This window comes from Pseudomonas sp. FSL R10-0056 (assembly GCF_009600105.1).
GTDB classification, from domain to species: domain Bacteria; phylum Pseudomonadota; class Gammaproteobacteria; order Pseudomonadales; family Pseudomonadaceae; genus Aquipseudomonas; species Aquipseudomonas bubulae.
In genome coordinates this window covers 1-55,728 of sequence record NZ_WIWL01000204.1, presented here as the reverse complement: position 1 = coordinate 55,728, position 55,728 = coordinate 1, and the positions used below count along the sequence as shown (strand labels likewise).

Sequence of the window (55,728 nt, the reverse complement as noted above, 5' to 3'; positions counted from 1 at the left end):
GATGAACCAGGCCATGTGGCGCGACCCGGCCACCCAGGCCAATACCCGGTTGCTCGAAAGCCGCGGCCTGCGCGTGTTTGGCCCGGCCTCCGGAAGCCAGGCCTGTGGCGACGTGGGCTTTGGCCGCATGCTCGAGGCGGATGATCTGGTGAGCTGCGCCGCCGAGTGTTTTCAGCGTCAGGTGCTAACCGGCAAGCACGTGCTGATCACCGCAGGCCCTACCCAGGAAAACATCGACCCGGTGCGCTATATCACCAACCACAGCTCCGGAAAAATGGGCTTCGCCCTGGCTGAAGCAGCAGTGGAAGCCGGCGCCCGTGTGACCCTGATTACCGGCCCGGTACACCTGCCGACCCCGGATCGCGTGACCCGTATCGACGTGGTCAGTGCCCGTGACATGCTCGCAGCCTGTGAGGCGGCGATCCCCTGTGACGTGTTTATAGCGTCTGCTGCTGTTGCAGACTACCGCCCGGAAGTCATTGCCCCGCAAAAACTAAAGAAAGACCCTACCAAAGGTGACGGCCTGTTGCTGCAAATGGTGCGCAATCCAGACATTCTGGCCACTATCGCTTCACGCCCTGATCGCCCTTTCAGTGTCGGCTTTGCCGCAGAAACCGAGAACTTGCTCGATTACGCTGCGCGCAAGCTCAAAGACAAAAACCTCGACCTGATTGTCGCCAATGATGTGGCCAACCCCAGCATCGGCTTCAACAGCGAAGAGAACGCCTGCAGCGTGATTGATCGCGAACTGCACGCCACCGTATTTGCCCAGACCAGCAAGGGCAAGATTGCCCGCCAGCTGGTCACTTTTATCGCCGAACGTCTGAACCAGGTTTAACTCGTATGCACGCTTTGCAAGCCAAAATCCTCGACCCTCGCATTGGTAACGAATTCCCGCTGCCGCAGTACGCCACTCCTGGCTCTGCCGGCCTGGACCTGCGCGCCATGCTTAAAGAAGACACCGTTCTGGAGCCGGGCCAGACCCTGCTGATCCCCACCGGCCTGTCGGTGTACATCGGCGACCCGGGCCTTGCCGCCCTGATCCTGCCGCGCTCGGGCCTGGGCCATAAGCACGGTATCGTACTGGGGAACCTGGTCGGCCTTATCGACTCTGACTATCAAGGCGAACTGATGGTGTCGTGCTGGAACCGTGGCCAGACCGCCTTCAACATCACCATCGGCGAGCGTATCGCTCAACTGGTGCTGGTGCCGGTAGTGCAGGCGCACTTTGAGCTGGTCGAAGAGTTCGACGAAAGCCAGCGTGGCGCTGGCGGTTTTGGCCACTCCGGCAAGCTCTGATTTGTATTTCAAGGCCAGGCGTCCTGCCTGGCCTTTCACGCATCCCCGAACCCCTCTGAACATGGAGTCTCCCCCTACAATGAGTAGCTCAGCTTCGGTCGCACCGAAATTCCCTGACAGCATTTTTCGCGCCTACGATATTCGTGGCGTGGTGCCGGAAACCTTGACGGCTGAAACCGCGTACTGGATAGGCCGCGCCATTGGCGCCGAGAGCCTGGCCAAGGGTGAGCCCCATGTGTCGGTAGGTCGGGATGGGCGCTTGTCGGGCCCTGAGCTGGTCGAACGCCTGATCCAGGGTGTGGCGGACAGTGGCTGCCAGGTCAGTGATGTGGGGCTGGTGCCGACACCCGCCCTGTATTACGCGGCTAACGTATTGGCAGGCAAGTCGGGGGTCATGCTCACAGGCAGCCACAACCCGTCGAACTACAACGGTTTTAAAATCGTGATCGCGGGCGATACGCTGGCCAACGAACAAATTCAGGCATTGCATACACGCCTGAAAACCAACGATTTGACCTGGGGCGAAGGCAGCATTGAACGCGTTGACATCTTGTCGCGCTACGCCGAAGTGATTACCCGTGACATCAAGTTGGCCAAGCCCTTGAAGGTAGTGGTCGATTGCGGCAACGGCGCTGCTGGCGTGATTGCACCGCAACTGATTGAAGCGTTGGGTTGTGAAGTGATCCCGTTGTTCTGTGAGGTGGATGGCAACTTCCCCAACCATCACCCTGACCCGGGCAAGCCGGAAAACCTCGTGGACCTGATTGCCAAGGTCAAGGAAAGCAATGCCGATGTAGGCCTGGCCTTCGATGGTGATGGCGATCGCGTGGGCGTGGTGACCAACACCGGCACCATGGTGTTCCCGGACCGTTTGCTGATGTTGTTTGCCCAGGATGTCCTGGAGCGTAACCCGGCAGCCGAGGTCATTTTCGACGTGAAGTGCACACGTCGACTGGCACCTTGGATTGAAGCCTGTGGCGGCCGCCCGCTGATGTGGAAAACCGGTCACTCCCTGATCAAAAAGAAAATGAAAGAAACCGGCGCCCTGCTGGCTGGCGAAATGAGCGGGCATATCTTTTTCAAAGAGCGCTGGTTCGGTTTTGACGACGGTATCTACAGCGCTGCGCGCCTGCTGGAGATCCTCAGCAAGCGTCAGGCAACCGCTGAAGAGCTGTTTGAGACCTTCCCGAACGATATTTCTACGCCTGAAATCAATATCGATGTGACGGACGAGAGCAAATTCAGCATCATTGAGGCTCTGCACGATGCTCAATGGGGCGAGGCCGCCGAGTTGACGTCCATTGATGGTGTGCGGGTTGACTACCCTCATGGCTGGGGCCTGGTTCGCGCCTCCAACACCACGCCGGTGCTGGTGCTGCGATTCGAGGCCGAAACAGAGGCCGAACTGCAACGCATCAAGGATGTCTTTCACGCTCAATTGAAGCGTGTGGCACCTGATCTCCAACTACCGTTTTGATCGACTTGTTCTACCGGAGCCCTGAATGACCCTCGAACGTGATGCCGCCTCCAACGTCGCCAAGGTTTTGTCCGAAGCGCTGCCCTACATTCGCCGTTACGTCGGCAAGACGCTGGTGATCAAGTACGGCGGCAACGCTATGGAGAACGATGACCTGAAAACCGGCTTTGCCCGTGACATCGTGCTGATGAAGGCCGTGGGTATCAACCCGGTCGTGGTCCACGGTGGCGGCCCGCAAATCGGCGATCTGCTCAAGCGTTTATCCATCGAGAGCCATTTTATCGACGGCATGCGCGTGACCGACTCGCAAACCATGGATGTGGTGGAAATGGTGCTGGGCGGCCATGTGAACAAGGAAATCGTCAACCTGATCAACCGCCACGGCGGCAGTGCCATCGGCCTGACCGGTAAGGACGCGACGCTGATTCGCGCCAAAAAGATGGTCGTGACCCGTCAGACGCCGGAAATGACCAAGCCGGAAATCATCGACTTCGGTCATGTGGGCGAGGTCATCGACATCAATACCGACCTGCTGCACATGTTGACCAAGGGTGATTTCATCCCGGTTATCGCGCCAATCGGTGTGGGCGCCAATGGCGAGTCCTACAACATCAACGCCGACCTGGTGGCGGGCAAGGTTGCCGAAGCCCTCAAGGCCGAGAAACTGATGCTGCTGACCAACATCGCCGGCTTGATGGACAAGGAAGGCAAGGTGCTGACCGGCCTGACTACCGCTCAGGTGGATGACCTGATCGCCGACGGCACCATTTATGGTGGCATGCTGCCAAAAATCCGCTGCGCGCTGGAAGCCGTGCAAGGTGGCGTGACCACGGCGCATATCGTCGACGGTCGCGTGCCGAATGCCGTACTGCTGGAAATCTTCACCGATACCGGTGTGGGTACGCTGATTACCAACAGCAAACCGGCTTAAGCAGAACCAAAAAAAGCCCCGCCCGGAGTGATCCGGGCGGGGCTTTTTGATGGGCGAGGGGATTAAATCCCGTACTGCGCCCGGTACGCTTCAACGGCTGGCAGGTATTGCTTGAGGGTTTCGTCTTCGGCCAGGAACTGCAAAACCTGGTTCAACGAAACGATGCTGATCACCGGAATACCGAAGTCGCGCTCGACTTCCTGGATCGCCGACAGCTCGCCATTGCCGCGCTCCTGACGGTTGAGGGCAATCATCACGCCGGCCGCCTTGGCGCCCTGGGCCTGGATGATTTGCATCACTTCACGGATAGCGGTACCGGCCGTGATCACGTCGTCGATGATCAGGATATCGCCTTCAAGCGGCGAGCCAACCAGGCTACCGCCTTCGCCATGAGCCTTGGCTTCCTTGCGGTTGAAGCACCACGGCAGATCACGGTCGTGGTGCTCGGCAAGCGCTACGGCAGTGGTCGCCGCCAGGGGGATGCCCTTATAGGCCGGACCAAACAGCACGTCGAAGGAAATACCGCTGTCAACGATGGCGGCAGCATAGAAGCGCCCCAGCTGGGCCAGTGCAGAGCCGGTGTTGAACAGCCCGGCATTGAAGAAGTAAGGGCTGGTACGGCCCGACTTCAGGGTGAACTCACCGAAGCGCAAAACGCCACGATCGATGGCAAAGCGGATGAAATCGCGCTGATACGCTTGCATGAAAAAAGTCCCCAGATACCACGGATTTAGCTAATTAGTAAGACGGCGTGTATCATACACGCACGTGATTTTTGGGGCCATTTATGCGGATCATCAGTGTGAACGTCAATGGTATTCAGACGGCAGTCGAGCGCGGTTTGCTCAGTTGGCTGCAAGCTCAGAATGCCGACGTTATCTGCCTGCAGGACACCCGTGCCTCCGCCTTTGAACTGGACGATCCAGCCTACCAGCTCGATGGCTACTTTCTTTATGCCTGTGACGCCGAAGTCCCCGCCCAAGGTGGCGTGGCTTTGTACTCGCGGTTACAGCCGAAAGCAGTCATCACCGGGCTTGGCTTCGAGACGGCCGATCGCTACGGGCGCTACCTGCAAGCCGATTTCGATAAGGTCAGCATCGCGACCTTGCTGCTCCCTTCGGGGCAGAACGGCGATGAAGACTTGAATCAAAAATTCAAGTTAATGGACGACTTTGCCCGCTACCTGGATAAGCAGCGTCGCAAGCGTCGTGAGTACATCTACTGCGGCTCGCTGTATGTGGCGCAGCAGAAACTCGACATTAAAAACTGGCGCGACAGCCAGCAATCGCCCGGCTTCCTGGCGCCTGAACGGGCCTGGATGGATGAGATTGTCGGCAACATGGGATATGTCGATGCCCTGCGTGAAGTCAGTCGGGAAGGTGACCAGTACAGCTGGTGGCCGGATAACGAACAGGCCGAGATGCTGAATCTGGGCTGGCGTTTTGACTACCAGCTGCTGACACCGGGCTTGCGCCGCTTTGTACGAAGCGCTCGCATGCCGCGTCAGCCACGCTTCTCGCAGCACGCGCCATTGATCGTGGACTACGACTGGACACTGACTATCTAAGTGTTGATCGCAGATCCAGAAAAAGGCTCCCGCTCTGTTATCAAGGGCGGGGGCCTTTTTTGTATCCGAGGCACTTTCAGGCGAAACTGGGCGTTCGTTTATGCAAGGTGCGTATCCGGTACTGCAAAAGCACAGCGGCAATAAAAGTGACAACAGCCTGCAGTACGATGAATAGATAGATTGAAGGGCTATTAAAGTCATACAGGTAAATGACCGGGATAAACCCTGCAAGCATAAAGGTATTGATCAGTACTTGAGGGATCAGGGTGTCTCGCATTGCCCGCAAGTGGCTTGCCGTGAGCGAGAAGTAAAGCGAGCTCAATACCGACATGCATATCGCCACAAATCCTTCACTGGTAAACGTCAGCGAGCGGTCGCCAAAGATAAAAAACAAACCGCTTCCCAGCGCATAAAAACCCCCTGCAATCACGGCCATGAGCACGGCGGCGGCTAGTTGTCCGCGCGGGTAGATCTTGTCCGCATCCACGATATGCTGGCTGGTATAGACGCTATGAAGCTGAGCGAACGCTATGACCGGAATGCTGAGAAATCCGATAATAGACATACAGATCGAAAGATCGGCAACCAGGCTTTCATTCAGCGACAGCAGTTTTCCGTTAAGCAGGTAAAAGTACAATTTTTGCCCCGCTACCCCGGCGGCAATAGGAAAGCCCATTGAAACGACGTCTGCCAGTATTTTTGGCTTGACGAGGATGTGCCGGTATCCGAGCCGCATAGAGAGGCAGGCCAGGGAGATGAAGAGGGCTGTTTCGACAATCAAGAAGTAGCCAACAGCCAAGAAAACAAAGTCGTGCTTGCTGCAAAAAACAAAACAAAACATCAGGAATGCGCAGCCTGCACACGTGCACCACTTCTTTACGGTTGCACACGGCAAGGAGTGTCCAGAGGCTTCGTGGAAAAGATGGGTGAAGGTATTGATTACCAGCAAAGGGATGGCCGGAATATAAATAAGAGACAGGTAAAAAAGTTTATCCCTGTCAAGGCTGTCCAGAAAACGGATGGAGGGGAGGTAAGCGAATACGGCAAGGGCTGCGGCAAACGCAATGGCAGCGAATAAAACCGCTATCGACAGTCCGCTCTCAAAGATTGCCTGGGGAGTGAGCGCATTTTTTTGATGATGAACGATATTGCCAATGGCCGCCAGCGGCATGTAGAAAAGGGTAGATATAACTGAAAAGATCGCCAGGACATAGGCGAACACAGGAAGATCGGCAATATTCTTGTGCGCGAGCAGCGCCGCAGCGATGGAAATGCCAAAAAATGGAAAGAGTCGACTGACAATAAAATTCCATAAGTTTTCCTTTAGATTTTGCTCATAGGTCAACTTCACGTTCGACGTTCCCATAGGGTTATCATGTAATGCCCAAATATAGGCTAACAGGCATCCCTATAAGTTCGCATATCCAAGATAAGATGATGCCAGATTTCATCCACTTCCAGCGCGGGTGGCAGGACGGGATACATTGTTTGGTATTTTTATTGAGAAACAAAAGTTTTTATAATACTGGATCGCTATCTCTGCTTCTATCGGTGTCCACTGCCGCCAGAGCAATGGGGTGCAGCACCTTTTTGAGAGTTCATCACGGCAGTTTTCATAATATCTTTATCCTTAAAGATAGTGGCGAAGACTGATCAAGCAGTCGACATAAAAACTAGACGAGCAAAAACAAATAGTCAATAGAATATTTTCAAGTGCCACTTGGTCTTTTTTTAAATTCGGTATTCACAGATGGCCATTGCACTAACATGGCGCGATAAATAACGGTGCGCTTTAAAATGAGGCTCTCTTAAAGGCATGGTTTATTTAGCGCGCATAAGTAAGTAGTTGTCGTTAAACGAATGCCTGGATAAACAAAGCATCGTACTGACGTCCACTCACCTGTTGTTTTGGCTCCCGCAATCAGCAAGCGTAGAAAAGCCCACCGAGGTGGGCTTTTCTACAAGGTGCCTGAGTTGCTGACTGAAACCTTACTTGATCGGCCGCCAGGTGAAGGGATAACGGTACACCACCCCGTCATTGGCCTTGACCCCTGCAATCACCACCAGCACTACCGCGCCAATCAGTACCAGGCCCAGCAGCGCAAAGCCGATCAGCACGAACATCAGCACATAGCAAATGGCCGAAGCAATCGCCACGGTGATCTGGAAGTTCAGTGCTTCCTTGCCCTGGTCGTCAATAAACGGGTCGCTCTCGCGCTTTACCTGCCACAGGATCAGCGGGCCGATCAGGCTGCCAAACGGAAACCACATCCCGAGGAACGCCGAAAAATGACAGAACATCGCCCATTTCCGGGCGTCGCGGCCCGGTTTGGGTGTTGAAAGATCCAGCTCACTCATCACGTTCTCCGGTTGGTCGTTTGAAGGCTTTGACAGTCAATCCGGCAATTTAGTCGGCCAATGCCGCTTGTTGCAGGGCAAAAATTTCGTTCATGCCTTTTTGTGCCAGTGCCAGCATGGCGTTCAGCTCTTCAGGCTGGAACGGTGCGCCTTCGGCGGTGCCCTGAACTTCGATGAAACCGCCGCTGCTGGTCATCACCACGTTGAGGTCGGTTTCGGCTGCCGAATCTTCAGGATAGTCCAGGTCAAGTACCGGTACGCCCTGGTACATGCCCACCGATACCGCCGCGATCATCTGCTTGATCGGGTCGCCGCCTTTGAGGCCGCCACGCTTCTTGATGATCTTCAGGGCGTCGACCAGAGCAACCATGGCGCCGGTGATCGAGGCAGTGCGGGTGCCGCCGTCAGCCTGGATTACGTCGCAGTCGACGTACAAAGTGATATCGCCCAGTTTGGACATATCCAGTGCAGCACGCAGGGAGCGGCCGATCAGGCGCTGGATTTCCAGGGTGCGCCCGCCTTGCTTGCCGCGGCTGGCTTCGCGCTGGTTACGGTCGCCGGTGGCGCGTGGCAGCATGCCGTATTCGGCAGTCAGCCAGCCCTGGCCCTGGCCTTTGAGGAACCGCGGTACGCCATTCTCGACGCTGACGGTGCAGATGACTTTGGTGTCACCGAACTCGACCAGTACAGAACCCTCTGCGTGTTTGGTGTAGTTGCGGGTGATGCGGATCGGGCGGAGCTGATCGGCAACGCGACCACTTGGACGTTTCATGTGGGATACCTGTACGGGACGGAAAACTGCCGAGCATTATAAAGGAAAGGCCATGGCTGCGCAGGGCGCGTCTGTGAACCCTGGCGGGGAACGAAGATTGGATGTATTTACGACCGACGCCATTTGGGGCAGTTGCCCGCACTGCGTTACAATCTGTCGTCTAACCTGCCGCCAGGCTTAACTCATCCAATCGCGAGGTACCGTCCATGGTGCACAGCATGACCGCCTTTGCCCGCGTCGAAAGCGCCGGCACTCAGGGCACCCTGAGTTGGGAGCTGCGTTCGGTCAACAGCCGCTACCTGGAGCCGCACCTGCGTCTGCCTGAATCTTTCCGTGACCTCGAGGGCGCGGTGCGTGAAGCGCTGCGCCAGGGCATCTCCCGGGGCAAGCTGGAATGCACTTTGCGTTTCACTGAAGAAACCACCGGCAAGCCGCTGCAGGTTGACCGCGAGCGTGCCGCCCAGCTGGTGGCCGCCGCCGAGACCATCGCCAGCCTGATCAAGCAGCCTGCCGCGCTCAACCCGCTGGAAGTCCTGGCCTGGCCCGGTGTTCTGGTAGCCGATGCCAGCGACCCGCAAGCCTTGAACACCCAGGCCCTGGCGCTGTTCAAGCAAGGCCTGCAAGAACTGAAAAACGGCCGTGAGCGCGAAGGCGCGGAACTGGCCCGCCTGATCAGCGATCGCTTGACCGCCATCGAAAGCGATGTCGAAACCCTGCGCGAGCTGGTACCGCAAATGCTCGCCACCCAGCGTCAAAAGGTCCTCGATCGCTTTGCCGACATGAAGGCCGAGCTTGACCCCCAGCGCCTTGAACAGGAAATGGTTCTGCTCGCGCAAAAAAGCGACGTGGCCGAAGAGCTGGACCGCCTGAGCACCCATATTCTTGAAGTACGCCGCGTACTCAAGTCGGGGGGTGCTGCCGGGCGACGCCTGGACTTCCTGATGCAAGAACTGAATCGCGAGGCCAATACCCTGGGCTCCAAGGCATTCGATCCACGCAGTACCCAAGCGGCGGTCAACCTCAAGGTGTTGATCGAGCAGATGCGTGAACAAGTACAGAATATTGAGTAAGGCACACCCTGACATGACCCACAGCACTGGCACCCTTTATATCGTTTCTGCTCCTTCGGGCGCAGGCAAGACCAGCCTGGTCAAGGCATTGATCGACGTTGAGCCGCAGATCCGGGTATCGGTCTCGCACACCACCCGTGCCATGCGCCCAGGTGAAGTGAATGGCGTGAACTATCATTTTGTCGAGCGCGAAGAGTTCGTGAAAATGATTGAGCACGGTGACTTCCTGGAACGTGCCGAAGTGTTCGGCAACCTTTACGGCACTTCGCAAAGCCACCTGCAGCAGACCCTGGATGAAGGCCACGACCTGATTCTGGAAATCGACTGGCAAGGTGCAGAGCAGGTGCGCAAGCTGATGCCGCAGGCGCGCTCGATCTTTATCCTGCCGCCAAGCCAGGAAGCCTTGCGTCAGCGTCTGGACAACCGCGGCCAGGACAGCGACGAAATCATTGACGCACGCATGCGCGAAGCCGTGAGTGAAATGAGCCACTATGTGGACTATGACTACCTGATCATCAACGACGATTTTGCCCTGGCACTTGAAGACTTGAAGGCCATTTTCCGTGCCAATCGCCTTCAGCAAAAACGCCAGCAACAGCGTTTTGGCAAATTACTGGCCGAACTGCTCGGTTAATGAACACTTCCCAAAACCCCTGTAAGGGCTTTACATTGGCGCTTACAGAGGTTTTAGGAGCAGTGACGGAAAAATCAGCGCTTCCCTAATGGCTGGTGATTTTTTAAACTGTTCAGTCCGCTCGCCCATCCGGGCAGCGCGCATATTGCATTTGCTACGAGGAAGACCATGGCCCGCGTAACCGTTGAAGACTGTCTAGAACACGTGGATAACCGCTTTGAGCTGGTCATGCTCTCTACCAAGCGTGCCCGTCAACTGGCCACCGGCGGTAAAGAGCCTCTGGTGCAGTGGGAAAACGACAAGCCTACCGTTGTTGCCCTGCGCGAAATCGCAGAAGGCCTGATGAGCTACGAGTTTATCGCCAACGCTGAAATCGTCGAAGACGAACCGCTGTTCGCAGCGTTCGAGGACGAGTCCAACGAGGCGAACTAAGCCTATGCCCGGTCGACGTAGCACGGCGAAGGGTAAAAAGTTTTGGCAGGAGGTTTCCTCATGCCGAGCATAGACGCCCTCGCCGATCGCTTGTCGGCGTACCTCGGCCCGGACCAGGTCAATCTGGTCCGCCGGGCGTACTTCTACGCAGAACAAGCCCACGACGGCCAACGCCGACGCAGCGGCGAGCCTTATGTCACGCACCCGCTGGCAGTGGCAAATATCCTTGCCGACATGCATATGGACCATCAGAGCCTGATGGCGGCCATGCTGCATGACGTGATTGAAGACACCGGTATTGCCAAGGAAGCGCTGGTAGCGCAGTTCGGCGAAACCGTGGCCGACCTGGTCGATGGAGTCAGCAAGCTGACTCAGATGAACTTCGAAACCAAGGCCGAAGCCCAGGCTGAAAACTTCCAGAAGATGGCCATGGCCATGGCACGCGATATCCGCGTGATCCTGGTGAAGCTGGCTGACCGTCTGCACAACATGCGCACCCTCGAAGTGCTGTCCGGCGAAAAACGCCGACGGATTGCCAAGGAAACCCTGGAAATCTACGCACCCATCGCCAATCGGCTGGGCATGCACAGCATTCGTATCGAATTCGAAGACCTCGGTTTCAAGGCGATGTACCCGATGCGCTCCGCGCGCATTTATCAGGCGGTCAAACGCGCCCGGGGCAATCGCAAGGAAATCGTCAACAAAATTGAAGAATCGCTCAGCCACTGCCTGGCCATCGATGGCATTCAGGGCGAAGTCAGCGGTCGTCAAAAGCATATCTACGGCATCTACAAGAAGATGCGCGGCAAACGCCGGGCTTTTAACGAGATCATGGATGTTTACGCATTCCGGATCATCGTCGACAAGGTCGACACCTGCTACCGCGTGCTGGGCGCTGTACATAATTTGTACAAGCCCCTGCCGGGCCGGTTCAAGGACTACATCGCCATTCCCAAGGCCAACGGCTACCAGTCGTTGCATACCACGCTGTTTGGCATGCATGGCGTACCGATCGAGATCCAGATCCGTACCCGTGAAATGGAAGAAATGGCCAACAACGGCATCGCCGCCCACTGGCTTTACAAGTCCAGTGGCGACGAGCAGCACACGGGCACCCACGCCCGGGCGCGGCAATGGGTCAAGGGCGTGCTGGAAATGCAGCAACGCGCCGGCAACTCCCTCGAATTCATCGAAAGCGTGAAGATCGACCTGTTCCCGGACGAGGTCTACGTGTTTACGCCCAAAGGACGGATCATGGAGCTGCCCAAAGGCTCCACGGCCGTCGACTTTGCCTACGCGGTGCACACCGATGTGGGCAACAGCTGCATCGCCTGTCGCATCAACCGGCGTCTCGCACCGCTGTCCGAGCCGCTGCAAAGCGGCTCCACGGTCGAGATCGTCAGCGCTCCCGGCGCCCGACCCAACCCGGCCTGGCTTAACTTTGTGGTCACCGGCAAGGCGCGTACCCATATTCGCCATGCGCTCAAGCTGCAACGTCGTTCCGAGTCGGTCAACCTGGGCGAACGCCTGCTCAACAAGGTGCTTAACGGCTTCAACAGCGCGCTGGACAAGATCCCGGCCGAGCGCGTTCAGGCCATGCTCCAGGAATACCGCCTGGAGCATATCGAAGACCTGCTCGAAGATATCGGCCTCGGCAATCGCATGGCCTATGTAGTGGCCCGACGCCTGCTGGGCGAAGGCGAAGCATTGCCGAGCCCGGAAGGCCCGCTGGCGATTCGCGGCACCGAAGGCTTGGTGCTCAGCTACGCCAAATGCTGTACGCCGATCCCGGGGGATCCGATCGTTGGCCATTTGTCCGCAGGCAAAGGCATGGTCGTGCACCTGGACAACTGCCGCAATATCAGTGAAATCCGCCACAACCCCGAAAAGTGCATTCAGCTGTCGTGGGCCAAGGACGTTACCGGCGAGTTCAACGTTGAATTGCGCGTCGAACTGGAACACCAGCGCGGCCTGATTGCGCTGCTGGCCAGCAGCGTCAACGCTGCCGACGGCAATATCGAAAAGATCAGCATGGACGAACGCGATGGTCGCATCAGCGTGGTCCAACTGGTGGTCAGCGTACACGACCGTGTACACCTGGCCCGCGTGATCAAAAAACTGCGCGCCCTTACCGGGGTTATCCGCATCACTCGCATGCGTGCGTAGCCATCTAATTACAAGGAGTCACCCATGTCCAAGACTGTTATCACCAGCGACAAGGCACCTGCTGCAATCGGTACTTATTCTCAGGCGATCAAAGCTGGCAATACTGTCTACATGTCCGGTCAAATCCCGCTGGACCCAAAAACCATGGAACTGGTTGAAGGCTTTGAAGCCCAGACCATCCAGGTTTTCGAAAACCTGAAGTCGGTCGCTGAAGCCGCAGGCGGTTCGTTCAAGGACATCGTCAAGCTGAACATCTTCCTGACTGACCTGAGCCACTTCGCCAAGGTCAACGAGATCATGGGCACCTACTTCGAACAACCCTATCCGGCCCGCGCCGCCATTGGCGTTGCTGCACTGCCAAAGGGCTCGCAGGTAGAAATGGACGCTATTCTGGTTATTGAGTAACGCCCTCGGCGCAGCGTCTTCATGCTGCGCCACCCCCCCCGCTCTTCCCGGCTTCAAAAGGATTCCACCATGCGCAAAGCGCTAGTGTTGTCACTGCTCTCCATTGTTTTGGGTGGTTGTGCCAGCGAACCCGCCCCCCGTGATATCAGTGGCATCTGGATCAATCAGGCAGCAATAGATGAAGCGGCCAAGGGTGGCGGCCTGCTTGACGCCTTGTCGTCGTCAGGGCCAACCCTGGAATGGAGCATCGACGCCAAAAACGCCAAGGCCACCTGGCGAAGCAGCTTTGAGCGGGACGAGGGTACGCTGGTGCCTGATGGCAGCGCGTCGTGGAAGGTCAATTTCTATGGCGGTGAGAATACTGACCTGAAGCTCGAAGGCTCTGAATTAATACAGTCAGCGACTGAATTCTTTCCGCGGCAGGCGTTCGTACGTCCAGCTCAAAGTGATGTCGGTGAAGTTTCCCGGGGCACAAATGCAGATTTGTTCAAATCGGTGCATTTTGAGCAGGCACTCAAGTCAGCCTATCTTGGGGGCGAATGGCGCGTACTGAGTGGTGCAGGTCAGGGTGCCAAGGTGACATTCTCGCCCAAGGGGCAAGTCAGTGGATTGCCTGGCATCAATGGCTATGAGCTGTGCCTGGGAGGTGACTGCGCCACTATGAGCGGCGGTTTGGACAGCCTCTGGCTTCAGCAGGGGGAAATGGGCGCAGCGCATATTTTTGTGCGCAAAGGCCGCACACTTGAAATCTTCGAGGCGGTGGACGTCTCAGCGCCCGACGAAATGCCCCAGTTCTACCCGGGCAAGCGTGAGTGGGCGCTGGAGAAGCTGTAAGCCAACCAAACGCCCGCTCCCACAAGACAACTCTCAGGCCTGCTCCCCCAAAATCGCAGCATAGCCCTCGCGATAATTCGAATAGCGCGGCTCCCAGCCCAGCGCCTTGGCGCGGGCATTGCTGCAGCGCTTGCTGCCTGCGCGGCGCACGCTCGCTTCGGCGGCCCATTCGGTAATGCCCAACCGCTCGCGCAACCAGTCCACCACTTCTGCCAGTGGCGCCGGTGCGTTATCCACACCTATATAGCAGTCATCCAGCGCCTTGCCCTGACGATCAGCCTCCAGCAGAAAGGCCAGCAGCCCCGCAGCATCATCGGCATGGATACGGTTGCCATACAGCGGTGGCTCAACCGCCACGCGATAGCCTTTGCGCACTTGCCCCAGCAGCCATTCACGACCCGGCCCGTAGATCCCGGTCAGGCGTACCGCGCTGGCAGCGATGCCACTCTCCAGCGCCACCCGCTCGGCATCCAGGATGATCCGGCCAGAGTAGTTGGTGCTCAGGGCGGGCGATGTTTCGTCGATCCATTCCCCGTCTTTCTGGGCGTAAACGCCACTGCTGGATACAAACAGCAGACGCTTGGGTCGCTGACCATGCTGCTCCAGCCAACTCAGGGTGTTTTTCAGGCCGTCTACATATGCCGCCTGATAGCCCGCTTCGTCATGCTCGGTCGCCGCCGCGCTGTACACCACGTAGTCAATTTGCCCGGTTGGCCATTGCGTCGGGCATTGCTCGCTGAACAAATCGCCCTCCACACCGATAACGCCCGTGGGTAAACGGTCAATGGAGCGGCGCAGGCCGTAGACCTGCCAATCCTGGTCGAGCAGTTGAGTCGCCAGACGGCTGCCGACATCACCGCATCCGACGATCAATACAGAGGCTTTGGGCATCGCAAAAATCCTAATGAAAAGTTACAAAAAGACGTAATTTGGCACGACCAAAGTCGTGACTTCCGAAAAAAACAGATGCTATTGCTTTTGTTAACAAGAATTACTTGCAATAATAACCCATCATTTTGCCCTTGGTCTTACAACGCGTTGTAGGGCATTACCTCATTACTTTTCTCAGGTCCGGCTAGCATGACACGCAATCATCCCACCGCTTCGCCAACCCAGCCTTCGAGCCCTGCACGCGTCTGGCGTGGGGTTGCGGCGCTGATGTTCAGCTTGATGTTGGCACCTGTTGCGGCATTTGCCGACGAGCCTGCTGCCCCGGCCGTGCACGCGGCCACTGAAGCAGCTGCCCCGGCACCTGTTGCTGCACCGGGTACGACTGATCCTACACTGGTTGAAGGCGCTGCTGCGCCAGCCGATAACGCGCCGCAAATAGTCGCAGAAGAAGACAACAGCCTGGGCATGGCCCATGACCTGTCGCCTTGGGGCATGTACAAAAACGCAGACATCATCGTCAAAATCGTAATGATCGGCCTGGCTATTGCTTCGATCATCACCTGGACGATCTGGATTGCCAAAGGCTTTGAAGTCCTGGGTGCCAAGCGTCGTCTGCGCAGTGAAATTGCCCAACTGAAAAAAGCTCGCACCTTGAAAGAAGCCAGCGAGACGGCTGGCAAAGAAGGCACCCTGGCCCACTTGCTGGTGCAGGACGCCCTTGAAGAAATGCGCCTGTCGGCCAACAGCCGTGAAAAAGAAGGCATCAAGGAGCGTGTAAGCTTCCGTCTTGAGCGTCTGGTTGCAGCGTGCGGTCGCAACATGAGCAGCGGCACTGGCGTACTCGCCACCATCGGTTCCACAGCACCGTTCGTCGGTCTGTTCGGTACCGTATGGGGCATCATGAACAGCTTTATCGGCATCGCCAAAACCCAGACCACCAACCTGGCAGTTGTTGCGCCGGGCATTGCCGAAGCCCTGCTGGCCACGGCACTGGGTCTGGTCGCAGCGATCCCTGCGGTAGTGATTTACAACGTCTTCGCCCGCTCCATCACCGGCTACAAGGCCCAGGTGGCGGATGCGTCTGCTGAAGTGTTGCTGTTGGTTAGCCGTGACCTCGATCACCTGCCGCCCGAGCGCAGCTCGCAACCGCACATGGTGAAAGTGGGGTAATCGGCCATGGGCCTGCATTTAAAAGAAGGCGATGACGATCTCGCCGAAAACCATGAAATCAACGTCACCCCCTTTATTGACGTGATGCTGGTACTGCTGATCATCTTTATGGTGGCAGCACCGCTGGCCACTGTGGATATCAAGGTTGACTTGCCTGCTTCCAGCGCCAAACCGGCGCCTCGCCCTGAGAAACCGGTGTTCCTCAGCGTCAAGGCTGATCAGCGCCTGTACCTGGGCGAAGAGCCGGTCACGGTTGAAGCCCTGGGCCCGACCCTGGATGCCAGGACCCACAACAACAAAGACACGACGATCTTCTTCCAGGCCGACAAGGGCGTGGACTACGGTGACCTGATGAGCGTGATGGATGCTTTGCGCGCAGCGGGTTATTTGAAGGTGGGTCTGGTCGGACTTGAGACGGCAGCCAAGAAATGACCATAGCGCGCCAAAAGATGACGCGTTACGCAATCAGCCTGGCCGCGGTGTTGGCCATCCATGCAGTGGCCGTGATTCTGGCCCTGCAATGGTCCAACCCGCGCGCTATCGAACTTCCGCCGCAAGCGATGATGGTTGACCTGGCGCCGTTGCCAGCACCACCGCCGCCTGCGCCGCCCAAAGTGGTGACACCGCCACAACCCCCGGCGCCAGTGGAAGAGTTGCCGATACCCAAGCTGGCCGAAGCGCCCAAGCCGAAGATTTCTGTACCCAAACCGGTCAAGCCCAAGCAAAAGCCTCAACCGCCCAAGCCTGTGGAAAAACCGGACCCGGTCAAAGAGAAACCTTCAGAAGAGAAACCGAGCGACGCAACGCCGACCAAAAATACCAGCGAGAAATCCGCTGCACCGGCACCGGGGCCGTCGGCGCAACAACTGGCGGCCAAGGCCAGTTGGGAAGGCACTTTGCTCAGTCACCTGGGCAAGTACAAAAAGTACCCGCCTGCTGCGCAATCCCGTGGCAAGGAAGGCTTGAACCGTCTGCGCTTCGTGGTAGACGCCGAAGGCAAGGTACTGTCCTACGAACTGGTAGGGCGCTCTGGCAACGCCGATCTGGACCGGGCCACCCTGGAAATGATTCGCCGGGCACAACCCTTGCCCAAGCCGCCGCCTGAAATGCTGACCAATGGCAGCATCGAGATCGTGGCACCCTTCGTTTATTCCATCGATAAACGTCGGCGCTAACACCACAAAGGGCACCTCAGGGTGCCCTTTGTGCATCTGCGGTCTGGATAAAAAACCAGTCATACCTTGATTGGCTACTGTAGCTCTGAGGGTAATGTCTGATAACGTGCGTCTATCGATTGCAGCCGCTATGCTTGGCCCGCAACCACAGGGACGCACGCTATGACGCTTACAGAATTACGCTACATCGTTACCCTCGCCCAAGAGCAGCACTTCGGCCACGCCGCCGAGCGCTGCCATGTCAGCCAGCCGACCCTGTCGGTGGGTGTGAAAAAACTGGAAGACGAACTCGGTGTGCTGATTTTCGAGCGCAGCAAAAGTGCCGTGCGTGTAACCCCCGTGGGCGAAGCCATCGTGGCCCAGGCGCAAAAGGTGCTGGAGCAGGCCCAGGGCATTCGCGAACTGGCTCAGGCCGGCAAGAACCAGCTGACCGCTCCGCTTAAAGTAGGCGCGATCTATACCGTGGGTCCGTATCTGTTCCCGCATCTGATCCCGCAACTGCACCGGGTTGCCCCGCAGATGCCGTTGTATATCGAAGAAAACTTCACCCATGTGCTGCGCGACAAACTGCGCAACGGCGAGCTGGATGCAATCATCATCGCCCTGCCGTTCCAGGAAGCCGACGTGCTGACCATGCCGCTGTATGACGAGCCGTTTTACGTGCTCATGCCCAGCGAGCACCCGTGGACCAAAAAAGACACCATCGACGCCAGCCTGCTCAACGACAAGAGCCTGCTGTTGCTGGGCGAAGGTCACTGCTTCCGCGATCAGGTGCTGGAAGCCTGCCCGACCGTGGCCAAAGGCAATGATGGCGCCATGCACACCACGGTCGAATCCAGCTCGCTGGAAACCATCCGCCACATGGTCGCTTCCGGCCTGGGTATCTCGATCCTGCCGTTGTCGGCTGTCGACAGTCATCACTATGCCCCGGGCATCCTGGCCGTGCGTCCGCTGACCCCGCCGGTACCGTTCCGTACCGTTGCCATCGCCTGGCGCGCCAGCTTCCCGCGGCCAAAGGCGATTGAAATCCTCGCCGACTCGATCCGCCTGTGCTCGGTGGCCAAGCCGCCTGCCGCGACCTAAGTGCCACTGCAATGACCGAGTTGTCGAAAGTGTCGGTCACCGCGCTCAAGGGCGTCGGTGAGGCCATGGCCGAAAAATTGGCCAAGGTCGGACTGGAAAACGTCCAGGACGTGCTGTTCCATTTGCCGTTGCGCTATCAGGACCGCACCCGCGTTGTCCCGATTGGCGCTTTGCGCCCCGGTCAGGATGCCGTTGTCGAGGGCCGGGTCATTGGCGCCGACGTGGTCATGGGCAAGCGCCGCAGCTTGCTGGTGCGCATCAACGATGGCACCGGCGGCCTGAGTCTGCGCTTCTACCACTTCAGCAATGCGCAGAAGGAAAGCCTCAAACGTGGCACCGAAGTGCGCTGCTATGGCGAAGCCCGCCCCGGCGCTTCGGGGCTGGAGATCTACCATCCCGAATACCGCGCCATTACCGGCGACGAACCGCCACCTGTCGACACCACGCTGACGCCCATCTACCCCACCACCGAAGGCCTGACCCAACAGCGCTTGCGTCAGCTCAGCCAGCAAAGCCTGGCCATGCTCGGCCCGCGCAGCCTGCCCGACTGGTTGCCGCCGGAGCTGGCCAAGGACTATCAACTGGCCCCGCTGGATGAAGCCATTCGCTATCTGCATCAGCCGCCTGCCAATGCTGATGTTGAAGAACTCGCCCTGGGCCATCACTGGGCCCAGCACCGCCTGGCCTTTGAGGAGCTGCTGACTCACCAGCTGTCGCAACAGCGACTGCGCGAGAGCCTGCGTTCACAACAAGCCCCGGCGTTGCCCAAGGCGAAAAAACTGCCAGTGCAGTTCCTCGCCAATCTGGGTTTCCCGCCGACGGGCGCGCAGACCCGGGTTGGCAACGAGATTGCCTACGACCTCAGTCAGCCCGAACCCATGTTGCGCCTGATTCAGGGCGACGTGGGCTCCGGCAAGACCGTGGTTGCGGCGATGGCAGCGTTACAAGCACTTGAGGCGGGTTATCAGGTTGCCCTGATGGCCCCCACGGAAATCCTCGCCGAGCAGCACTTCATCAACTTCAAGCGCTGGCTCGAGCCTTTGGGCCTTGAAGTGGCGTGGCTGGCCGGCAAGCTCAAGGGCAAGGCCCGGGTCAGTGCGCTGGAGCAAATCGCCAGCGGCGTACCGATGGTGGTCGGTACCCATGCTCTGTTCCAGGACAACGTGCAGTTCAAAAACCTGGCGCTGGTGATCATCGACGAACAGCACCGCTTTGGCGTGCAGCAACGTCTGGCCCTGCGCAACAAGGGCGTGGGCGGGGTGATGTGCCCGCACCAGCTGATCATGACTGCCACGCCGATCCCGCGCACCCTGGCCATGAGCGCCTATGCCGACCTCGACACCTCGATCCTCGACGAGCTGCCGCCGGGCCGTACTCCGGTTAATACGGTACTGGTGGTCGATACGCGGCGTCTCGAAGTGATCGAGCGGGTGCGCGCCGCCTGCGCTGAAGGGCGCCAGGCGTATTGGGTGTGCACCCTGATCGAAGAGTCTGAAGAAATGACCTGCCAGGCTGCCGAAACCACCTTTGAAGACCTCTCCAGCGCCTTGGGTGAGCTGCGCGTCGGGTTGATTCACGGGCGAATGAAGCCCGCTGAAAAAGCTGAAGTCATGGCGCGCTTCAAGGCTGGCGAGCTGCAATTGCTCGTGGCCACCACGGTGATTGAGGTGGGCGTCGACGTGCCCAACTCAAGCTTGATGATCATCGAAAACCCCGAGCGCCTCGGCCTGTCCCAGCTGCACCAGTTGCGCGGTCGCGTGGGCCGGGGCAGCGCCGTCAGCCATTGCGTGCTGCTGTATCACCCGCCGCTGTCACAAATCGGCCGTCAGCGCCTGGGCATCATGCGCGAGACCAACGATGGCTTTGTGATCGCCGAAAAAGACCTCGAACTGCGCGGCCCCGGCGAAATGCTCGGCACCCGCCAGACCGGTCTTCTGCAATTCAAGGTCGCCGACCTGATGCGCGATGCCGACCTGCTGCCCGCCGTGCGCGAGGCCGCCCAGGCGTTGATCGAACGCTGGCCGAGCCATGTCAGCCCCCTGCTTGATCGCTGGCTGCGCCACGGTCAGCAATATGGTCAGGTGTAAAAGACCATTCAGTAAATGGCCCGGCGGCCGATCAAGAGCTAATCAAAATCAAGTTGTACAGAACGGATGCAGACCATGACTGAAGTTGCCAGTGCCCTTGTTGCTGCGAGCACGCCGTCCGTTATCGGGCGCTTGCTCGGTGACCTGGCTGTTGCCTATCGCAAAGTCCCGGATCACCCGGGGCTCGACCCTGCGCGCAAGGTGCACGCCGTACTGCTCGACGATTCGATCGGTCCCCTGCTGGTGCTGTTCACCCAGAATCATTTACTTGATCTGAACCGTCTGGCCGACTTGACCGGGCGGCGCATGACCGCCGTTGCGCCGGAGCGCCTGCAGGTCTTGCTGGACAAGCATGGCCTGAGCCAGCTGCCGGGCTTGCCGGCGCTGGTCAACTCGCCCTGCCTGTACGAAGAACACTTGCTGCAACAACCCTCGCTGCTAATCAGCACGGGTGAACCGGGCCTGTGGCTGGAGATTGCCCAGCAAGACTTCAAGCCCCTGCTCAAAAACGCCAGCGCCGGCCGTTTTGGCGAGCCCTTGGGCGCCATCACACCTGATCTCGGCGGGGACGATGGCGAGGCCATCACCCGGGCAGTGCAGGCCTTCACGGCGCGGCGCATCCAGCAGCGGCTGGAGGCCACCATCGAACTGCCACCGCTGTCCGAGAGCGTGCGCAGAATCATGCGGCTGCGCTCCGACCCTGACGTAACCATCGATGAAATCACCAGCGTGGTGGAAACTGACCCGGCGCTGGCGGCGCAGGTCATGAGCTGGGCCTCGTCATCGTTTTACGCCTCGCAGAGCAAGATTCGCTCGGTCGAAGACGCCATTGTGCGCGTGCTGGGGGTTGATCTGGTGATCAACCTGGCACTCAGCCTGTCGCTGGGCAAAACCCTGAGCCTGCCCAAGGACCATCCGCAATCGAGCACTCCTTACTGGCAGCAGTCGATCTACACCGCGGCGGTGATTGAAGGGCTGACCCGGGCTATGCCCCGGGAGCAGCGCCCCGAAGTCGGCATGACTTATCTGGGCGGGTTGCTGCACAATTTTGGTTACCTGCTGCTGGCCCATGTGTTTCCGCCGCATTTTTCGCTGATCTGCCGGCATCTTGAGGTAAACCCCCATGTCAGCCACAGCCTGATCGAGCAGCACCTGTTGGGTATCAGCCGTGAACAGATGGGCGCCTGGCTGATGCGTTTTTGGGGGATGCCGGATGAGTTGGCGATTGCCGTACGCTATCAACACGACCCGGCTTATGTGGGGGTGGATGCGCAGTATCCGAACCTGGTGTGTGTGGCGCTGGGCTTGCTGCGCAGCCGTGGAGTCGGTCACGGTGCGTGTGCGCCGTTGCCGGATGCGTTGTTCGAGCGTCTTGGCGTGCCACGAGAAAAGGCTGAGGCGGTGGTGGGCAAAGTATTGGAGGCTGAAGTGTTGCTGCGCGAGATGGCAGCGCAGTTCGGTCAGGCTTGAATAGCTAAAAGCACAAGCCCCTCACCCCAACCCTCTCCCGGAGGGAAAGGCGCTGATTGTCGGTGCTCTTGAAATCGCGCGCGGTCAGTTCCCTCTCCCTCTGGGAGAGGGCTAGGGTGAGGGGCTTTTGATCTTAAGCCTTGGCCTTTTTACGCGGCTTGAGGTACTTGGTCAGGCCCTGGAACCAGATCACCAGCGCCGGGTTGCCCTTGATCTGAATCGACTTGTCCTGAATCCCTGTCATGAACGCCAGTTGCTTGTTCTTCGCCTGCAGCGTAGCGAAGCCGTAGGCGGCATCTTTAAAGGCGATGGCAAACGCCGGCTCGGGGTACAGGCCGCCGTGGCTGGTGATGCGCTGGTCTTTGACCTTGAAATGACGGGCCACTTTGCCGTCGAGGGTTTGCAGCTGGAACACCAGATCCTTGTCCACCAATTGTTGCTGGAAAGCAGGATTGTTGCGGCTGGCTTTGCCCATCAAAAAGCCCAGCATCCAGAGCAGAAAACGAAATTTCATGTACGCGGCCTCGGGGAAATAAAAAATGGCCGGCGCAGTGTAACGATTTGAGCGAAGAACGCCATATTTCTGCAGAGTTAGGCGTAGATGGGCTAGGTTTTGCCACTTATGGCCGCACAATCGGCCCGTGTTTTCTCAAGAACGGGCCGCTGGCAAGGCCAGCTTGCCCATTCTTCATGTAGCCCGCGCCTTAAGGATTCACGCTGTCCTTGAGGAATTTGCCCGGTTTGAACGCCACCGTGTTGCTGGCCTTGATGGTGACCGGCTGGCCGGTTTGCGGGTTTTGCCCCGTACGGGCACCGCGGTGGCGCTGGATAAAGGTGCCAAAGCCGACCAGCGTAACGCTGTCCTTGCGATGCAGGGCCTGGGTGATTTCTTCCAGCACCGCATTGAGAACGCGGTTGGCTTGTTCTTTGGTTAGGTCAGCCTTTTCAGCGATAGCTGCGGCGAGATCGGGTTTACGCATGATGAAGCCTCATTGACGGTTTTTTGTTGTTATGTCCGTGCTGCTCTCTACGGAGCAGCGCCCAAGGCGCCGCAGGCTCTAAACTGCGGCAGACCCGTGTGAGAATGGCACGCGACCAAGGTCGGCGCCAGCCTCTGCACAGGCTTTGTTGAGTCAAGGCAATGGCATATGCGACAGAATGAGCCGCTTTTACGCCAAAAGTGCAGGCAGCTCTTTGTTTAGCGCGAGTTTTTCTCGAACAGCCTCACCCGTCAGCGCATAACCGAGCAACTTGCCGTCTGCGTCGCGGCACAGCGCCTTGATATCGGCGCCCTGGCCTTCCACGGTCCACACACCCTCGTAGCCACGCGGCACAGGTGACACCACCAGCGGGCAAACCGGGGTTTTCACCGTAATGGGCATGGCTCCGTAACTGACCGCGGTCGGGTTGCCTGCCAGGGTTTGCGCCAGCGCCCGGGCGCAACTCATCAACGGCATCACATACAGCAGGTTAAGGCCATCGACCTCGGCACAATCGCCCAGCGCGTAGATATGGGAGTGAGAGGTTTTAAGCTGACGATCCACCTCAACCCCGCGATTGACCTTGATCCCCGCAGCGGCGGCCATATCAATGCGAGGGCGCAAACCGATGGCGGACACCACCACATCGCACGGAACGACACTGCCATCCGACAAATGCGCCTCGAGGCCGCTGTCGGTACGTTGCAGGCGGGTCAACACCGGGCCCAGATGAAAGCGTGCGCCCAGGCTTTCGAGGCCAGCCTGCACCGCCGCTGCAGCAGCGGGGTGTAAAAGGGTAGGCATCACTTGCTCGCAGGGCGCGACCAGATCGACCTCATAACCGCCTGCGATCAGATCGTTGGCAAATTCGCAGCCGATCAGCCCGGCGCCCAGGATCAGGACGCGGCGTTTACCTGCGGCAGCTGCGCGAAAACGCGCGTAGTCTTCCAGGTCATTGATCGGGAAGATCGCATCCTGGGCGTCGCCCTCCACCGGGACCTGCACCGTTTGCGCACCCCAGGCCAGCACCAGGTCACGATAGGGCACCGCCTCTTCACCGATCCACAATTGCTTGTGGCCCGGGTCGATACCGCTGATGCGGGTATGGATACGCACCTGGGCCTTGAGCTGCTCGGCCATCGCCTCGGGCGTGGCCATGCTCAGGCCGTCAGCCTCTTTGTTTTTGCCAAAGCCGGTAGACAGCATTGGCTTGGAGTAAGAGCGCCCGTCATCGGAGGTGATCAACAGCAGCGGGGTTTCGCTGTCCAGCTTGCGAAACTCACGGGCCAGGTTATAGCCGGCCAGCCCGGTGCCAACGATCACGACAGGTGCGTTCATGCCAATCTCCAGAAGTTGAATCAGGTTTTAAAAGGGTTGATCAGTTGATTTCAATCATCTCGAAATCCATTTTACCGACGCCACAATCCGGGCACAGCCAGTCTTCAGGTACGTCCTGCCACAGGGTACCGGGGGCGATGCCATCATCCGGCCAGCCGTCGGCTTCGTTATAAATCAGTCCACATACAATGCATTGCCACTTCTTCATCTGGGTATTTCCTAAAGGTTCAGGCTTGGACAAGGCCACGGACTTATCAACAGGCGCCGTGTTACTCGTCAAATTCAGGGCGTTTTGTACTGATGACCACCCGCAGATGCAAGCACCAATACGGGCAAAAGTCCCTTGGACGCTCATTCGAGGATCCGCGTGATAAGCTCGCCGACCTCAATGGCTGCCAATTATGACCCACCGTGCCGCACATAACTTCTCCGCTTATCCCCCCTGTCTGGCTTGAACAAGGCCAACTTCCTGCGCTGCCTGACACACAGACCCTGGACTGGCTATTTGACGAGGGCTCTCTGACTCGGCGTCTCACTGCAATTTCAGATAATGCCTTCAGCGTGCTTCCACTTTATGAAGGTTGGCAAGTACTGCGCCCGGATGAATGCGCTGCGTTGGACCTGCCTGAAGGCGTTCAGGGCTGGGTGCGCGAAGTGTATTTGCGCGGGCACGGTGAGCCTTGGGTGTTTGCACGCAGTGTCGCGGGTAAAAGCTCACTGCAAGAGGGTGGCCTGAACATGGACGAACTGGGCAACCGCTCGCTGGGGGAGTTGCTGTTCAGCGACCAGGCCTTTGAGCGCGGAGCCCTGCAGGTGTGCCACTACCCGCGTAACTGGTTGCCGCAGGCTGATCAGGTCGATCACCTGTGGGCACGCCGCTCGCGCTTTGTGCGTGGCAAACTGAGCGTGCTGGTGGCCGAAGTGTTTTTACCCAAACTGTGGGCCGCCCTCGGTGCCCGGTCGGAGAACAATTGATGTACACGCGCCTGCTCAAATCACTCAACCGTTTCAACCCTCGTGCCTGGGACTTTATCCAGCTGACCCGCATGGACAAGCCCATCGGCATCTACCTGCTGCTGTGGCCGACCTTGTGGGCATTGTGGGTGGCCGCCAAAGGCGTACCCTCGGTGGGTAACCTGCTGATTTTTGTCTTAGGCGTGGTGTTGACCCGTGCTGCCGGCTGCGTGATCAACGACTTTGCCGACCGCAAGGTGGATGGTCATGTCAAACGAACAGAACAACGGCCTATGGCCAGTGGCAAAATCAGCAGCAAAGAAGCCCTGGTGTTCTTTGCGCTGTTGATGGGGGTCAGCTTCCTGCTGGTGCTGTGCACCAATGCTCCGACCATCTGGCTTTCATTTGGCGCGCTGGCACTGGCGGCCACTTACCCGTTCATGAAGCGCTACACCTACTACCCGCAAGTGGTGCTGGGCGCAGCGTTCTCGTGGGGCATACCGATGGCCTTTACGGCCGAGACCGGCAGCCTGCCGGCTGCGGCCTGGCTGCTGTACATCGCCAACCTGCTGTGGACAGTGGCCTACGACACCTACTACGCCATGACCGACCGCGAAGATGATCTCAAGATCGGGGTTAAATCCACCGCCATCCTGTTTGGCGATGCCGACCGCGTGATCATCCTCAGCCTGCAGGGTCTGGCCCTGGGTTGCCTGCTGCTGGCAGGGTCGCACTTTGAGCTGGGCGGCTGGTTCCACCTTGGCCTGCTGGCGGCGGCGGGCTGTTTTGTGTGGGAATTCTGGTACACCCGCGACCGTGATCCGCAGCGCTGCTTCAAGGCCTTCCTGCACAACCACTGGGCAGGGTTGGCGATTTTTGTGGGGATCGTGCTCAATTATGCGGTGGCTTGAGCCCCTGCCCCGCGAGTTTTTTCAACGCTGACCCAACCCCTGTGGGAGCGGGCTTGCTCGCGATGCGGACAGCGCGGTGGCGCTGCAAGACCGCGACGATCCAGTCGCGAGCAAGCCCGCTCCCACATCGGCCTTACCCCGCTGGCACCAGCCGCAAGGTGCTGCGGGTATTGAGCTGGATTTCGTTTTCGTCCATATGCGGTTTGTCGTAATCACCCTCGATGTAGGACTCGGCCTGGTCGCGGTAGTGCTTGTCGAACGGCACGCCACTTTGCCCGACCGGGTTGATGGTCAGCCCGTGGGACGGCTCGGCAAAGTCGATCAGGCGCCGGGTAGACGGGCCGTAGCTCACTGGCCACGGGGCATTGCCCAGTTTGGCGCTGAGGTTGTTGGGCACTTCGTGGCCGCCGGGGGCGGCGAAGGGGCCGACGTTGAGCAGCCAGTCCAGGGGCTTTTGCCGCCCCAGCGGGTGTTCATGGGTCAGGGTGTGGGCCACGCCCCAGCGCCATTGCCCGGGGTCGTCACCCAGGGTGGCCTTCAAATGGGCGATGCTGGCCTGCCACGCCACCTTGACCGTATCGGCGCGGGTTTCTGTGCGCGCGGTGCTGCGGTTGTCCCACCACAGTGAATCCGGGCTGGCCGCAAGGCGCGGCAAGGCAGCATCGATCACACGCGTAGTCAGCATGGCATCAAAAAAACTGTCGCCCAGTTTGTCGCGCATGGTGGCCTCTGTGAGGCTGTACAAAAACTGGTTGAACAAGGTCGCCGCAGTTGAGTCCAGCGGATAATCGCCCTTCCACTGTGCCAGTTGCTCCACCAGTTTGCGTTCGCCCGGGTCCGTGACCACTTCGCGCAGCACCGGCAACAGAGGCTTGAGCACACGTTCACCGTAGCCCGTGGCGGTACCCAGCTGCAGGGCCTGGCTGTTTTTCAGGTTCCATTTGACGCTGTCATCGCGGAGCTGACGATCAAGCTGCTGGCCGCGATCAGCCAGGTTGTAATAACCGGGGATCTCGATGCCGACAGGTGACAATGGCTGGAAGTTGGCTGACACGATATAACCCCGCGCCGGATTTTCTTCCTGGGGGTTGGCGCTGAACGGGTAAAAACCGTCTTTGTCGGCCTGTGCTGTGCCGCCGTCGAGGATAAACGCCGGATTGACTCCGGCCGGGCGCTTGGGCAGTTGCGCCGCTGCCCACCAGCCGATATCACCCTTGGCGTTTGCCCACACCAGATTCAGACCGGGCGCCTGAATATAGGTCGCAGCCGTACGCGCCTTGCTCAAGCTGTCAGCACGGTTGAGCTGGTAGAAGCCTTCGAGGATCGGGTTCTTGCTCTCCAGGAAGCCCCACCACATGGCAATCGGCGTGTTGCCCGCGGTAGCGCCCAACACGTCATTGATAATCGGCCCGTGGGGCGACTGGCGCAGAGTGAGGGTCACCGGCGCCTCGCCCTTGACGGCAATCTGCTGTTCGCTGCGGGTCATGTCGACCCATTGACCGTGATACCAGACCTGATTGGGGTTATCGGGGTTGGTCTTCTCGGCGATCAGGTCCAGATCGTCGTTCTGGAACATGGTCAGGCTCCAGCCAAAATCGGGGTTGTTGCCCAGAAAAGCGAACGGCACCAGCGCCTGATGGTAGCCATACAGGTCGAAATCCGGTGCCGACAGCTGCGCTTCGTACCACACAGACGGTGCCGCAAAACGGATATGCGGGTCACCCGCCAGCAGTGGCTTGCCACTTTGTGTGCGTTTGCCTGACACCACCCAGGCGTTGCTGCCTTCAAACTGCGGCAAGCCCGCCTGGCTCAGGGCCTGATCGCTCAGTTGGGCCAGCGCCCCCAGGGTTTCCCAGTCGCTGGCCGCCAGTGCAGGAGACAATACGCCCTGGGGCTGCCAGTCGAGGTCGAAGATTTTCAGGTAATCGCTGCCCAGTTGGTCACGTATATAGGTCAGCAGCGGTTCGGTACGAAAGCCGGCGGCAAAGCTGTAAGCCATGTAGCCGGCGACACTGATGGTATCTTCGCCGGTAAAGGGCCGGGGGGCGATGCCCAGCAGGTCGAACTCCACGGGTTTGGGGTTGTTGGCCTGGTATTGATTGATCCCGTCCAGGTACGCCTGCAAGGCCAGAAATGACGGGGACTGGTGATCCAGCTCAGTCAAGTAACTCGCAGCCCGCTCACGGATGCGCAGGCTGCGAAACAGCTTGTCGGTATCGACCAGCTTGGGGCCCAGCACCTCGGCCAGTTCGCCCCGGGCGAGGCGGCGCATGATCTCCATCTGAAACAGCCGGTCTTGTGCCTGAACGTAGCCCAGGGCCCGGTACATATCCGCCTGGTTGCCTGCACGAATATGCGGCACACCGCGCTCGTCATAACGCACCGTGACCGGCCCCTGCAACGCTGCAAGCGCCACTTGCCCCTGGCGTACGGGCAGTTTGCTCTGCACGTACCAGGCCCCGCCGCCTGCAAGAACGACTATGGCAACGGCGATAACGGTCAGGCTGCGATTCATGAAGCAACTCCTTGTTCTGGTCGTACGCGCCGAGGCGATATCAGTGGGCGGCGCTTTTATCTTGCCAGGAGCAGTAACAGCCCACCGCCATGGTATGGGTGGCCTTGACCGGGCGACCTTCGCTCAGGGCTTGCAGGATGGGTTCTATGAAACTGTTGCTGGCGTTGCAGGTGGCCCCTTCGCTGTAGGGGCCAAAGTAGGCCAGTTGGCCACTGCGGTCCCAGATGGCCACGGCCGGGCTGGCACTCACATGCTCGGCGCCGGGCAGGCTGGCCAAAGGTTTGATCGCGCCCAGGGTGGCAGGCAACTGGCCCAGGGTGCCGGGCTTTTGCAGTGAGTAAAACTCGACGCCTAGCGGCCCGTAATGAGCCAGCAGCTCGCTGAGGTGCTGCTGGTTGCCAACGTTGCAAGGGCACGCCGGGTCCCAGAAGTGCACCACGCGAATGGCACCCGGACCCGACAGTTCGGCGGGCAGGCTCAGTACATCCCCGGAGAACAAAGCGGCCTGATCACTGAAGGCACGGATATAGCGGCCCTGGAACCAGTCGTAGGCCGTCCACAACCCCACCGCGCAGATCAGCGTCAGCAGGCAGGCCAACAGGGTTTTGAACGGGGGCACCGGCATTGGAAAGCTCCTTGAAGGCCGCGTAGCTTGCCATGCTTGACCTGACAGATGAATATTGAAGGTCTATAAAGCCTGTTTTGCGCGCCTGCGCCCTGTCTGGAAGCCTCTATGCCTGCCCTGTTTTCTCCCGATTCCTTGCGCGCCAGCCTGCAGCCGCTGGCGGCGGGCCAGCCGTTATCGAGTGAAGCCCTGGCGTATCAGCGTTATTACGGTCTGGATTTTCCCCATCGTCAGGCGCCAGTCAAACGTCAGTTGGGGCGCTTCACTGCGGGGGGTTACGAGATCGTCAGTCAGGTGTGGTGGCCAGCCTCGTCACCCGTGGCGACCTTGTTTGTGATTCACGGGTTTTACGATCATATGGGGCTTTACCGGCATGTGATCGAATGGGGGCTGGACCACGGATTTGTAGTGATCGCCTGTGATCTGCCGGGGCACGGGCTGTCCAGTGGCGAGCGGGCCAGTATCGACGATTTCGCGCGGTACCAGGCGGTGCTGCAAGGCCTGTTTATCGAAGCGCAATCATTGCAGTTGCCGCAGCCCTGGCATCTGTGCGGGCAAAGCACGGGGGGAGCGATTGTGCTCGATCACCTGTTGCGCTGCGGTGCGCAAAGCCCGGCACAGGGCCAGGCAATACTGCTTTCGCCCCTGGTGCGACCCAAGGGCTGGAGCTGGTCGAAACTCAGCTACTACCTGCTGCGCCCGTTCGTCAAAGGCATTGCCCGGCGTTTTAGCGAAAACTCCAACGACCCGGCTTTTTTACCGTTTCTGCAAGCCGATCCTCTGCAACCGGTGCGCTTGCCAACGGCCTGGGTGGGTGCCCTGGCGCGCTGGATCCCGCGAATTGAAGGCGCAGCACCGAGTGCGCGGCAGCCGCTGGTGATTCAGGGCCAGGACGATAAAACGGTGGATTGGCAGCATAACCTTGAGGTGCTCAAGGCCAAGTTCAATCAGCCGCAGACACTGCTGTTGCCTGAAGCCCGGCACCATCTGGCGAATGAAACGCCCGAGATACGTGCGCGATATTTCGCTTTTCTGGACAAGTATTTCTGAGACCCTGAAGGGCGCTGTCCTATGGATTCAGGTTGGCAGTGCTTTGCCCCACTGCCAGCCCGGCGCGAACCGCTGCCAGGGCTGCTTGATAATAGGTCTTGCCTTCAGGCGATTGCGCAAAGGTAACGAACTCTTCCAGCTCCGGGTCAGACAGATCGCGATACACGTAGAGCAAGGTGTTATCCAGCTCGCCGCCGATCTGATCCATCAACCGCTGGCGCTGCCCGTTCAACATGCTCTGCGCTTGCCCGCCACCCAATAGCCCCGGGATCATCGAACTCAAGCTGTCCGCGGCAACACCGGCAATCGCCAGGCTGACTTCGGCCCCGGCTTCACGGGCAGGCAGTGCGCGAGACAAATGATTGATCAGCAACTGGCGGGTAGCGTCGGCGTCCATGCGCGGCAGGCCCTGCGCATGCATGGCCAATTGATCGCGGCGCGTGGCCAACAGCTCGGCGGCGACAATTTTGCCGCCCAATGGCGAGCGGAAAAACACCAGCGCCGGCTTCGGATCAGGCAAGTTGCTACGCATCTGTTCCTTGGCCCGCTTATCCATCGCCGCAGGTGCAAAACGCTGGCTACTGTTGTTGACCAACGCCTGGTAGACCGCTGGCGGCAAATTGTTGCGATAACGCTCCTGAGCAGCGCCCAGCGCATCATTGAAGTGCTCACGTTGTTGCGGCCAGCCGGCGACCGTAAACAGATCATCAAGGTTGTCTGCCCATGCGGGTAACGTACAAAACATCATTAACAGTAAAAACAAGCGGCGCATGAGGGGCTCCTGTCTGCAGGGCGCTATTGTCCGGGTGTGGCGTAGGACTTGTCGAGAATTCGTCTTGCTCATATGGGCATTAAAGCGTGCAGGTGATTTATTTCGACATTGCCAGCCAGACGGAGCTGTCAGATTTTGAGGCGGCTCGATACTATGCGCGCCATGCAAATACCCTCTGATCACCCGCTGTTGCTACGCATCGTCGACGACCTGTATACGCAGGGATGGTCACAGCAAAATATTTTCCTGCCCGAGGCTCTGACCCTCGAACTGGCGGCTGAGTGCCATAAACGTTCAGCTGAAGGCGAACTGACCCCGGCAGCGGTCGGCCGCGGTGTGACTCAGGAGGTACGCGAGGGAATACGCGGTGACCATATCCAATGGCTGGAGCCGGGAGAGGCGCTGGCTTGCGACAGTTACCTGGGGTTAATGGAAAGCCTGCGAATCGCCATGAATCGCAGGCTTTTTTTGGGCCTGGAGGACTTTGAAAGCCACTTTGCGCTCTACCCGCCCGGTGCGTTTTACCTCAAGCATCTGGACCGCTTTCGGGATGATGACCGGCGCATGGTGTCGGCCGTGGTCTATCTCAACCAGGGCTGGCTGCCCGAGCATGGTGGGCATTTGCGCATGTACCTGGACGGCGATATCGACTATGACGTGTTGCCGACCGGCGGGTGTCTGGTGGTCTTTCTCTCGGGCGAAATCCCCCATGAAGTCATGCCTGCGACCCGTGACCGTCTGTCGTTGACCGGTTGGTTTCGCCGTCGTGCCACCGAGGTGTTTGTATGAGCCCCAAAGTACTGGTCAGTCGCTGCCTGCTGGGGCATCGCGTACGCTACGACGGCGGCGCCAGCGGCCCCTATGCACTACTGGCGCAATGGCAGGCCGAAGGCCGGGTGATTGCCTTGTGCCCGGAAGTGGCGGGCGGCTTGCCCACGCCACGCGCTGCAGCAGAGATCCCCGGCGGCCAAGGGGTCGAGGTGCTCGCGGGTAAGGCTGCAGTCATTACCACTGAAGGCGAAGACGTAACCGAGGCGTTTGTGTCCGGCGCGCGTCAGGCACTGGCGCTGGTTGAGCGCCACGGCATCCGCATTGCCATTCTCAAGGCCAACAGCCCGTCCTGCGGCAATCGACTGACCTATGACGGCAGCTTTAGGGGTGTCAAAGTCGAGGGGCAGGGCGTGACTGCAGCCTTGCTGACCCGTGCAGGGGTGCAGGTATTCAGTGAGCTGGAGCTCGAAGAAGCGGCCAAAGCACTGGGTGTTTTGACGCAGAAATGAGTTCAGGTAATATCCGCCATCACATTGCCCAGGGATACAACGATGACTGACAAGCCTAAATCGCAGCCCTCGGCCGCAGCTGAAAGTGCCGATTCAGCACTGCACCATATCGTTGATGGTTTTTTGCACTTTCATCACGAAATCTTCCCTGAACAAGAAGCCTTTTTCAAAAAGCTGGCCACGGCGCAAAACCCCCGTGCGATGTTTATTGCCTGTGCCGATTCGCGCATCGTGCCCGAGCTGATCACCCAGAGCGCACCGGGCGATCTGTTCGTGACCCGTAACGTCGGCAACGTTGTACCGCCTTACGGTCAGATGAACGGTGGTGTTTCCACGGCGATCGAGTACGCGGTACTGGCACTGGGCGTGCAGCACATCATTATTTGCGGGCATTCCGATTGTGGCGCGATGCGCGCCGTGCTCAACCCCGCCAGCCTGAAAAAAATGCCGACGGTAAAAGCCTGGTTGCACCACGTAGAAGTGGCCAAGACCATGGTGCAGGACAACTGCAACTGCGCCAATGAATCTGAAAGCATGCACGTGCTGACCGAAGAAAACGTGATTGCCCAACTGCAGCACTTGCGCACGCACCCGTCGGTAGCGTCGCGTATGGCCAATGGGCATCTGTTTATCCATGGCTGGGTCTACGACATCGAAACCAGCGCAATCAAGGCCTACGACGCCGACAAGGGCGAATTCCTGCCACTGGACGGCACCAGCCCGATCCCGAGCGCGACGCCCAAAGCGCGGTTTTAAACGCGCATGAGCGGTGGGAGCAGGCTTGCTCGCGATTGCATCAGCGCGGTATGTCAGTTAAACCGCAGCGTCTGCATCGCAGGCAAGCCAGCTCCCACAAAAAGCCTGCAAAGATCTTACAACGCCAGGCCAACACCCAATTGCTTGGACAGGCACGGCCAGCGCTTCCAGGCTGCGCCCGTTTCAGGGCTGGTCAGGCGCTCGCGATAGGCTTCGACCGACTCCAGGGCAAAGCTCTCTTCGTTGAGCATCAGGTCAACCGCATGATGCACGGCGGCATCCAGCTGGTTGGCAAAGTCTTCGCCAATCAACTGGTGGGCGATCAGGTTGGCCACGGTCATGTCCAGCGGAATCAACGGCTGCTGGAAGTGCTTGATATAGAGGTCGTTGACCTCTTCGACCAGGCGGTGCGCCAGGTACGCTTCGTCCAGCAAACCCTCCAGCCCTTCGTGGCCAACGAGCAGCGGCAATGGCTGGGCAAAGAATTGCTCGGCGATTTTCAGGATCGGCTTGATCTGCGACTCGATACCGGCCTCGCGAGCGACTTCATTGGCCGCATCGAGCAAGTCGGGCACCTGGTCGATATAGGCGCTGACGAAACGCGTCATCACCACATTACGGTCGACTTCAGGCAATTGGATGGCGGTGTGAAGGTGTGGCAATTGAGCGGCCAGATGCTTGGCGAGCAGACCCGTTTCAGCCTCATGGTCTTGGGCACGCGAGATCTGCACGCGGATGGCGGCGGTGTTCATGGGAACTCCAGGGGGGTGCTAGACAGGGGGGTACTTTTAAAAAAGTAGCCCTCTCAGGTCAAGGAGAGGGGTTTTTCAGGGGGAGTATTGTCATTCATTTTGTGACCGGGCAGTGAGTGCCATTTGTCGATGGCCCCTTATTTCATTGTTTTGGCCCCTCATATTGCGGGGCCGGGCCCTGTGTCTATACTCGTTTTTGTAACCGTTATTCGATGACGCCCGACTGCTTGAGCAGACGAGGCTCGGCGGTAAGGAACAGCTGGTTGGAACACCGCCCCCTTGTAGCGCTGCCCGTGTACAGATGCAGACCGGCGCAATAACAAGAAAAATAAAGGGGAACACCGCGATGCGACATCCACAGTTATGGATGGGCCTGCTGTTGTGGTCAGTGTTCAGCCAGGCACAAGCGGCCTGGACCGTGAATATGACGCCAGGTGCAACCGAAGTCAGTCATGCGGTCTTCGACCTGCACATGACCATCTTCTGGATCTGTGTGGTGATCGGCATCATCGTCTTCGGGGCCATGTTCTGGTCGATGATCGTTCACCGTCGCTCCACAGGCCAGCAAGCGGCCAGGTTTCATGAGAGCACCAAAGTCGAAATCCTGTGGACAGTCATCCCCCTGCTGATCCTGATCGCCATGGCTGTACCCGCGACCCGCACCCTGATCCATATCTATGACAGCAGTGAATCGGATGTGGATATCCAGGTCACTGGCTATCAGTGGAAATGGCATTACAAATACCTGGGCCAGGACGTCGAGTTTTTCAGCAACCTGGCCACCCCCGCCGACCAGATCCACAACCAGGCCCCCAAGGGCGAGCATTACCTGCTCGAGGTCGATGAACCGCTGGTTTTGCCCATAGGCGCCAAGGTGCGGTTTTTGGTGACCTCGGCCGATGTCATCCATTCCTGGTGGGTGCCGGCCTTTGCAGTCAAACGTGACGCCATTCCGGGGTTTATCAACGAGGCCTGGACCCGCGTCGAGAAGCCTGGCCTTTACCGCGGCCAGTGCGCCGAACTGTGTGGCAAGGACCACGGCTTTATGCCGATTGTGGTTGATGTCAAAACCAGGGCCGATTACGACGCCTGGTTGACCGAACGCAAGGCCCAGGCCGCGCAACTCAAGGAGTTGACCAGTAAAGAGTGGACCCTCGACGAGTTGGTGGCGCGTGGCGACAAGGTCTATCACACCGCCTGCGTGGCCTGTCACCAGGCTCAGGGCCAGGGCCTGCCGCCGATGTTCCCGGCACTCAAGGGTTCACCTGTTGCCACCGGCCCTGCCGCCGACCACCTGCACCGCGTGTTCTTCGGCAAACCGGGTACCGCCATGGCCGCTTTCGGCAAGCAACTGTCGGAAGTCGACATCGCTGCGGTGGTGACTTACGAGCGCAACGCCTGGGGCAACAACAAGGGCGACATGGTGACACCAAAAGACGTGCTGGCGCTCAAGCAGGAACAAGGCAAATGAGCCGCCCGGGGATGTGTGCACGTAACGGTCGGGGGCAATCTGCCACTGGCTTCTTGGTCCAGCTGTTTGCAGGAGTCAGGACATGAGTGCTGTTATCGATGACCACGGCCATGCAGACGGTCAGGCCCATGGCCCGGCCAAAGGCCTGATGCGCTGGGTGCTGACCACCAACCACAAGGACATCGGCACCTTGTACCTGTGGTTCAGCTTCTGCATGTTTCTGCTTGGCGGCTCGTTTGCCATGGTGATTCGCGCCGAGCTGTTCCAGCCCGGCCTGCAGATCGTGGCCCCGGCCTTTTTCAACCAGATGACCACCATGCACGGTCTGATCATGGTCTTCGGCGCGGTGATGCCGGCGTTTGTCGGCCTGGCCAACTGGATGATCCCGCTGATGATCGGCGCACCGGACATGGCCTTGCCACGGATGAACAATTTCAGCTTCTGGCTGTTGCCCGCCGCATTTTTACTGCTGATTTCGACGCTATTCACCGCCGGGGGTGGGCCCAACTTCGGCTGGACGTTCTACGCGCCGCTGTCCACGACCTACGCACCCGAAAGCGTGACCTTTTTCATTTTTGCAATCCATTTGATGGGCATCAGCTCGATCATGGGCGCGATAAACGTGATCGCCACCATCCTCAACCTGCGCGCCCCCGGCATGACCCTGATGAAAATGCCCCTGTTTGTCTGGACCTGGTTAATCACCGCCTTTCTGCTGATTGCGGTAATGCCGGTGCTCGCGGGTGTGGTGACGATGATGCTGATGGATATCCACTTCGGCACCAGCTTTTTCAGCGCCGCAGGTGGCGGTGACCCTGTGCTGTTCCAGCATGTGTTCTGGTTTTTCGGCCATCCCGAGGTGTACATCATGATCCTGCCGGCCTTCGGTGCCGTCAGCGCGATCATTCCAACCTTCTCGCGCAAGCCGCTGTTTGGCTACACCTCGATGGTCTACGCCACGGCCAGCATCGCCTTCCTGTCGTTTATCGTATGGGCGCACCATATGTTTGTGGTGGGCATTCCGCTGGTGGGCGAGCTGTTCTTCATGTACGCCACGCTGCTGATCGCGGTGCCCACCGGGGTCAAGGTGTTCAACTGGGCCAGCACCATGTGGCAAGGCTCACTGACCTTTGAAACGCCGATGCTGTTTGCCGTGGCCTTTGTGATTCTGTTCACCATCGGCGGGTTTTCCGGGTTGATGCTGGCCATTGCCCCGGCGGACTTTCAGTACCACGACACCTATTTTGTGGTGGCGCATTTCCACTATGTGCTGGTGCCGGGGGCAATCTTTGGCATCTTCGCTTCGACCTACTACTGGCTGCCGAAATGGACCGGCCACATGTACGACGAAACCCTGGGCAAGCTGCACTTCTGGCTGTCCTTTGTGGGCATGAACCTGACGTTCTTCCCGATGCACTTTGTCGGACTGGCGGGTATGCCGCGGCGGATTCCGGACTACAACCTGCAATTTGCCGATTTCAACATGGTGTCGTCGATTGGTGGGTTCATGTTTGGAGCGACGCAGTTTTTGTTCCTGTTTATTGTCATCAAATGCATCCGCGGTGGGCCGCCAGCACCGGCCAAGCCGTGGGACGGCGCCGAAGGTCTGGAATGGAGCGTGCCTTCGCCCGCGCCGTACCACACCTTTACCACGCCGCCGGAAATCAAGTGAAAGGTCAAAGTCCCCTCTCCCTTTGGGAGAGGGGCTTTTGCTCCAAGGAGATCAAGCGTGAACAACTCAACCCCCATCAAACGCCTGGTCCTGCGCCTGTCGCTGCTGGTGGTGGTGATGTTTGCCTTTGGCTTTGCCCTGGTGCCGATTTACGACGTGATGTGCAAGGCCTTCGGCATCAATGGCAAGACCGCCGGGCAGTACGAAGGGGAGCAAGTGGTCGACCCGAGCCGTCAGGTACGGGTGCAATTCCTGTCTACCAATGCCATCGACATGGTGTGGGAGTTCTACCCCAAGGGCGATCAACTGGTGGTCAATCCGGGCGCGGTCAACGAGATGGTCTTTGTTGCCTACAACCCTACCGGTCAACCGATGTCAGCGCAGGCAGTGCCGAGCATTTCGCCCGCCGAAGCGGCCCGGTACTTCCACAAGACCGAGTGCTTTTGCTTTACCCAACAGGTGCTGCAACCGGGTGAACGGATCGAAATGCCCATGCGCTTTATCGTCGATCAGGCCATGCCCAAGGATGTGAAACACCTGACGCTGGCTTACACGCTGTTCGATATCACCGCTCGCCATCCGCCCGTCGCCGCCATCGCCGGCAAGGCCGCTGACCAGCCTTCCCGATAAGGAGAACGCCCCATGGCAACTCACGATCAGTACTACGTACCGGCGCAAAGCAAGTGGCCGATCATTGCCACCATTGGCTTGCTGGTCACGGTGTATGGACTGGGGACATGGTTCAACGATCTGAAGGCGGCGCGGCCTGAATCCCACGGGCCGCTGATCTTTTTCGTCGGCGGTCTGATCGTTGCCTACATGATGTTCGGCTGGTTTGGCGCAGTGATCAAAGAGAGTCGCGCCGGGCTTTACAGCTCGCAGCTCGACCGCTCCTTTCGCTGGGGCATGACCTGGTTTATTTTTTCCGAGGTAATGTTATTTCTCGCCTTTTTTGGTGCGCTGTTTTATGTACGCCACTTTGCCGGCCCGTGGCTGGGGGGCGAAGGCAGCAAGGCAGTGGCACATATGCTGTGGCCCGACTTTCAGTTCACCTGGCCACTGCTGCACACCCCCGACCCTGCCCTGTACCCGCCGCCCAAAGGGACCATCAGCCCGTGGGGCTTGCCGCTGCTTAATACCGTATTGCTGGTCAGTTCCAGCGTTACCCTGACCATCGCCCACCATGCATTGAACAAAGGCCATCGCGGCGCGCTGAAGTTCTGGCTGGGGCTGACGGTGTTGCTGGGTGCAGGCTTCCTGGGGTTCCAGGCCGAGGAATATGTCCACGCCTACAAAGAGCTGGGGTTGACTCTGGGCTCAGGCATCTACGGTGCGACCTTCTTTATGCTCACCGGTTTTCACGGTGCCCACGTGACCATCGGCGCGCTGATTTTGCTGATCATGCTGATCCGTATTGTGCGCGGCCACTTCAATGCCGAGCACCAGTTCGGATTCCAGGCCGCAACCTGGTACTGGCATTTTGTTGATGTTGTGTGGCTCGGCTTGTTCTTGTTTGTTTACGTGCTATGACGCGCTTTCGCCCTGGTTTTGCCCCCACGCTGGTGGTGTTGGCGGTGCTGCCGCTGCTGGTGTTTCTGGGCTTCTGGCAGCTTGACCGGGGCGAGCAAAAGCGTGAGTTGCTCAACCACTACGCCGAGCGTCAGGTGGCTGCACCGGTGACCGTCGGGCAATTGCTCACCTTCGATGATCCGGCCTTTCGCCGCGTGCAGCTGCGCGGCCATTTCGACGGTCAACACAGCCTGCTCCTGGACAACCGCATGCGCGATGGCAAGGTCGGTGTGGAGTTGCTGCAACCCTTTCAGGATCAGGCCAGCGGCCAGTGGCTGTGGCTTAATCGCGGCTGGTTGCCATGGCCGAGCCGCCTTAAGCCACCCGAGTTCAGCACCCCGGAGCAGATACTGGATATTCAGGCCTGGGTCTACGAATCACCGGGAACGCCCTTCCAGCTGCACCCCGACCCGCTGGGCGCGCCCTGGCCACGGCTGGTGACGGCTGTGATGCCAGCCAAACTGTGGGCCGAACTGGGCCGTGAAGGCTTTGCCGACGAGGTGCGCATCGCCCCCGGGCCCGCAGCGTATCTGGCCGACTGGCCACTGATCTCCACGGGCATGGGCCCGGAAAAACACACTGCCTATGCCGTGCAATGGTTCGCTATGGCACTGGCGTTACTCGGTCTTTATCTGTATCTCGGTTGGCACACTGCTCAGGAGAAACGCCATGGGAACGGCCATCAATCCGCCTGAAAGCACACGCACCCTGCCCCCGACCACACGACGGCGCGGGCGCTTGCAACTGATCCTTATCCTGCTGCTCACTATCGGCCCCATGGTGCTGGCCACGTGCATGTACCAACTCAAATTCTGGCTGCCCGAAAGCCGCAGCTACCACGGCGAGCTAATCGGCAACGGGCAAAGCCGCGCTGCCCTTGGGGTGACGGCCGATGAACAACGCTGGCAGCTGCTGGTGACCGCGCCTCAGGGTTGCGCTACGGATTGCCAGCAACTGGTGTACCTGGCCCGCCAGCTGCAGATCGGCCTGGGTCGCGATGCCTCCCGCGCAACCCACGCACTGGCAGCGGCACACCCCGTGGATGCGGCCTACGCGGCCAAGCTGCAACTCGAATACCCGCAACTGCAGCGCTACGCCCTGGACCTGCCAACTTATACGCAGGGAGCCGAGGGCAACGGTGCAGCGCAACTGTGGATCATCGACCCCCACGGCAATCTGGTGCTGCGCTACGCCTACGGGGTGATCGGCAAGGACGTGCTCAACGACCTGCGCCTGCTGCTGAAGCTGTCCAATATCGGATAGAGGGCTACGCCATGGCCAAAGCCGGATTTCGTCTCGCCTTGCTTGCCACCTTGCTGGCGCTGGTGGTGGTGCTGCTCGGCGCCTACACCCGCCTGACCCATGCAGGGCTGGGCTGCCCTGACTGGCCGGGCTGCTACGGTTTTATCAGCGTGCCCAAGACCGAGGCGCAACTGGCCCATGCCGAGCTGCATTTTCCCGATGCCCCGGTGGAGGCCGATAAAGGGTGGAGCGAGATGACCCATCGTTACTTCGCTGGCACCCTGGGCCTGATGATCGTACTCCTGGCAGCCCGTGCCTGGCGGCAGCGGCACTTGCCCGATCAGCCGCTCAAGCTGCCGCTGTTTATCCTGCTGGTGGTGATCGCCCAGGCGGCCTTTGGCATGTGGACGGTGACGCTCAAACTATGGCCGCAGGTTGTCACCGGGCATCTGCTCGGCGGCTTTGCCACCTTGAGTTTGCTGTTTTTGCTGACCTTGCGCCTCTCTGGCGTATTGCCCGCGCTGGCGGTACCGCGGCGTTTGCAACGTTGGGCCAGCGCCGGGCTGATGCTGGCAATCCTGCAGATCGCATTGGGGGGATGGGTCAGCTCCAACTATGCCGCCGTGGCGTGTGTTGATGTGCCGACCTGCCATGGCCAATGGTGGCCTGAAGCCGATTTCGCCAATGGTTTTCATCTGACTCAGCACATTGGCCCCAACTATCTGGGTGGGCAACTGGACAGCGAAGCCCGTACAGCGATTCACCTCACCCATCGTTTGGGCGCCATGCTGCTGACCGGCGTGCTGCTGGGTCTGGCCTGGCAATTGCGCAAGGTCGGCATGAGCCGTCTTGCGGGGTTACTGCTGGTGGCGCTGGCGGCACAGATCGGCCTGGGCCTGAGCAATGTGCTGTTTGGCTTGCCGCTGGCAGTGGCGGTGGCCCACAACGCCGGGGGGGCGGCTTTGCTGCTGACCCTGGTGCTGGTCAATTACCACGCACGCGCAGTGCTGGTACGGGCTCGGGCGCCACGATTTTCCCGCTGGACCTACAGCCTCAAAGGAGAACAACCGTGGCGACCTTGATGGGCGAGCAGGCACAGCGGGCGTTGTGGCGCGATTATCTGGAGCTGACCAAGCCCAAGGTGCTGGTCTTGATGCTGATTACGTCGCTGGTGGGCATGTTCCTGGCGACCCGCGCCGGCGTGCCCTGGCCGGTGCTGATCTTCGGCAATCTGGGCATCAGCCTGTGTGCCGGTGCTGCGGCCGCAGTCAATCATGTAGTGGACCGGCGCATTGACGCCGTCATGGCCCGCACCCACAAGCGCCCGCTGGCACAGGGGCGAGTGTCGCCGGTTGCTGCGCTGACCTTCGCTCTGTTGCTGGCGCTGGCGGGCATGGGATTGCTGCTGGTGTTTACCAATCCGCTGACAGCCTGGCTGACGCTGGCGTCGTTGCTCGGCTATGCGGTGATCTACACCGGTTTTTTGAAACGGGCCACACCGCAAAATATCGTTATCGGGGGGCTCGCCGGGGCTGCCCCACCGCTGCTGGGCTGGGTGGCGGTTACCGGGCAGGTCACCGCCGAGCCGTTGCTGCTGGTGTTGATCATCTTCGCCTGGACCCCGCCGCATTTCTGGGCCCTGGCCATTCATCGCAAGGAAGAATACGCCAAGGCCGATATCCCGATGCTGCCGGTCACTCACGGCGAACACTACACCAAGGTGCATATCCTGCTGTACACCTGTGCCCTGCTGGCAGTGAGTCTGCTGCCGTTTGTGATCCATATGAGCGGCTTGCTCTATCTGGGCTGTGCGCTAGGGTTGGGCGCACGCTTTCTGCATTGGGCGTGGGTGCTGTACCGTGGCACCCAGCCGCACGCGGCGATCAACACGTTCAAGTACTCTATCTACTACCTGTTCCTGCTGTTTATCGCGCTGCTTGTCGACCACTATCTGATGTTGAACCTATGACTAAAATTCAAAAGACCGTCTTTATTCTCGTTGCGCTGGTGGCCTTGGTCATGGGCCTGACGTTTAACAAAATGATGTCGGGTAAAAACCAGGGCGATAACACGTCGCTGATCGATGCCGGGATCATTTTGCTGCCGCAAAGCCGCCAACTGCCGGACGTGACGATGACCAACCAGGACGGTCAGCCGGTGGTGATGAATGAACTGAAAGGCAAGTGGAGCATGCTGTTTTTTGGCTACACCTTCTGCCCGGACATTTGCCCGACCACCCTCGCCCAACTGCGCCAGATCAAAAGCGAGCTGCCCAAAGAGGTACAGGACAAGCTGCAGATCGTGCTGGTCAGCGTTGATCCCCATCGCGACACGCCGCAGCAGCTCAAGCAATACCTGGGCTACTTTGACCCGCAGTTTGTGGGGCTGACGCCGGGCTCCATTGAAGAGCTGCAGACACTCGCCAACGCGGTGAGCATCCCGTTTATTCCCGCCGATACCAGCAAGGCGAACTACACGGTGGATCACAGTGGCAATCTTGCGCTGATCGGGCCGGACGGCACTCAGCGAGGGTTTATCCGCGCACCGTTCAACAACCAGAAGATGGTTGCCCAGTTGCCGGGATTGGTTGAACGCAAGTAAGGAGGGGGGCTGCAGGTTACTGGGTGGGCGCTGGCTTGCCTGCGATGCAGGCGACACGGTCTTTCAGACAAACCGCAATGATGCCATCGCGAGCAAGCCCGCTCCCACAGAGGGGCGGGATTGCTCCGACAGTGGGTGTCAGAACGCCGGAACGATGGCGCCTTTGTACTTCTCAAGAATGAACGCTTTCACTTCCGGGCTGTGCAGGGCTGCAACCAGCTTTTGCATGTCAGCCGAGTCCTTGTCATCCGGGCGAGCCACCAGAATATTCACGTAAGGCGAGTCGCTGCCTTCGATGACCAGTGCGTCTGTTTCCGGGTTCAGCTTGGCTTCCAGCGCGTAGTTGGTGTTGATCAGCGCCAGATCAACCTGGGTCAGCACCCGTGGAATGGTGGCTGCTTCCAACTCGCGGAACTTCAGCTTCTTGGGGTTGGCGGTAATGTCTTTGGGTGTCGACAGGATGTTGGTCTTGTCCTTGAGCGTAATCAGCCCGGCCTTATCCAGCAACAACAGCGCACGGCCGCCGTTGGTGGCGTCATTCGGGATCACCACGGTAGAACCGTCTTTGATTTCATCCAGCTTTTTGTACTTGCTCGAGTAAGCGCCCAGCGGCTCCAGGTGAACGGCTGCAACGTTGATCAGGTGGGTGCCCTTGGCCTTGTTGAACTCATCCAGGTACGGTTGGTGCTGGAAGAAGTTGGCGTCCAGGCGCTTTTCGGCCACCTGCACGTTTGGCTGGATGTAGTCGGTGAACACCTTGACCTTGAGGTTTACACCCTCTTTGGCCAGTGCAGGTTTCACGAACTCCAGGATTTCGGCGTGAGGCACTGGGGTGGCCGCAACCGACAGATCGCCCGCGTGGGCCGAGAACGCCGCAACAGCGGCCACAGCAGCAAATAACTTCTTCATGCAGCAACTCCTTGGGAATACCTGAAATCAGGTATCTGCCAGCCACAGGCTGGCGGTTACGTTTATTAATCCGGGGGGTACTTACTTGCGCGAAAAATGCACCACCAGCCTGTCGCCAACGGTTTGCAGAATCTGCACCAGAATCAGCAGCAGCACCACCGTGACGATCATCACGTCGGTCTGGAAGCGCTGATAACCGAAGCGGATCGCCAGATCGCCCAGACCACCTGCGCCCACCACACCGGCCATCGCGGTGTAGCTCACCAGGGTAATGGCGGTCACGGTGATCGCCGCAAAGATACCAGGGCGCGCCTCAGGCAACAGGGCGCTGGTGATGATCTGCCGCGTGCTGGCGCCCATGGCCTGGGTCGCCTCGATGATGCCGCGGTCCACTTCACGCAAGGCAGTCTCCACCAGACGGGCGAAGAACGGCGTGGCGCCGACCACCAGTGGTGGGATGGCGCCGGCAACGCCCAGCGAGGTGCCAGTAATCAGTACCGTGAAGGGGATCATCACAATCAGCAGGATGATGAACGGCAGCGAACGCAGAATGTTCACCGCCAGCGACAGAAAGGCATACACCGCCTTTTGTTCAAACAGTTGGCGCGGGCTGCACAAAAACAGCAGCACGCCCAGCGGCAGGCCCAACACGATGGTAAACAGCAGCGAACCGCCGAGCATCATCAGGGTGTCGCCGGTAGCCAGCCAGATTTCCAGCCAGTCGATATTGGAGAAAAAACTCAAGAAAGCGTCCATTAGCGCAGCACCTCCATATGAACGTCAGCGGCAACGAAGCGGGCGAACGCCGCTTTCATATCGCCACCGGTGATGGCGAGGGTCAATTGCCCATAAGGGGTGTCTTTGATGCGGTCAATACGACCGGCCAGGATGCTGTAGTCCACACCTGTTTCGCGGGCGATGGTGCCCAGCAGCGGTGCGTAGGTAGCTTCGCCCTGGAAGGTCAGGCGTACGATGCGACCAGGTACATGAGCGAAATCGTCGCGCTGCTCACTCTCGTCGATCTGCTCGTCTTCCTGCACAAAACGCTTGGTGGTCGGGTGCTTGGGGTGCAGGAATACATCGGCCACCGGGCCTTGCTCAACGATCACCCCCGCGTCCATCACTGCCACTTCGTCACACACGCGACGGATAACATCCATCTCGTGGGTGATCAGCACGATGGTCAACTTCAGCTCACGGTTGATCTCGGCCAGCAATTGCAGCACCGAGGCGGTGGTTTGCGGGTCGAGGGCGCTGGTGGCTTCGTCGCACAGCAACACTTTTGGCTTGGTGGCCAGCGCACGGGCAATGCCCACACGCTGTTTCTGGCCGCCTGAAAGTTGCGCCGGGTATTTTTTGGCGTGATCAGACAGGCCCACGCGCTCGAGCAACTCTGCAACGCGCTTATCAATGGCACTGCGGGACAATTCACCGGCCAGTGTCAGAGGCATCGCGACGTTATCAGCCACGGTCTTGGAAGCCAGCAGGTTGAAGTGCTGGAAAATCATGCCGACCTGCTGACGGAAACGGCGCAGGCCGTTGGCGTCCATCGCGGTCACGTCTTCGTTATCAACGATGATTTTGCCGCCGCTCGGCGTTTCGAGGCGGTTGATCAGGCGCAGCAATGTACTTTTACCCGCACCGGAGTGGCCTATCAGGCCGAACACCTGGCCGCTCTCAACACGCAAAGTGGTGGAGTGCAGCGCGGGGATGTCCTTACCGGCAACCCGGTAAGTTTTATGAACGTTATGAAACTCAATCACGTAGCGAACCTTGTGGGCGCGTAAATAGAAGTTCAGCGGTAAGCCGGGCGCGCATTTTAGCCTGTCCGTATAGATGCACTTAGCATTTATTTGCGCACAAACCTTTGATTTGGCAATAAGACGACTAAAGGTCAGAAAAAAGGAACGACGGTAACGGCCAGACGTCAGTACTTAGGCAACTCGCATCCGCTTGGGCGGTATTTGTCTACAAAGCCCTTATCACAGGGCTTTCGCATACAAGGAGTTTAGTCTGATGAGCAGCAAAAAACCGTCTTCCAACAAGAGCCAGATGGCCGGCACCGACACCCTGGATCGTGGTAACACCAACGTCAAACTGGAAAGCCTTGAAACCTTTCGCGACGACGCCACCGATCAGGCCTTACGAACCAACCAAGGGGTGAAGATTGCTGACAATCAGAACACCCTCAAGGCCGGTTCGCGCGGGCCGTCGCTGCTCGAAGACTTCATCATGCGCGAGAAGATCACGCATTTTGACCATGAGCGTATTCCCGAGCGCATCGTGCATGCGCGAGGCACTGGTGCTCATGGTTATTTTCAGGCGTACAAGTCCCACAGCGCACTGACCAAAGCAGGATTCTTGCAGGACCCCGGCAAGCAAACCCCCGTATTCGTGCGTTTCTCCACCGTGCAAGGCCCGCGGGGCTCCGGGGATACGGTGCGTGATGTTCGCGGTTTCGCGGTCAAGTTTTTCACCGACGAAGGTAACTTCGATCTGGTCGGGAACAATATGCCGGTATTTTTCATACAGGATGCGGTGAAGTTTCCAGACTTTGTACATGCTGTAAAACCTGAGCCACACAATGAAATCCCTACTGGCGGCTCGGCCCATGACACCTTCTGGGACTTTGTCTCGCTGGTTCCGGAATCCGCTCACATGGTCATTTGGGCCATGTCCGACCGGGCCATTCCGAAAAGCCTGAGAAGCATGCAGGGCTTTGGCGTGCACACCTTTCGTTTCATCAACGCGCAAGGCCAGTCTAACTTCGTCAAATTTCACTGGCGCCCAAGTGTAGGCACTTGCTCGTTGGTGTGGGACGAAGCGCAGAAGCTCGCAGGCAAAGACACGGACTTCCATCGCCGTGACCTGTGGGACGCCATTGAGACGGGCGATTACCCGGAGTGGGAGTTCGGTGTCCAGATCATCCCGGAGGAAGATGAGCATAAGTTTGATTTCGATATCCTTGACCCGACCAAGCTGATCCCGGAAGAACTGATACCGATTACGCCATTGGGAAAAATGGTCCTCAACCGCAACCCGGACAATTTTTTCGCAGAAACCGAACAAGTCGCCTTCTGCCCTGGCCACATTGTTCCAGGGATCGACTTTTCCAATGACCCGTTGCTGCAAGGGCGCCTGTTTTCCTATACGGATACGCAGATCAGTCGCCTTGGCGGGCCGAATTTTCATGAGATCCCGATCAACCGTCCGGTGGCGCCATTCCACAACAACCAGCGTGATGCCCAGCACCGCAGCACCCTCCACAAGGGGCGTGCAGCCTACGAACCCAACTCGATCGATTGCGGCTGGCCAAAAGAAACCCCACCGGCGGCCAGTGACGGCGGTTTTGAGAGTTACCCGGAACGCATCGACGCCAACAAAATCCGTCAGCGCAGCGAATCATTCGGTGACCATTTCTCCCAGGCGCGGCTGTTCTTCAACAGCATGAGCAACCATGAGCAAGAGCACATCATTGCTGCCTACAGCTTTGAGCTGGGTAAAGTTGAGCGCGAGTCTATCCGTGCGCGGCAGGTGAATGAGATTCTGGCCAATATTGATTTGGGCCTGGCCAGGCGCGTCGCCGAAAATCTGGGCTTGCCCGCACCCAAGGCCGGTACGGTAGCTGAGCGCAAGACTCGCTTTACCCAGTCGCCGGCCCTGAGCCAGGCCAATCTGCTGGCAGGGAATATCAAAACCCGAAAAGTGGCGATCCTGGCGGCCAACGGGGTGGATGGCAAAGCGATCGATGCGCTGAAACAGGCGCTTGCAGCAGAGGGTGCCCACGCCAAATTGCTGGGGCCGACGTCAGCCCCGGTGAAAACCGCTGACGGCACATTGCTGGCTGTGGATGCGTCGATGGAAGGCTTGCCTTCGGTGGCGTTCGACGCGGTGTACGTACCGGGTGGCGCGGCGTCGATCAAGGCACTGAGCGGCGACGGAGTGGCCTTGCACTACCTGCTGGAAGCGTACAAGCACCTCAAGGCCATCGCCTTGCAGGGTGATGCCAGACAACTGCTGGACGTGCTGCACCTACAGGCAGATGAAGGGTTGCTGGCGATCAAGGATGCCCAGGATCTAAAAGCCTTTTTTGCAGCCATCGGGCAACACCGCGTGTGGTCACGGGAGGCCAGGGCCAAGGCAATACCGGCCTAGCCGAAAACAAAAAACCCGTAGCAGCCTTTGGCTGCTACGGGTTTTTCATGCCCGGATGTTTTATTCCGGTTTGCTGGGGATCAGCACCATTTGTGCGGGTACGTGGCGAATGACTTGACGGTTCAGCTTGAGGTCAAACCCGGGGTCGATCTTTTTAACCCGCTTGCTGATCAGTGTGGCCAGCCATGGATAATCCGCCGTACGCGGAACCTGCAGGCTGACGGCGCACTGGTAATTGACGATATCTTGCGCGATCAAATCCAGTTGATGGCGAAGTTTGGCAATATCGTTGATGTTCAGTGCAACGGTGGTGCTTTCGGCCGCCGGGTCGATCACCTTGGCCGGTGGTCGGGCCTCGGCAGCCTTGAGGGCGGCTTCAGCCTTGTCCAGCTCGGCCTTGCGGGCCTGGGCAATGGCGCTATTGACCCCACCGGTCAGTGCAGGGGCCTTGGGCATCAGGGCGCGGGCACGGCTCAGGGCGGTAGCTGCCGCGTTGACATCACCCTTTTGCAGGACGATCTGGCTGCGTTGCAGGTAGGCCTCGGCCAGTTGGCGCTGGTACTGCACCAACTGCGGATCATCCGGGGTTTGCGTCTGCAAGGCGCTCAATTGGTCTTCAGCGGTCGCGAGTTCACTGCTGGCCAGGTTTTGCTCCAGCTGTGCGATGGCCGTAGCGCGTGCGGCGGCGGCAGTAGTGTCGGCCGACGGCGTGCTTTGGCAGGCGCCCAGCAGCAGGGAAAATGCGGCCAGGAGCAAGTAACGGGAGTTGAACAGCTTCATTCCTGCGGCTCTCTAAGTGCGCAAAAAACAAGCAAGTCTACACCCCTCGACGGGGTAGAACAAAACTCAACAAAAACAGTGCTGCGGCACACACCACAATCGACGGGCCTGCTGGCGTGTCCTTAAACCATGACAGCGCAAGGCCACCCACTACGGCCAGTATGCCCAGTGCGCTGGCGCCCAGTGCCATTTGCTCCGGCGAGCGAGCATGACGCTGGGCCGCGGCCGCCGGAATAATCAGCAAGGAGGTAATCAGCAACACGCCGACGATTTTCATCGCCACGGCAATCACCACCGCAATCAACAGCATCAGGGCCAATCGTAACGCCGCCACGGGCAGGCCTTCAACCATGGACAGCTCTTCATGCACGGTGATCGCCAGCAATGGTCGCCACAGTGCAACCAGCAAGGCCAGAACCGTCGCGCTGCCACCCAGGATCCACATCAGGTCGGTTGGGCTGATGGCCAGCAGGTCACCAAACAAATACGCCATCAGGTCGATCCGCACTTCATGCATGAAGCTTAGTACGACCAGCCCGAGGGACAAGGTGCTGGGGGCGAGAATTCCGAGCAGTGTGTCGGATGCCAGCGACTGTCGCTGCTGCAGCGTGACCAACAGCACCGCCAGCAACAGGCAGCCCACGGTCACGGCAATGGTCGGGCTGATATCCAGCAGGAACCCCAGGGCTACGCCCAACAGGGCTGCGTGCGATAACGTGTCGCCGAAGTAGGCCATGCGCCGCCACACCACGAATGACCCCAAAGGGCCTGCAACTATTGCCAAAGCCAGACCTGCCAGCAGGGCGTAAAGCAGAAAATCAGCCATGCTTGCAGCCTTCTCCATGAACGTGGGCGGATGCCGCCGGGTTATTTTCGCTAACCACTGAGCCATGCAAGTCATGAGCATGGTCGTGATGGTGGTGATAAATCGCCAGGCTTTGTGCGTTTTTGCCAAATAGCTCAACGAAAGCCGGGTCACCACTCACCTGCTCGGGATGGCCCGAACAACAGACGTGGCGGTTGAGGCATACCACCTGATCGGTGGTGCTCATCACCAGATGCAAATCGTGGGAGACCATCAGCACGCCGCAGCCGTGGCGGTCGCGCAGGCGGGTGATGAGGGCATACAGCTCCGATTGACCGGCCACGTCCACGCCTTGCACCGGCTCGTCGAGCACCAGCAATTCGGGCTTGCGCAGCAGGGCTCGGGCCAGCAGCACGCGCTGCATTTCACCACCGGACACGCTTTGCACCGGGCTATCGATGACCTTTTCAGCACCGACTTCCTTTAGCGCCTCAAGGGCCTGGGCACGGTCTACACCGGGCACCAGGCGCAAAAAGCGCAACACGGACAATGGCAGTGTCGGGTCAACGTGAAGCTTTTGCGGCATATAGCCCACGCGCAGCTTGGGCTTGCGCCATACGCTGCCGCTGGTGGGCTTGAGCAGGCCGAGCACGGCTTTGACCAGCGTGGTCTTGCCGGCGCCGTTGGGGCCGATCAGGGTCACGATCTGGCCCGGTTCAACGCTCAGCTCGATATTGTCGAGTACGTTTTGCCCAGCATAGGTCACAGTGACATGTTGCAGGCGAATCAGTGCAGCGCTCATCAGGCCTCCCGGCAACCCGAACACAAACCGACCACTTCGACAGTCTGGCCTTCGACAGTAAAGCCGACATCCCGGGCGCTGTTGATAATTGCGTCGCTGATGGACTTTTGCTCAAGCTCGATGGCGGCGTGGCAGTTGCGGCAAATCAGGAACTGGCCCTGGTGCGGGTGCTCGGGGTGGCTGCAGCCAACAAAAGCGTTGAGTGAGGAAATGCGGTGCACCAGGCCATTGTCGAGCAGGAAGTCCAAAGCCCGATAAACGGTAGGCGGCGCAGCGCGACGGCCATCCTGCTCGCTCAGTACTGCAAGAATGTCGTAGGCACCCAGCGGCTTGTGGCTTTGCCACACCAGCTCAAGCACCCGTCGACGCAAGGCGGTCAGGCGCAGGCCCTTTTGCGCACACAAGGCATCGGCCTCGGTCAGGGCGCTATGGACACAATGAGAATGGTCGTGGGGACGGCTGGCAAGCGGTGTTATAGGCATGGGCGGCGACGATTATTGAGAGAGACGTTATTATGTTACCTGTTTCAGCCATCATGAGTGCTTATCGTGCCCCGTCTTTTTTCCCTTTTTCTTGCTCTAAGCGCCAGTTTGCTTGTGATCAGCCCGGCCCGGGCCGAGGTCAACGTGCTGACCAGCATCAAGCCCCTGCAACTGATTGCCGCTGCCGTGCAGGACGGCGTGGGGCATCCGGAGGTGCTTTTACCGCCCAATGCCTCACCACATAACTATGCGCTGCGCCCATCCGACGTACGGCGCGTGCAGTCGGCGGATCTTTTGTACTGGATCGGTCCGGACATGGAAGGGTTTCTGCCACGAGTGATCAAGGGCCGCACCCTGCCATCGGTTACGGTACAAACCCTGCCGGGCTTGAAATTGCGTCATTTCGCCGAAGATAGCCATTCGCACGAAGAAGATGCCGCCGAACATGATCACGATCATCGTCCCGGCACCCTGGATGCACACTTGTGGCTGGCTCCGGACAATGCGCGGGTGATCGCCGCGAAAATGGCGGCGGACCTGAGTGAAAAAGACCCTGCCAATGCGACCAGGTATCAAAGCAATCTCAAGGCCTTCAATGAACGCCTGGATGCGTTGAATGCGCGCCTCAAAACGCGACTGGCCGGGATTGCCGACAAACCGTTCTTCGTCTTCCACGAAGGCTACGACTATTTTGAAAGCGCTTACGGCATCAAGCACACGGGAACCTTCAGTGTGGCTTCGGAAGTTCAGCCGGGCGCCCAGCACGTAGCCGCCATGCGCAAGCGTTTGCAGGAAGTGGGCAAGACCTGTGTCTTCAGCGACCCTCCGCTGCGTCCGCGCCTGGCGGACACCCTGACAGCCGGGTTACCGGTCAAGTTGGCGGAGCTGGATGCCCTGGGTGGCTACACCCCGGCGACGGCGCAGGGGTATGAGCAGTTGCTGGAAAAACTCGGCAATGACCTGGCGGGGTGTCTGGAAAGCTTGTAAGCCGACTCCCACAGATTGTGTGACATTCACAAAAGTTGCGGCTTGCCAGAACCTCTGTGGGAGCGGGCTTGCTCGCGATTGGATCGACGCGGTTGTTCAGATACACCGCGTCGCTACAATCGCGAGCAAGCCCGCTCCCACAATTGATTTCAGTGTTTGTTACAACGCGAACGGCAGCTGTACGGTCACCGTCTGACGCAAAGCCAGGCGTTTTTCAAACTCGCCCGGATCATGAATCAGCACGTCCTGACCGGCAAAGGTCTGGGCTGCGATCAGGCGCGACAGCCAGAACCGCACGCAAGCAACGCGCAACAGGGTCGGCCACAACTCGGCCTCGGCGGCAGTGAACGGACGCAGGGCGGCATAGGCACCCAGCAGCGCACGGGCGCGGGGAGCATCGATCTGACCGTCTTCGTCTGCACACCAGTCATTCAGGGCAATGGCCACGTCGTACAGCATCGGGCCCGAGCAGGCGTTGTAAAAATCGATCAGCCCGGTCAGATGAGTGCCTTCAAACATCGCGTTATCACGAAACAGGTCGCCATGCAGGTTCGCCCGGGGCAGTGCCAGAATCTGCGCCTTACGCTCAGTAATTTCCTGCAGCGCCTTTTGCAGCAAATCTGCTGAATCAGGCGACAAACCAGCCATCAAGGCAGGACCTTCAGCCAGCATCCAGTCCAGGCCGCGGTCTGTCTTGCGTTCCAGTACGTTGTTGCGGGTCGCGGTATGCAAGTGGCCAAGCAGTTCGCCAACCTGGGCGCAATGCTGGGCGTTGGCCTCACGAATATGCTTGCCCGCCAGGCGCGGCTGCAGCAGCGCCGGCTTGCCCTTGAGTTCGCGCAGGGCCTGGCCGTCAACGGTGCGCAAGGCGAATGGCACCGGTAGGTCGGCGTCATGCAGCACATCCAGCAGCTCGATAAAGAACGGCATCTCTTTGACCGGCCCACGCTCAACCAGGGTCAGGACAAATTCACCGCGCTCCAGGCTGATGAAGTAGTTGGTATTTTCGCTGCCCGCAGCAATCCCCTGGAAATCGAGCAAACGGCCGAGTTCATAAGGCGCAAGGAAGGTTTCCAACTCGCTGCGAGTCAGTGGGGTGAATACAGACATGATTTAAATTGCCAGTACGGGCGCCGCGCAAGGCGGCGCCAATTAAAGTTAAGACGCTACTTCCATTCGAAGATTTTCCACGAAGGAATCAGCATATCCGGCTGGTCGGAACGGATGTAATTGGCATCAGTACCATCAGCCCGTACCAGGAAGTACGGTTTGCCCCCTTTTGGGGTGACCTTGATGGCGTACAGGAAACCGTTTTGACGGTACTCCTGAATGGTTTTATCGCCTTCCGTGCGAATGGTTACATCTGGATCGGCGGTGACTGCTTCATCTGCTGCGAAGGTTACCAGCGGAGTGAATGCAAACAAACCGGTCAGCAACAGGCGATTGAGTGTGCGCATGATAACCTTGTCCCTTTGTCGTCATTGGTCCGGACATTCTAGCGCCGGACTCGCCGAAAAGGTTGATCCTGCTCATGAGCCAAGCTCCCCTCGTCCTGGTGGACGGTTCTTCATATCTGTACCGCGCCTTCCACGCGCTGCCGCCGCTGACTACGTCCAAAGGGCTGCCGACAGGCGCCGTGAAGGGCGTATTGAACATGCTCAAAAGCCTGCGCAAGCAGTATCCGGACAGCCCGTTCGCGGTGGTTTTCGATGCCAAGGGCGGGACATTTCGCGATGACATGTACGCCGAGTACAAGGCCAACCGCCCGAGCATGCCCGATGACATGCGGGTGCAAATCGAGCCATTGCACGCCAGTGTGATTGCGCTGGGTTTCCCCTTGCTGTGCGTTGAAGGCGTGGAGGCCGATGATGTCATCGGCACGCTGGCCCGCAGCAGCGCCGCGGCAGACCGACCAGTGGTCATCTCCACCGGTGACAAGGACATGGCCCAGCTGGTTGATGGCCACATCACGCTGGTTAACACCATGACCGGCAGCGTGATGGACATTGAGGGCGTTAAAGAGAAATTTGGCGTATCGCCCGAGCAGATCATCGACTACCTCGCGCTGATGGGCGATTCGTCTGACAACATTCCAGGCGTACCTGGTATTGGTCCCAAGACAGCGTCCGGCTTGCTGGTGGGTGTAGGCGGTGGTTTGGTCGATCTGTACGAAAAGCTCGATATCGTGCCGACCCTGCCCATTCGCGGCGCCAAAAACTTGCCTGCCAAACTCGAAGAACATCGCGAAATGGCGTTTTTGTCCTATCAATTGGCGACGATCAAGATCGATGTGCCGCTGGATATCGGCCTGGAAGACTTGCACCTCAAGGCGCCTGACTGCGAAAAGTTGATTGAGCTGTACACCGAACTTGAGTTCAAAAGCTGGATTGCCGAAGTTGAGCGCGAGGCCAAGCGTGCCGGGCAGGTGATTGTGCATGAGGCTCCTGAAGCGCCCGCCGAAGCGGAGCAACAGTACGAGACCATCCTCGATCAGGCTCGCTTTGATGTGTGGCTAAAAAAACTCAACGACGCCAAATTGATTGCCTTTGATACCGAAACCACCGGCCTGGACGCGCAGCAAGCGCAGCTGGTGGGCCTGTCGTTCGCGGTCAAGCCTGGCGAAGCGGCTTACATTCCATTGACCCATTCCTACATGGGCGTACCCGAGCAACTGGATCGCGACACGGTATTGCGTGCCCTCAAGCCGCTGCTGGAAGACCCGAGCAAAGCCAAGGTCGGACAACACGCCAAGTACGACATGAATATTCTGGCCAACTGCGCCATCGGTGGCGATCAATCCTGCGGGATCATGGTTCAGGGCGTTGCCTTCGACACCATGCTTGAGTCCTATGTGCTCGACTCCACGGGCAGCCGCCACGATATGGACAGCCTGGCCCTCAAATACCTGGGCCACACCACCACCAGCTTCCAGGACATTGCCGGCAAGGGCGTCAAGCAACTGACCTTCGACCAGATTTCCCTGGAGCAGGCCGGCCCGTATGCGGCCGAAGATGCCGACGTGACCTTGCGCCTGCACCATGTACTGCACGAAAAACTCGCAGCGATCCCTAGCCTCAACAGCGTATTGACGGACATCGAGATGCCGCTGGTGCCGGTACTGGCGCGTATTGAACGTCAGGGCGCGCTGGTGGATGCCAACCTGCTGGGTATCCAGAGTGTTGAGCTGGGTGACAAGCTGGTTGCGCTTGAGCGTGAGGCTTTTGCCATTGCCGGTGAGGAGTTCAACCTGAGCTCACCCAAGCAACTGGGTGTGATCCTGTATGAAAAACTCGGTCTGCCAATCATCAGCAAAACGGCCAAAGGCCAGCCTTCGACTGCCGAAGCCGTGCTGGCGGAACTGGCCGAGCAGGACTTCCCGCTACCCAAGGTGCTGATGCAGTACCGCTCCATGAGCAAGCTGAAAAGCACCTACACCGATCGCCTGCCTGAGCAGATCAACCCGCGTACGGGCCGTATCCACACCTCCTACCACCAGGCCGTCACGGCGACCGGTCGTTTGTCTTCAAGTGATCCAAACTTGCAGAACATTCCGATCCGTACCGCCGAAGGTCGTCGGATCCGTCAGGCCTTTGTGGCCCCTAAAGGCTACAAACTGCTGGCGGCCGACTACTCGCAAATCGAGCTGCGGATCATGGCCCACCTGGCCAAGGACGAAGGTTTGCTGCATGCCTTCCGCAACAACCTGGACGTGCACAGCGCCACCGCTGCCGAGGTATTCGGGGTTGATCTGGCGGACGTCACCACCGACCAGCGCCGCAGTGCCAAGGCCATCAACTTCGGCCTGATCTACGGCATGAGCGCCTTTGGCCTGGCCAAACAGATCGGCGTCGACCGCAAACAGTCGCAAGCCTATATCGACCGTTATTTCGCACGTTACCCGGGCGTGCTGGACTACATGGAGCGCACGCGCACCCAGGCTGCCGAGCAAGGCTATGTCGAGACCATTTTCGGTCGTCGCTTGTACCTGCCGGAAATCAACGCGAAAAACCCGGCGCTGCGCAAAGGCGCCGAACGCACGGCAATCAACGCACCGATGCAGGGCACGGCAGCCGATATCATCAAAAAAGCCATGGTGTCTGTGGATAACTGGCTCAGCGCCTCAGGCCTCGATGCCCGCGTCATCCTGCAGGTACACGATGAACTGGTGCTAGAAGTGCGCGAAGACCTGGTGGACCAGGTGCGTGATGAAGTGCGGATACACATGAGCGAAGCGGCGAAGCTGGATGTGCCGCTAGTGGTTGAAGTAGGCGTGGGCAACAACTGGGATGAAGCGCATTAATGAGGGAATGTGGGAGCGGGCTTGCTCGCGATGCAGGCGACGCGGTCTGTCGCAATGACCGCGTTGATGCCATCGCGAGCAAGCCCGCTCCCACACTAAAAATTTATTGCTGCTGCAGAGACCGGGCTTATTCCAAAGAGTTTTTAAGCTCCCGGAACTAAATCTGCCAACACCACTCAGATTTATTGAATGGGTGGTG

56 protein-coding genes and 1 pseudogene (1 of these 57 only partly in view) are annotated in these 55,728 nt (G+C 59.0%); 35 read left to right on the top strand and 22 right to left on the bottom strand.

The window, feature by feature from the left end:
* The 4 genes and pseudogenes from coaBC to argB form a co-directional block, all read left to right on the top strand.
* Positions 1–838, top strand: the 3' portion of a protein-coding gene (coaBC, locus tag GHO42_RS18955) for a bifunctional phosphopantothenoylcysteine decarboxylase/phosphopantothenate--cysteine ligase CoaBC (protein WP_094999723.1). 371 nt of this gene lie to the left of the window's left edge; 838 of the gene's 1,209 nt are visible here — the last part of the coding sequence; its start codon lies beyond the left edge, outside the window; the stop codon is at positions 836–838.
* A gap of 5 nt (positions 839–843) precedes the next feature.
* Positions 844–1,299, top strand: a complete 456-nt coding sequence (gene dut, locus GHO42_RS18950; protein ID WP_016782694.1) for a dUTP diphosphatase — start codon at positions 844–846, stop codon at positions 1,297–1,299.
* Between the two features lie 55 nt (positions 1,300–1,354).
* Positions 1,355–2,776 (top strand): annotated as a pseudogene (locus tag GHO42_RS18945) (phosphomannomutase/phosphoglucomutase); the annotation flags it as partial.
* A 25-nt stretch (positions 2,777–2,801) separates the two neighbouring features.
* On the top strand, positions 2,802–3,707 hold the full coding sequence (gene argB, locus GHO42_RS18940) for an acetylglutamate kinase (protein ID WP_016782696.1): 906 nt from the start codon (positions 2,802–2,804) through the stop codon (positions 3,705–3,707).
* 62 nt (positions 3,708–3,769) lie between these two features.
* Here argB and pyrE read toward each other — a convergent pair whose 3' ends face one another.
* On the bottom strand, positions 3,770–4,411 hold the full coding sequence (gene pyrE / locus GHO42_RS18935; protein ID WP_094999720.1) for an orotate phosphoribosyltransferase: 642 nt from the start codon (positions 4,409–4,411) through the stop codon (positions 3,770–3,772).
* An 83-nt stretch (positions 4,412–4,494) separates the two neighbouring features.
* Between pyrE and GHO42_RS18930 the strand changes: the two genes are divergently transcribed.
* Positions 4,495–5,274: an exodeoxyribonuclease III gene (locus GHO42_RS18930; protein ID WP_016782698.1), complete on the top strand. Its 780-nt coding sequence runs from the start codon at positions 4,495–4,497 to the stop codon at positions 5,272–5,274.
* A gap of 76 nt (positions 5,275–5,350) precedes the next feature.
* Here GHO42_RS18930 and GHO42_RS18925 read toward each other — a convergent pair whose 3' ends face one another.
* The 3 genes from GHO42_RS18925 to rph form a co-directional block, all read right to left on the bottom strand.
* Positions 5,351–6,625 (bottom strand): hypothetical protein, encoded by a 1,275-nt coding sequence (locus tag GHO42_RS18925; RefSeq protein WP_130872188.1) that lies wholly within the window; start codon positions 6,623–6,625, stop codon positions 5,351–5,353.
* Positions 6,626–7,263: 638 nt separating this feature from the next.
* Entirely contained in the window at positions 7,264–7,632 is a 369-nt protein-coding gene (locus GHO42_RS18920) for a DUF4870 domain-containing protein (protein ID WP_094999718.1), read from the bottom strand.
* Positions 7,633–7,681: 49 nt separating this feature from the next.
* Positions 7,682–8,404: a ribonuclease PH gene (gene rph, locus GHO42_RS18915; RefSeq protein ID WP_016782701.1), complete on the bottom strand. Its 723-nt coding sequence runs from the start codon at positions 8,402–8,404 to the stop codon at positions 7,682–7,684.
* A 206-nt stretch (positions 8,405–8,610) separates the two neighbouring features.
* On the opposite strand from rph, the gene GHO42_RS18910 reads away from it, so the two are divergent.
* From GHO42_RS18910 to GHO42_RS18885, 6 genes are all read left to right on the top strand, one after another.
* The gene (locus GHO42_RS18910; RefSeq protein WP_095017870.1) at positions 8,611–9,474 is read left to right on the top strand and encodes a YicC/YloC family endoribonuclease; all 864 of its coding nucleotides are present in this window, start codon (positions 8,611–8,613) and stop codon (positions 9,472–9,474) included.
* 13 nt (positions 9,475–9,487) lie between these two features.
* Positions 9,488–10,108 carry a guanylate kinase gene (gene gmk / locus GHO42_RS18905; protein ID WP_016782706.1) on the top strand — a complete coding sequence of 207 codons (621 nt, stop codon included), beginning with the start codon at positions 9,488–9,490 and terminating at the stop codon, positions 10,106–10,108.
* Positions 10,109–10,276: 168 nt separating this feature from the next.
* Positions 10,277–10,540 (top strand): DNA-directed RNA polymerase subunit omega, encoded by a 264-nt coding sequence (gene rpoZ / locus GHO42_RS18900; RefSeq protein ID WP_016782707.1) that lies wholly within the window; start codon positions 10,277–10,279, stop codon positions 10,538–10,540.
* Between the two features lie 60 nt (positions 10,541–10,600).
* The gene (gene spoT, locus GHO42_RS18895) at positions 10,601–12,706 is read left to right on the top strand and encodes a bifunctional GTP diphosphokinase/guanosine-3',5'-bis pyrophosphate 3'-pyrophosphohydrolase (RefSeq protein ID WP_094999716.1); all 2,106 of its coding nucleotides are present in this window, start codon (positions 10,601–10,603) and stop codon (positions 12,704–12,706) included.
* Positions 12,707–12,730: 24 nt separating this feature from the next.
* Positions 12,731–13,111 carry a RidA family protein gene (locus GHO42_RS18890; RefSeq protein WP_016782709.1) on the top strand — a complete coding sequence of 127 codons (381 nt, stop codon included), beginning with the start codon at positions 12,731–12,733 and terminating at the stop codon, positions 13,109–13,111.
* Between the two features lie 69 nt (positions 13,112–13,180).
* Positions 13,181–13,945: a hypothetical protein gene (locus tag GHO42_RS18885; protein WP_095017871.1), complete on the top strand. Its 765-nt coding sequence runs from the start codon at positions 13,181–13,183 to the stop codon at positions 13,943–13,945.
* Positions 13,946–13,978: 33 nt separating this feature from the next.
* Here GHO42_RS18885 and GHO42_RS18880 read toward each other — a convergent pair whose 3' ends face one another.
* A complete protein-coding gene (locus GHO42_RS18880) occupies positions 13,979–14,836 on the bottom strand; it encodes an NAD-dependent epimerase/dehydratase family protein (RefSeq protein WP_094999714.1) in 858 nt (285 codons plus the stop codon).
* A gap of 189 nt (positions 14,837–15,025) precedes the next feature.
* On the opposite strand from GHO42_RS18880, the gene exbB reads away from it, so the two are divergent.
* The 6 genes from exbB to GHO42_RS18850 all read left to right on the top strand — a co-directional run bounded on the left by exbB (position 15,026) and on the right by GHO42_RS18850 (position 21,821).
* A complete protein-coding gene (gene exbB / locus GHO42_RS18875) occupies positions 15,026–16,006 on the top strand; it encodes a tonB-system energizer ExbB (RefSeq protein ID WP_094999713.1) in 981 nt (326 codons plus the stop codon).
* Between the two features lie 6 nt (positions 16,007–16,012).
* Positions 16,013–16,438, top strand: a complete 426-nt coding sequence (gene exbD / locus GHO42_RS18870) for a TonB system transport protein ExbD (protein ID WP_016782713.1) — start codon at positions 16,013–16,015, stop codon at positions 16,436–16,438.
* The gene (locus GHO42_RS18865) at positions 16,435–17,181 is read left to right on the top strand and encodes an energy transducer TonB (RefSeq protein ID WP_094999712.1); all 747 of its coding nucleotides are present in this window, start codon (positions 16,435–16,437) and stop codon (positions 17,179–17,181) included. The genes exbD and GHO42_RS18865 overlap by 4 nt, the downstream gene beginning before the upstream one ends.
* Positions 17,182–17,343: 162 nt before the next feature.
* Positions 17,344–18,264: a hydrogen peroxide-inducible genes activator gene (locus GHO42_RS18860; RefSeq protein ID WP_094999711.1), complete on the top strand. Its 921-nt coding sequence runs from the start codon at positions 17,344–17,346 to the stop codon at positions 18,262–18,264.
* A gap of 11 nt (positions 18,265–18,275) precedes the next feature.
* Positions 18,276–20,351 (top strand): ATP-dependent DNA helicase RecG, encoded by a 2,076-nt coding sequence (recG, locus tag GHO42_RS18855; RefSeq protein WP_094999710.1) that lies wholly within the window; start codon positions 18,276–18,278, stop codon positions 20,349–20,351.
* 75 nt (positions 20,352–20,426) lie between these two features.
* On the top strand, positions 20,427–21,821 hold the full coding sequence (locus GHO42_RS18850) for an aminoacyl-tRNA deacylase and HDOD domain-containing protein (protein WP_169916456.1): 1,395 nt from the start codon (positions 20,427–20,429) through the stop codon (positions 21,819–21,821).
* Positions 21,822–21,954: 133 nt separating this feature from the next.
* On the opposite strand, the gene GHO42_RS18845 is transcribed toward GHO42_RS18850, so the two are convergent.
* The 4 genes from GHO42_RS18845 to GHO42_RS18830 all read right to left on the bottom strand — a co-directional run bounded on the left by GHO42_RS18845 (position 21,955) and on the right by GHO42_RS18830 (position 24,347).
* Positions 21,955–22,335: a helicase gene (locus GHO42_RS18845; protein WP_094999708.1), complete on the bottom strand. Its 381-nt coding sequence runs from the start codon at positions 22,333–22,335 to the stop codon at positions 21,955–21,957.
* A 190-nt stretch (positions 22,336–22,525) separates the two neighbouring features.
* The gene (locus GHO42_RS18840; protein ID WP_016782719.1) at positions 22,526–22,801 is read right to left on the bottom strand and encodes an HU family DNA-binding protein; all 276 of its coding nucleotides are present in this window, start codon (positions 22,799–22,801) and stop codon (positions 22,526–22,528) included.
* A gap of 189 nt (positions 22,802–22,990) precedes the next feature.
* On the bottom strand, positions 22,991–24,139 hold the full coding sequence (locus GHO42_RS18835) for an NAD(P)/FAD-dependent oxidoreductase (protein ID WP_094999707.1): 1,149 nt from the start codon (positions 24,137–24,139) through the stop codon (positions 22,991–22,993).
* Between the two features lie 40 nt (positions 24,140–24,179).
* A complete protein-coding gene (locus GHO42_RS18830) occupies positions 24,180–24,347 on the bottom strand; it encodes a rubredoxin (protein ID WP_003437744.1) in 168 nt (55 codons plus the stop codon).
* A 203-nt stretch (positions 24,348–24,550) separates the two neighbouring features.
* On the opposite strand from GHO42_RS18830, the gene GHO42_RS18825 reads away from it, so the two are divergent.
* Complete coding sequence (locus GHO42_RS18825; protein ID WP_094999706.1) at positions 24,551–25,114, top strand: chorismate lyase; 564 nt, start codon at positions 24,551–24,553, stop codon at positions 25,112–25,114.
* Positions 25,114–26,004: a 4-hydroxybenzoate octaprenyltransferase gene (gene ubiA / locus GHO42_RS18820; RefSeq protein WP_153326733.1), complete on the top strand. Its 891-nt coding sequence runs from the start codon at positions 25,114–25,116 to the stop codon at positions 26,002–26,004. Before GHO42_RS18825 ends, ubiA begins: the two co-directional genes overlap by 1 nt.
* Before the next feature lie 133 nt (positions 26,005–26,137).
* Here ubiA and GHO42_RS18815 read toward each other — a convergent pair whose 3' ends face one another.
* The gene (locus GHO42_RS18815) at positions 26,138–28,519 is read right to left on the bottom strand and encodes a penicillin acylase family protein (RefSeq protein WP_153326735.1); all 2,382 of its coding nucleotides are present in this window, start codon (positions 28,517–28,519) and stop codon (positions 26,138–26,140) included.
* Positions 28,520–28,559: 40 nt separating this feature from the next.
* Positions 28,560–29,144 carry a DUF6436 domain-containing protein gene (locus GHO42_RS18810; RefSeq protein ID WP_153326737.1) on the bottom strand — a complete coding sequence of 195 codons (585 nt, stop codon included), beginning with the start codon at positions 29,142–29,144 and terminating at the stop codon, positions 28,560–28,562.
* A gap of 108 nt (positions 29,145–29,252) precedes the next feature.
* Between GHO42_RS18810 and GHO42_RS18805 the strand changes: the two genes are divergently transcribed.
* Positions 29,253–30,194: an alpha/beta hydrolase gene (locus GHO42_RS18805; protein ID WP_094999701.1), complete on the top strand. Its 942-nt coding sequence runs from the start codon at positions 29,253–29,255 to the stop codon at positions 30,192–30,194.
* 19 nt (positions 30,195–30,213) lie between these two features.
* Here GHO42_RS18805 and GHO42_RS18800 read toward each other — a convergent pair whose 3' ends face one another.
* The gene (locus tag GHO42_RS18800) at positions 30,214–30,966 is read right to left on the bottom strand and encodes a hypothetical protein (RefSeq protein ID WP_094999700.1); all 753 of its coding nucleotides are present in this window, start codon (positions 30,964–30,966) and stop codon (positions 30,214–30,216) included.
* A gap of 153 nt (positions 30,967–31,119) precedes the next feature.
* Between GHO42_RS18800 and GHO42_RS18795 the strand changes: the two genes are divergently transcribed.
* The 3 genes from GHO42_RS18795 to GHO42_RS18785 are packed head-to-tail and all read left to right on the top strand — an operon-like array spanning position 31,120 to position 33,002.
* Positions 31,120–31,755: a 2OG-Fe(II) oxygenase gene (locus tag GHO42_RS18795; protein ID WP_094999699.1), complete on the top strand. Its 636-nt coding sequence runs from the start codon at positions 31,120–31,122 to the stop codon at positions 31,753–31,755.
* On the top strand, positions 31,752–32,246 hold the full coding sequence (locus GHO42_RS18790; RefSeq protein ID WP_094999698.1) for a DUF523 domain-containing protein: 495 nt from the start codon (positions 31,752–31,754) through the stop codon (positions 32,244–32,246). Before GHO42_RS18795 ends, GHO42_RS18790 begins: the two co-directional genes overlap by 4 nt.
* 42 nt (positions 32,247–32,288) lie before the next feature.
* Complete coding sequence (locus GHO42_RS18785; protein WP_094999697.1) at positions 32,289–33,002, top strand: carbonic anhydrase; 714 nt, start codon at positions 32,289–32,291, stop codon at positions 33,000–33,002.
* Positions 33,003–33,118: 116 nt separating this feature from the next.
* Here GHO42_RS18785 and GHO42_RS18780 read toward each other — a convergent pair whose 3' ends face one another.
* Complete coding sequence (locus tag GHO42_RS18780; protein ID WP_094999696.1) at positions 33,119–33,754, bottom strand: hypothetical protein; 636 nt, start codon at positions 33,752–33,754, stop codon at positions 33,119–33,121.
* Between the two features lie 346 nt (positions 33,755–34,100).
* Between GHO42_RS18780 and coxB the strand changes: the two genes are divergently transcribed.
* From coxB to GHO42_RS18735, 9 genes are all read left to right on the top strand, one after another.
* Positions 34,101–35,225 carry a cytochrome c oxidase subunit II gene (gene coxB, locus GHO42_RS18775; RefSeq protein ID WP_153326739.1) on the top strand — a complete coding sequence of 375 codons (1,125 nt, stop codon included), beginning with the start codon at positions 34,101–34,103 and terminating at the stop codon, positions 35,223–35,225.
* Positions 35,226–35,307: 82 nt separating this feature from the next.
* Positions 35,308–36,897, top strand: a complete 1,590-nt coding sequence (gene ctaD / locus GHO42_RS18770) for a cytochrome c oxidase subunit I (RefSeq protein WP_094999694.1) — start codon at positions 35,308–35,310, stop codon at positions 36,895–36,897.
* 57 nt (positions 36,898–36,954) lie between these two features.
* Complete coding sequence (locus GHO42_RS18765; protein ID WP_094999693.1) at positions 36,955–37,527, top strand: cytochrome c oxidase assembly protein; 573 nt, start codon at positions 36,955–36,957, stop codon at positions 37,525–37,527.
* A gap of 12 nt (positions 37,528–37,539) precedes the next feature.
* A complete protein-coding gene (locus GHO42_RS18760) occupies positions 37,540–38,427 on the top strand; it encodes a cytochrome c oxidase subunit 3 (protein ID WP_153326741.1) in 888 nt (295 codons plus the stop codon).
* Entirely contained in the window at positions 38,424–39,161 is a 738-nt protein-coding gene (locus GHO42_RS18755; RefSeq protein WP_095020627.1) for an SURF1 family protein, read from the top strand. Before GHO42_RS18760 ends, GHO42_RS18755 begins: the two co-directional genes overlap by 4 nt.
* Entirely contained in the window at positions 39,136–39,729 is a 594-nt protein-coding gene (locus GHO42_RS18750; RefSeq protein WP_094999690.1) for a hypothetical protein, read from the top strand. Before GHO42_RS18755 ends, GHO42_RS18750 begins: the two co-directional genes overlap by 26 nt.
* An 11-nt stretch (positions 39,730–39,740) precedes the next feature.
* A complete protein-coding gene (locus GHO42_RS18745; protein WP_095017883.1) occupies positions 39,741–40,790 on the top strand; it encodes a heme A synthase in 1,050 nt (349 codons plus the stop codon).
* A complete protein-coding gene (gene cyoE / locus GHO42_RS18740; protein WP_153326762.1) occupies positions 40,790–41,677 on the top strand; it encodes a heme o synthase in 888 nt (295 codons plus the stop codon). The genes GHO42_RS18745 and cyoE overlap by 1 nt, the downstream gene beginning before the upstream one ends.
* A complete protein-coding gene (locus tag GHO42_RS18735) occupies positions 41,674–42,309 on the top strand; it encodes an SCO family protein (protein WP_094999687.1) in 636 nt (211 codons plus the stop codon). The genes cyoE and GHO42_RS18735 overlap by 4 nt, the downstream gene beginning before the upstream one ends.
* 138 nt (positions 42,310–42,447) lie before the next feature.
* Here the strand turns inward: GHO42_RS18735 and GHO42_RS18730 are convergent, their stop codons facing one another.
* From GHO42_RS18730 to GHO42_RS18720, 3 genes are all read right to left on the bottom strand, one after another.
* A complete protein-coding gene (locus GHO42_RS18730) occupies positions 42,448–43,218 on the bottom strand; it encodes a MetQ/NlpA family ABC transporter substrate-binding protein (RefSeq protein ID WP_094999686.1) in 771 nt (256 codons plus the stop codon).
* 81 nt (positions 43,219–43,299) lie between these two features.
* Entirely contained in the window at positions 43,300–43,974 is a 675-nt protein-coding gene (locus GHO42_RS18725; RefSeq protein WP_094999685.1) for a methionine ABC transporter permease, read from the bottom strand.
* Positions 43,974–44,981, bottom strand: coding sequence for a methionine ABC transporter ATP-binding protein (locus tag GHO42_RS18720; protein WP_094999684.1), 1,008 nt, complete (start codon positions 44,979–44,981; stop codon positions 43,974–43,976). The genes GHO42_RS18725 and GHO42_RS18720 overlap by 1 nt, the downstream gene beginning before the upstream one ends.
* Before the next feature lie 199 nt (positions 44,982–45,180).
* Here GHO42_RS18720 and katE point away from each other — a divergent pair, with 199 nt between their 5' ends.
* On the top strand, positions 45,181–47,373 hold the full coding sequence (gene katE, locus GHO42_RS18715) for a catalase HPII (protein ID WP_368668074.1): 2,193 nt from the start codon (positions 45,181–45,183) through the stop codon (positions 47,371–47,373).
* Positions 47,374–47,433: 60 nt separating this feature from the next.
* Here katE and GHO42_RS18710 read toward each other — a convergent pair whose 3' ends face one another.
* The 4 genes from GHO42_RS18710 to GHO42_RS18695 are packed head-to-tail and all read right to left on the bottom strand — an operon-like array spanning position 47,434 to position 50,242.
* Positions 47,434–48,153: a PA5502 family lipoprotein gene (locus GHO42_RS18710; protein ID WP_095020625.1), complete on the bottom strand. Its 720-nt coding sequence runs from the start codon at positions 48,151–48,153 to the stop codon at positions 47,434–47,436.
* Between the two features lie 37 nt (positions 48,154–48,190).
* Positions 48,191–48,979 (bottom strand): zinc ABC transporter permease subunit ZnuB, encoded by a 789-nt coding sequence (gene znuB / locus GHO42_RS18705; RefSeq protein ID WP_153326748.1) that lies wholly within the window; start codon positions 48,977–48,979, stop codon positions 48,191–48,193.
* Positions 48,972–49,760, bottom strand: coding sequence for a zinc ABC transporter ATP-binding protein ZnuC (gene znuC / locus GHO42_RS18700; protein WP_094999680.1), 789 nt, complete (start codon positions 49,758–49,760; stop codon positions 48,972–48,974). Before znuC ends, znuB begins: the two co-directional genes overlap by 8 nt.
* Positions 49,760–50,242, bottom strand: a complete 483-nt coding sequence (locus GHO42_RS18695) for a Fur family transcriptional regulator (RefSeq protein WP_094999679.1) — start codon at positions 50,240–50,242, stop codon at positions 49,760–49,762. The genes znuC and GHO42_RS18695 overlap by 1 nt, the downstream gene beginning before the upstream one ends.
* A 66-nt stretch (positions 50,243–50,308) precedes the next feature.
* Here GHO42_RS18695 and GHO42_RS18690 point away from each other — a divergent pair, with 66 nt between their 5' ends.
* Positions 50,309–51,229: a zinc ABC transporter substrate-binding protein ZnuA gene (locus GHO42_RS18690; RefSeq protein ID WP_095017886.1), complete on the top strand. Its 921-nt coding sequence runs from the start codon at positions 50,309–50,311 to the stop codon at positions 51,227–51,229.
* A 159-nt stretch (positions 51,230–51,388) separates the two neighbouring features.
* Here the strand turns inward: GHO42_RS18690 and GHO42_RS18685 are convergent, their stop codons facing one another.
* Entirely contained in the window at positions 51,389–52,339 is a 951-nt protein-coding gene (locus tag GHO42_RS18685; RefSeq protein ID WP_095020623.1) for a homoserine kinase, read from the bottom strand.
* A 56-nt stretch (positions 52,340–52,395) separates the two neighbouring features.
* Positions 52,396–52,686, bottom strand: coding sequence for a DUF2782 domain-containing protein (locus GHO42_RS18680; protein ID WP_019828138.1), 291 nt, complete (start codon positions 52,684–52,686; stop codon positions 52,396–52,398).
* A 74-nt stretch (positions 52,687–52,760) separates the two neighbouring features.
* Between GHO42_RS18680 and polA the strand changes: the two genes are divergently transcribed.
* On the top strand, positions 52,761–55,529 hold the full coding sequence (gene polA, locus GHO42_RS18675; RefSeq protein WP_094999676.1) for a DNA polymerase I: 2,769 nt from the start codon (positions 52,761–52,763) through the stop codon (positions 55,527–55,529).
* Positions 55,530–55,728 lie beyond the last annotated feature (199 nt).

Bases quoted from the DNA above. Each gene is read 5' to 3' on its own strand.
- dut (WP_016782694.1), top strand. From the start codon at position 844: ATGCACGCTTTGCAAGCCAAAATCCTCGACCCTCGCATTGGTAACGAA.
- argB (WP_016782696.1), top strand. From the start codon at position 2,802: ATGACCCTCGAACGTGATGCCGCCTCCAACGTCGCCAAGGTTTTGTCC.
- pyrE (WP_094999720.1), bottom strand. From the start codon at position 4,411: ATGCAAGCGTATCAGCGCGATTTCATCCGCTTTGCCATCGATCGTGGC.
- GHO42_RS18930 (WP_016782698.1), top strand. From the start codon at position 4,495: ATGCGGATCATCAGTGTGAACGTCAATGGTATTCAGACGGCAGTCGAG.
- GHO42_RS18920 (WP_094999718.1), bottom strand. From the start codon at position 7,632: ATGAGTGAGCTGGATCTTTCAACACCCAAACCGGGCCGCGACGCCCGG.
- rph (WP_016782701.1), bottom strand. From the start codon at position 8,404: ATGAAACGTCCAAGTGGTCGCGTTGCCGATCAGCTCCGCCCGATCCGC.
- GHO42_RS18910 (WP_095017870.1), top strand. From the start codon at position 8,611: ATGGTGCACAGCATGACCGCCTTTGCCCGCGTCGAAAGCGCCGGCACT.
- gmk (WP_016782706.1), top strand. From the start codon at position 9,488: ATGACCCACAGCACTGGCACCCTTTATATCGTTTCTGCTCCTTCGGGC.
- rpoZ (WP_016782707.1), top strand. From the start codon at position 10,277: ATGGCCCGCGTAACCGTTGAAGACTGTCTAGAACACGTGGATAACCGC.
- spoT (WP_094999716.1), top strand. From the start codon at position 10,601: ATGCCGAGCATAGACGCCCTCGCCGATCGCTTGTCGGCGTACCTCGGC.
- GHO42_RS18890 (WP_016782709.1), top strand. From the start codon at position 12,731: ATGTCCAAGACTGTTATCACCAGCGACAAGGCACCTGCTGCAATCGGT.
- GHO42_RS18885 (WP_095017871.1), top strand. From the start codon at position 13,181: ATGCGCAAAGCGCTAGTGTTGTCACTGCTCTCCATTGTTTTGGGTGGT.
- GHO42_RS18880 (WP_094999714.1), bottom strand. From the start codon at position 14,836: ATGCCCAAAGCCTCTGTATTGATCGTCGGATGCGGTGATGTCGGCAGC.
- exbB (WP_094999713.1), top strand. From the start codon at position 15,026: ATGACACGCAATCATCCCACCGCTTCGCCAACCCAGCCTTCGAGCCCT.
- exbD (WP_016782713.1), top strand. From the start codon at position 16,013: ATGGGCCTGCATTTAAAAGAAGGCGATGACGATCTCGCCGAAAACCAT.
- GHO42_RS18865 (WP_094999712.1), top strand. From the start codon at position 16,435: ATGACCATAGCGCGCCAAAAGATGACGCGTTACGCAATCAGCCTGGCC.
- GHO42_RS18860 (WP_094999711.1), top strand. From the start codon at position 17,344: ATGACGCTTACAGAATTACGCTACATCGTTACCCTCGCCCAAGAGCAG.
- recG (WP_094999710.1), top strand. From the start codon at position 18,276: ATGACCGAGTTGTCGAAAGTGTCGGTCACCGCGCTCAAGGGCGTCGGT.
- GHO42_RS18850 (WP_169916456.1), top strand. From the start codon at position 20,427: ATGACTGAAGTTGCCAGTGCCCTTGTTGCTGCGAGCACGCCGTCCGTT.
- GHO42_RS18845 (WP_094999708.1), bottom strand. From the start codon at position 22,335: ATGAAATTTCGTTTTCTGCTCTGGATGCTGGGCTTTTTGATGGGCAAA.
- GHO42_RS18840 (WP_016782719.1), bottom strand. From the start codon at position 22,801: ATGCGTAAACCCGATCTCGCCGCAGCTATCGCTGAAAAGGCTGACCTA.
- GHO42_RS18835 (WP_094999707.1), bottom strand. From the start codon at position 24,139: ATGAACGCACCTGTCGTGATCGTTGGCACCGGGCTGGCCGGCTATAAC.
- GHO42_RS18830 (WP_003437744.1), bottom strand. From the start codon at position 24,347: ATGAAGAAGTGGCAATGCATTGTATGTGGACTGATTTATAACGAAGCC.
- ubiA (WP_153326733.1), top strand. From the start codon at position 25,114: ATGTACACGCGCCTGCTCAAATCACTCAACCGTTTCAACCCTCGTGCC.
- GHO42_RS18815 (WP_153326735.1), bottom strand. From the start codon at position 28,519: ATGAATCGCAGCCTGACCGTTATCGCCGTTGCCATAGTCGTTCTTGCA.
- GHO42_RS18810 (WP_153326737.1), bottom strand. From the start codon at position 29,144: ATGCCGGTGCCCCCGTTCAAAACCCTGTTGGCCTGCCTGCTGACGCTG.
- GHO42_RS18805 (WP_094999701.1), top strand. From the start codon at position 29,253: ATGCCTGCCCTGTTTTCTCCCGATTCCTTGCGCGCCAGCCTGCAGCCG.
- GHO42_RS18800 (WP_094999700.1), bottom strand. From the start codon at position 30,966: ATGCGCCGCTTGTTTTTACTGTTAATGATGTTTTGTACGTTACCCGCA.
- GHO42_RS18795 (WP_094999699.1), top strand. From the start codon at position 31,120: ATGCGCGCCATGCAAATACCCTCTGATCACCCGCTGTTGCTACGCATC.
- GHO42_RS18790 (WP_094999698.1), top strand. From the start codon at position 31,752: ATGAGCCCCAAAGTACTGGTCAGTCGCTGCCTGCTGGGGCATCGCGTA.
- GHO42_RS18785 (WP_094999697.1), top strand. From the start codon at position 32,289: ATGACTGACAAGCCTAAATCGCAGCCCTCGGCCGCAGCTGAAAGTGCC.
- GHO42_RS18780 (WP_094999696.1), bottom strand. From the start codon at position 33,754: ATGAACACCGCCGCCATCCGCGTGCAGATCTCGCGTGCCCAAGACCAT.
- coxB (WP_153326739.1), top strand. From the start codon at position 34,101: ATGCGACATCCACAGTTATGGATGGGCCTGCTGTTGTGGTCAGTGTTC.
- ctaD (WP_094999694.1), top strand. From the start codon at position 35,308: ATGAGTGCTGTTATCGATGACCACGGCCATGCAGACGGTCAGGCCCAT.
- GHO42_RS18760 (WP_153326741.1), top strand. From the start codon at position 37,540: ATGGCAACTCACGATCAGTACTACGTACCGGCGCAAAGCAAGTGGCCG.
- GHO42_RS18755 (WP_095020627.1), top strand. From the start codon at position 38,424: ATGACGCGCTTTCGCCCTGGTTTTGCCCCCACGCTGGTGGTGTTGGCG.
- GHO42_RS18750 (WP_094999690.1), top strand. From the start codon at position 39,136: ATGGGAACGGCCATCAATCCGCCTGAAAGCACACGCACCCTGCCCCCG.
- GHO42_RS18745 (WP_095017883.1), top strand. From the start codon at position 39,741: ATGGCCAAAGCCGGATTTCGTCTCGCCTTGCTTGCCACCTTGCTGGCG.
- cyoE (WP_153326762.1), top strand. From the start codon at position 40,790: ATGGGCGAGCAGGCACAGCGGGCGTTGTGGCGCGATTATCTGGAGCTG.
- GHO42_RS18735 (WP_094999687.1), top strand. From the start codon at position 41,674: ATGACTAAAATTCAAAAGACCGTCTTTATTCTCGTTGCGCTGGTGGCC.
- GHO42_RS18730 (WP_094999686.1), bottom strand. From the start codon at position 43,218: ATGAAGAAGTTATTTGCTGCTGTGGCCGCTGTTGCGGCGTTCTCGGCC.
- GHO42_RS18725 (WP_094999685.1), bottom strand. From the start codon at position 43,974: ATGGACGCTTTCTTGAGTTTTTTCTCCAATATCGACTGGCTGGAAATC.
- GHO42_RS18710 (WP_095020625.1), bottom strand. From the start codon at position 48,153: ATGAAGCTGTTCAACTCCCGTTACTTGCTCCTGGCCGCATTTTCCCTG.
- znuB (WP_153326748.1), bottom strand. From the start codon at position 48,979: ATGGCTGATTTTCTGCTTTACGCCCTGCTGGCAGGTCTGGCTTTGGCA.
- znuC (WP_094999680.1), bottom strand. From the start codon at position 49,760: ATGAGCGCTGCACTGATTCGCCTGCAACATGTCACTGTGACCTATGCT.
- GHO42_RS18695 (WP_094999679.1), bottom strand. From the start codon at position 50,242: ATGCCTATAACACCGCTTGCCAGCCGTCCCCACGACCATTCTCATTGT.
- GHO42_RS18685 (WP_095020623.1), bottom strand. From the start codon at position 52,339: ATGTCTGTATTCACCCCACTGACTCGCAGCGAGTTGGAAACCTTCCTT.
- GHO42_RS18680 (WP_019828138.1), bottom strand. From the start codon at position 52,686: ATGCGCACACTCAATCGCCTGTTGCTGACCGGTTTGTTTGCATTCACT.
- polA (WP_094999676.1), top strand. From the start codon at position 52,761: ATGAGCCAAGCTCCCCTCGTCCTGGTGGACGGTTCTTCATATCTGTAC.